Raw genomic sequence first — 55,980 nt, 5'->3', positions numbered from 1 at the left:
CAAGGGCAAGCGCGACGTGGTGATCTGGTGCTCGAACGATTATCTCGGCATGGGCCAGCACCCCAAGGTGGTCGGCGCCATGGTGGAAACCGCGACGCGCGTCGGCACCGGCGCGGGCGGTACCCGCAACATCGCCGGCACCCATCATCCGCTGGTGCAGCTCGAGGCCGAGCTCGCCGATTTGCACGGCAAGGAAGCCGCGCTGCTGTTCACGTCCGGCTATGTCTCGAACCAGACCGGCATCGCGACCCTCGCCAAGCTGATCCCGAATTGCCTGATCCTCTCGGACGAGCTCAACCACAATTCGATGATCGAGGGTATCCGCCAGTCCGGTTGCGAACGGCTGGTGTTCCGGCACAACGACCTCGCGGATCTCGAACGCCTCTTGAAGGCCGCAGGTCCGAACCGGCCGAAGCTGATCGCCTGCGAAAGCCTCTATTCCATGGACGGCGATGTCGCCCCGCTCGCAAAAATCTGCGATCTCGCCGAGAAGTACGGCGCGATGACCTATGTCGACGAGGTCCACGCCGTCGGCATGTACGGCCCGCGCGGCGGCGGCATTGCCGAGCGCGACGGCGTCATGCACCGCATCGACGTCCTCGAAGGCACGCTCGCCAAGGCGTTCGGCTGCCTCGGCGGCTATATCGCGGCGAACGGACAGATCATCGATGCCGTGCGCTCCTACGCGCCGGGCTTCATCTTCACCACCGCGCTGCCGCCGGCGATCTGCTCGGCCGCGACCGCGGCGATCAGGCATCTGAAGACCTCGAACTGGGAGCGCGAACGCCACCAGGACCGCGCCGCCCGCGTCAAGGCGATCCTCAATGCCGCCGGCCTCCCGGTGATGTCGAACGACACCCACATCGTGCCGCTGTTCATCGGCGATGCCGACAAGTGCAAGCAGGCTTCCGACCTTCTGCTCGAAGAGCACGGCATCTACATCCAGCCGATCAACTATCCGACCGTTGCCAAGGGCACCGAACGCCTGCGCATTACGCCCTCGCCCTATCACGACGACGGCCTGATCGATCGGCTCGCCGAAGCGCTGCTGCAAGTGTGGGACCGCTTGGGTCTGCCGCTGCGCGAACAGTCGCTGGCGGCGGAGTAGCTCGGGGTCGTCCTGGCCTAGTGCGCAATTGCGCGCGGGAGCCAGGACCCATTACCCCGATTGCGAATTGTTGCGCCTCGCTGACGCCACCTGGGTGCCCATAACCATGTCCTGTGGTTATGGGTGCTGGCTTTCGCCAGGACGACGTTGGGGTTTGCGGCTTAACGACATCCGCAGTTCCCGCCCCTACACGGCATTTCGCTGTCGCTTGCGGCCTGCCGACGCGCTAGATTTACTTGGGAGTTTAGCTGGAAATTTACTTGGACAATGAGATCGGGCGCGGAGCTGTGGCGCCCTGGGAGAGTCCTCCGCAATGCTCCACGATTGGGGCGTGATCGCCGCCGCCTTCGGCTATATCGGCTTCCTGTTCCTGGTGGCGAGCCATGGTGACCGCCGCTCGCCGGCCGGGCGCGGCCGCGCCTCCGGGCTGATCTATCCGTTGTCATTGGCGATCTACTGCACCTCCTGGACGTTCTTCGGCTCGGTCGGCTTTGCCACCCGGACCTCGACCGACTTCCTCGCGATCTATCTCGGCCCAATCCTGATGATCGGGCTCGGCGCCGGGGTCCTGCGTCGCGTGATCCAGCTTGCGAAAGCCCAGAACATCACCTCGATCGCCGACTTCATCGCTGCGCGGTACGGCAAGAGCCAGGCGGTGGCGGCAACGGTGGCGCTGATCGCGATCATCGGCTCGGTGCCCTACATCGCGCTCCAGCTCAAGGCGGTCGCCTCCTCGCTCGAAGTCATCCTGAGCGAAGACCAGGCCTTCTCACATATTCCGGTCATCGGCGACGTGGCGCTGATGGTGACGCTGGCGATGGCCGCCTTCGCCGTGCTGTTCGGCACGAGGCACACCGACGCCACCGAGCACCAGCACGGCCTGATGCTGGCGGTCGCGACCGAATCCATCATCAAGCTGGTCGCATTCCTTGCCGCCGGCATCTTCGTCACCTTCTGGATGTTCTCGCCGCACGAATTGATCGAGCGCGCCATGAAGACGCCGGAGGCGGTGCGGGCGATCAACTATTCGCCGTCGATCGGCAACTTCCTCACCATGACGCTGCTGTCGCTGTGCGCGATCATGCTGCTGCCGCGCCAGTTCCACGTCAGCGTGGTGGAGAATTCATCCGATGCCGAGGTCGGCCGCGCGCGCTGGCTATTCCCGCTCTACCTCGTCGCCATCAACCTGTTCGTCATTCCGATCGCGCTCGCCGGCCTCGTCACCTTCCCGTTCGGCGCTGCCGATCCCGACATGTACGTGCTCGCGCTGCCGATGGAGGGCGGCGCCAACCTGCTCAGCGTCGCCGTCTTCGTCGGCGGCCTGTCGGCGGCCACCGCGATGGTGATCGTCGAATGCGTCGCGCTCTCGATCATGGTCTCGAACGATCTGGTGGTGCCGCTGGTGTTGCAGCGAAGGCCCGACGGCCGTACCGGTGGCGCCGATTTCGGCGACTTCCTGCTGAGGTCGCGGCGGCTCGCGATCTTCGCCATCATGGTGATGGCCTATTTCTACTATCGCGCGCTCGGCAATACGCAGCTCGTGGCGATCGGCCTGCTGTCCTTTGCCGCCATCGCGCAGCTCGCACCCAGCTTCTTCGGCGGCCTGTTGTGGCGCCGCGCCACCGCCCGCGGCGCCATCGGGGGCATGCTGGTCGGGTTTGCGGTGTGGGTTTACACGCTGTTCCTGCCGAGCTTCATGGACACCTCGACCTCGGGCATCCTGCTGCTGCAGCACGGCCCGTTCGGGATCGAGGCGTTGCGGCCGCAGGGGCTGTTCGGCGCCGACCTGTCGCCCCTGATGCATGGCGTCGTCTGGTCGCTCTCGCTCAACATCCTCACTTATGTGCTGCTGTCGCTGGCGCGGCAGCCTTCGTCCATCGAGCTCGTGCAGGCCGATCTGTTCGTGCCGATCACGCTCGCCCCGATCGCTCCGAACTTCCGCCGCTGGCGCACCACCATCACGGTGCAGGATATCCAGACCACGGTCGCGCAATATCTCGGGCCCGACCGCGCCCGGCATTCCTTCGAGGCGTTCTCGGCCCGGCGCAATGTGCGACTGGAGCTGGCGGCACCCGCCGATTTCGAGCTGTTGCAGCACGCCGAGCATCTGATCGCCTCCTCGATCGGTGCGGCGTCCTCGCGGCTCGTGATGTCTCTGCTGCTGCGCAAGCGGACGGTCTCGGCGAAAGCTGCGCTAAAGCTGCTCGACGACTCCCATGCGGCGCTGCATTTCAACCGCGAAATCCTTCAGACCGCGCTCAACCACGTGCGCCAGGGCATCGCGGTGCTCGATGCCGACCTGCAACTGATCTGCTCGAACCGGCAGTTCGGCGAACTGCTCAACGTGCCGCCGCATTTCATCCAGTTCGGCACGCCGTTGCGCGAGATCCTGGAATTCATGGGCGTGAGCAATCCCGACGATCCGGTCGAGCGCGAAGCCATGCTGGAGCGGCGGCTTGCGGCCTACACCACCGACGGCGAGCCGTATCTGGAGCGCCTGCCGGAACGCCACATGGTGATCGAGATCCTGACCAACCGCATGCCGGGCGGCGGGTTCGTCATCACCTTCACCGACGTCACGCCCACCTTCGAGGCGGCCGAAGCGCTGGAGCGCGCCAATGCCACGCTGGAAAGGCGCGTGCGTGATCGCACCGAGGAACTGACCCGGCTGAATTCGGAGCTGGCGCGCGCGAAGAGCTCGGCGGAGGACGCCAGCATCTCCAAGACGCGCTTCCTCGCCGCCGCCAGCCACGACATTCTCCAGCCGCTGAACGCGGCGCGGCTCTATGTCACGAGCCTGGTCGAGCGCCAGCACAGCGGCGAGGAGACGCGGCTGGTCGAGAACATCGACGAGTCGCTCCAGGCCATCGAGGAAATCCTCGGCGCGCTGCTCGACATCTCGCGGCTGGATGCCGGCGCGATGACGACCTCCATCTCGAGCTTCAAGATGGCCGATCTGATGCGCTCGCTGGAGATCGAGTTTGCCCCGGTCGCGCGCGCCAAGAACCTCGAGCTCGCCTTCGTGCCCTGCTCGTTGCCGGTCGAGTCGGACCGGCTGCTGCTGCGGCGGCTGTTGCAGAACCTGATCTCCAACGCGATCAAATACACCCCGCGCGGGCGCGTGCTGGTCGGCTGCCGCCGCCGCGGCGCCTCGCTCAAGATCTGCGTCTACGACACCGGCGTCGGCATCCCGACGCTCAAACGCGGCGAGATTTTCAAGGAATTCCACCGTCTCGAGCAGGGCGCGCGGATCGCGCGCGGGCTGGGGCTGGGACTTTCGATCGTCGAGCGGCTGGCGCGCGTGCTCAACCACGGCATCGCCATCGACGCCAATGCCGGCGGCGGATCGTTGTTCTCCGTCACGGTCCCGACCGCGAAGGCGGTGACACTCACCGCCGCGGTGACCAGTGCAACGCCACTGGCGCGCGCGCCGATCGCGGGCGCACTGATCGTCTGCATCGAGAATGATGCCGCGATCCTCGACGGCATGCGCACGCTGTTGAAGGCCTGGGACGCCGAGGTGATCGCGGCCGCCGATCCCGAAGGCGCCATCGCCGCGATCGAAGCCGCTGGCAAACGCGTCACCGGCCTGCTCGTCGACTATCACCTCGACCGGGGCAACGGCATCGCCGCCATTCGGGACATCCGCCGCCGCTTCGGAGATACCATCCCGGCGATCCTGATCACCGCCGACCGCAGCCCCGCCGTGCAGATGGCCGCGCGCGAGGAAAAGATAGCCGTGCTGAACAAGCCGCTGAAGCCGGCTTCGCTCCGCGCTTTGCTCGGGCAATGGCGAACGCAGCAGATGGTGGCGGCGGAGTAGCGATCAGGCGCCCCCATCGGCGTCGATGACAGCCTTGGCAAAGGCTTGCGGTGCTTCCTGGGGCAGGTTGTGCCCGACGCCTCCGGTGACCAGACGATAGTCGTAGCGCCCGGAGAACTTCTTGGCATAGGCGGTGGGATCGGGGTGCGGCGCGCCGTTGGCGTCGCCTTCCATCGTGATCGTCGGCACATCGATGACCGGGGCTGCCGCAAGCTTCTTTTCGATCTCCTCGTACTTCGCCTCGCCTTTGGCGAGCCCGAGCCGCCAGCGGTAATTGTGGATCGTGATCGCGACGTGGTCCTTGTTGTCGAAGGCTGCCGCGCTGCGATCGAAAGTGGCGTCGTCGAACTTCCACTGCGGCGAGGCCAGCTTCCAGATCAGCTTGGCGAAATCATGCGTATACCTCTCGTAGCCGGCGCGACCGCGTTCGGTCGCGAAATAGAACTGGTACCACCATTGCAGCTCGGCCGCCGGCGGCAGCGGTGCGCTTCCCGCAGCCTGGCCGGAGATCAGATAGCCGCTGACCGACACCAGCGCGCGGCAGCGCTCCGGCCACAGCGCCGCGATGATGTCGGCGGTACGCGCGCCCCAGTCGAAGCCGGCAACGACCGCCTTCTTGATGTCGAGCGCATCCATCAGCGCGATGATGTCGACCGCCAACGCCGCCGGCTCGCCGTTGCGCGGCGTCTCGCTGGAGAGAAAGTGCGTCGAGCCATAGCCGCGCAGATACGGGATGATCACGCGATAGCCGGCCTGCGCCAGGATCGGTGCGACATCGACGAAGCTGTGAATGTCATAGGGCCAGCCGTGGAGAAGGATCGCCACCGGGCCGGTCGCGGGACCGGCTTCGGCGTAGCCGACGTTCAGCACACCCGCATTGATCTGCTTGATGGTGCCGAAGGAGGCATTCGTTACTGAGGGTCGCGGTGTCTCCGTCTCGGCGCGCGCAAGGTCGATCACACCGAGACCGACGGCGACGGTCCCGGCTGCCACGCCGAGGAACTGGCGGCGATGCTGGTCGATGATCTGTTTCATGGTCTTGATATCCTGTTGATGGTTGTCGAGTCGTCAGATCAGATCGACGCTGACGTCGATGTTGCCGCGAACGGCCTTTGAGTAAGGACAGGTCTGGTGCGCCTCATCGATGAGATCGCGCGCGACCTCGCGATCGAGGCCGGGCAGGCTGACACCGAGCCGGGCCCTGAGCGCATAGGCGCCCTTGACGAGGACGAGATCGATCTCGGCATCGATTGCGCATTTGCTCGGAAGCACGATTTTCCGTTTGCGAGCTGCGATCTCCATCGCGCCTTCGAAGCAGGCGGACCAGCCGGCCGCGAACAATTGCTCGGGATTGGTGCCGATGCCTGCGCCGCCCGGCGGCGACAACTTCACATCCAGGCGGCCGTCGGAGCTTCGCGACATGCCGTCCTGGCGACCACCGGTGGTGTGGGTCCGGGCCGTGTAGAGGATTTTTGCCGTCTGGCTCATCAGGATCTCCTTGCTGCCGCGCAATGACCTACCAGCCGCCGCCCCAGCACGCCCGTTTGGACTTGTGAGAAGTTGTGAGCCCGTCCGGGAACCCGATGACGAGACTTGCATGCAGGGGCTGACGCCGATGCCAAGCCGGACTTGCCGGATCTCCGGGGACTGGCTATGCGGGTCCGCAAATGGGCGAGATTTCGTGATGACTGAGCCGGCCGCGCCTGCGGCAACGACGCTCTCGTTCGGGCCCTTCACCGTGGCTCCGCATGAAAGGCTCGTGATGCGTGACGGCGTTGCGCTGCCGCTCGGCGCAAAGGCGTTCGACACACTGATCGCGCTGATGTCGCGGCCGAACCAGGCCCTCAGCAAATGGGATCTGATCGCCCAGCTCTGGCCCGGCATGACCGTCGAGGAAGCCAATCTGCGCTTTCACATCGCAGCGCTGCGGAAAGCGCTGGGCGATGGCAAGGACGGCGCCCGCTACATCGCGACCTTGTCGGGCCGCGGCTATTGCTTCGTGGCACCGATCTCGCATGCGGATCTTCCGGCGCAGCGACGCCCAGTGCCGCGGATCGAATTGCCGCCCGTCAAACTGCCGAACCGGCTGCGTCGGATGGTCGGGCGGGCCGACGCGTGCGCCACCGTGTCGGAGAAGCTCACCGCATCACGCTTCGTCACGATCGTCGGCCCCGGCGGCGTTGGCAAGACCGCAATTGCCGTGGCGATCGCGCACGATCTGCTCGAGACATTCGCCGATGCCGCGCACTTCGTGGATCTTGCAGCACTCAGCGACCCCGATCTCGTGATCACCTCGCTGCTGCTGATGCTTGGTCTGCCGGCCCAGGCCGACGATCCCATGCCTGCCTTGCTTGCGCATCTGCAGGACAAGAAGATGCTGCTGATCCTGGACAATTGCGAGCACGTGATGGCGGCCGCAGCCCCGCTGGCCGCTGAGGTCTTTCACGCCGCGCCGCACGTCCATATCCTGGCCACAAGCCGGGAGGCCCTGCGCGTCGAAGGCGAGCAGGTCTACCGGCTGGCGCCGCTTGCCGTTCCACCCGACGGCCCAGAACTGACGGCTGCGGCTGCCCGGACCTATCCCGCGCTCGAACTCTTCCTCGAACGTGCGGAAGCCGCCGGCGCGCGGATCGCACTCGACGATTCCAGTGCCGCCATCGCTGCGGGCATCTGCCGCAAGCTCGACGGCATGGCGTTGGCGATCGAGCTCGCCGCGGGCCGCGTCGAAGCCTACGGCCTGGAGCAGACTGCGGCCTTGCTGGACCAGCGCCTCAACCTGCTCTGGCAGGGTCAGCGGACCGCGCCGCCGCGACAGAAGACGTTGCAGGCCACGCTGGACTGGAGCTACGGCCTGTTGTCCGATCTCGAACGCCTCGTGCTGCGCAGGCTTGCGGTTTTCGCCGGGCATTTCACCATCGACGCCGCGCTCGAGGTGGTGCCCGACGACTACATCGACCGCTCCCGGCTGTTCGATGCCATCGACAGCCTCGTCGCCAAGTCGATGGTCGCGCCGCGGCCGATCGGCGCCATGATGCGCTACCGCCTTCTCGACACGACGCGCGCCTATCTGCTCGCAATCGAGGACGACGGATCGGCGCTCGCCGCCCGCCACGCCACCTATTACCGGCGATGGCTGCAACAGGCCGGCACGAAATGGGCGACGGTGCCGAGCGCCGACGAGCGCGCCATTCATTTTTCCGCGCTTCACAATGTCCGTGCCGCGCTCGACTGGTGCTTCGGCCCGCGCGGCGACGTCGGCATCGGCATTGCGCTCGCCGCTGCTGCGGCGCCAGTTTTCCTGGCGATGTCCCTGCTCACCGAATGCCGGCGCTGGTCCGAGCGGGCGCTGCTTGCGATCGATTCCGCCTCGCGCGGCAGCGCCGAGGAAATGCATATTCAAGCCGCGCTCGGATTGAGCTTGATGTTCACCCGCGGTGGCAGTGAAGCCGCGCGCAACGCCCTGACCAGGAGCCTTGCGATTGCCGAGGCTCTTGGCGACGCGCCGAACCAGCTCCAGTTGCTCGGCCGGATGCACATCTTCCACGAGCGGATCGGCCGGTTCGATGCCGCGCTCGGCTATGCGCAGCAGAGTCTCGCAGTTGCCGAAGCGTTGGGCGACGCCGCCTCCGTCGCCCTCGCGCAATCGCTCGTCGGCGTCTCGCTGCATCTGGGCGGTGAACATCGCGACGCGATGAAGATGCTGGAGGCTGCCTGGCAAGGGCCCGGCACGGAGCGGATCAGCACGGTCTACGGCTTCGATCATCGCAACCGGGCCGGCATCTCGCTGGCGCGAGAGCTTTGGCTACAGGGTCAGCCCTCACATGCGCGGCAACTGGCGCGGCAGACGGTCAATGATGCCGCGCAAATGGATCATCCGATCACGCTCTGCATCGCTCTGATATGGGCGGTCTCGATCGATCTCTGGAGCGGTGACCTCGACGGCGCGGAAGAGAACATCGATCGATTCATCACTCACGCCGAATCGCGCTCGATGGGACCTTATCTCGCGGTCGGAAGGGGCGTGAAAGGCGAGCTTGCGATCCGGCGCGGAGACGCCGGGAGCGGCGTGGAGACGATCAGGCGCAGCCTGCAGGAGTTGCACGACGCAGGCTATGAGCTGCTCACCACGACCTTCAATATCGCGCTGGTTCACGGCCTTCTGGCGCTTGGGCAGATCGAACAGAGCGCGCGCGTGATCGACGACGCGATCCGGCTCGTCACGCAAGGCGGCGATCACCTCTACATGCCCGAGCTGCTGCGCATGAAGGGCAAGGTGTTGCTGTCCCTGCCGCGGCCGATGGGCGAGGAAGCGGAAGCCTCGCTCAGCAACGCGCTTGAACTGAGCCGTCGCAAGGGCGCAAAAGCCTGGGAGCTGCGCTCCGCAATCGATCTTGCAAACCTCTTTGCCGAACGCGGCCAGGGCCAGGAGGCGAAGCTATTGCTTCAATCGGCGCTCGATGGCTTTGTCACGGGTTCCGAGACCGCCGATATCCGGGCCGCAAACGAGTTCCTGGAGACGCTGTAGCCAATCACCCGGTCGGGGTGCCCTGCTTCCACTGCCCGCCTGCGATCCTGGCTGCGGCAATCACCGCCTGGGTCCGGCTCTCGACGCCGAGCTTTTGCAGGATCGCGGAGACATGCGCCTTGATGGTCGCCTCGGAGACGCCGAGTTCATAGGCGATCTGCTTGTTGAGCAGCCCCTCCGAGAGCATCATCAACACCCGCACCTGCTGCGGCGTCAGCGTCACCAGGCGGTCGCGCAGGCGCGTCATGTCGGGGTCTGCGGCGGCCGACAGGTCGGTGTCGGCGGGAACCCAGACGTCGCCGTCCATGATCTTGAGGATGGCATCGCGCAGCGTCTCGACGCCAAACCGCTTCGGGATGAAGCCGGAGGCGCCGAAATCGAGCGAGCGGCGGATCGTGGCGCTGTCGTCGGAGGCCGACACGATCACCACCGGAATCGCCGGATATTGCGCGCGCAGATAGATCAGGCCGGAAAAGCCGGAGATGCCGGGCATCGAGAGATCGAGCAGGACCAGATCGACGTCGGAGGTCTGCTCCAGCAGTTTCGTCAGATCCTCGAACGATCCGGCCTCGTCGATCTTCGCCGTGCTCAGGACGCCGGCCACCGCGTGCCGCAGCGCATCACGGAACAGCGGGTGGTCATCTGCAATGACGAGGTGGGGCGTAGGAGCGTTCATCGATCTCTTGCTGTGGTTTGCACCGGGCCAGTAATCCGGACCCCCGCGATGGTCAATTGTTCCTCGGCCGGCCGTGGCATGCAAGTGCCCATTATCCCTTTGCGCGAAAGGGGGTTAATCCCGAAACCACCTGCCGCTGTGCGGCACCGGATACCCGCGCGTCAGGCGAGCGTCAGTGGGCAAGGCCGAAAGTCGTATTGGGGCGGGTTTCACGGCGATGTTACTTTAACCGCAAGGCCCTGGTCGATCCGGGAGGATCCGGACGTCGGGGACAGAGGAAACACGTTTCGGGGAGCGATCGCAACATGTCGACAATGGCTGTGTCTCAGGCGCGCACAGGAGGTATGACGAAGGACGAACGCTTCGTCATTCTCGCCTCCTCGCTCGGTACCGTCTTCGAGTGGTACGACTTCTATCTGTACGGATCGCTGGCTTCGATCATCGGCGCGCAATTCTTCTCGGCCTATCCGCCGGCGACGCGCGACATCTTTGCGCTGCTGGCGTTTGCCGCGGGCTTTCTGGTCCGCCCGTTCGGCGCCATCGTGTTCGGCCGCATCGGCGACATCGTCGGCCGCAAATATACCTTCCTCGTCACCATCCTGATCATGGGTCTTTCGACCTTCATCGTCGGCCTGCTGCCGAGCGCGGCCACGATCGGCTTCGCGGCGCCAGTCATCCTGATCGCACTGCGCCTCGCCCAGGGTCTCGCCCTCGGCGGTGAATATGGCGGTGCGGCGACTTATGTGGCCGAGCATGCCCCGAACGGCAAGCGCGGCTACTACACATCGTTCATCCAGACCACGGCGACGCTCGGCCTGTTCCTGTCGCTGCTGGTAATCCTGTTCACCCGTTCCGCGACCGGCGAAGCCGACTTCGCGGCGTGGGGCTGGCGCATCCCGTTCCTGGTCTCGGTGCTGCTGCTCGGCGTCTCAGTCTGGATCCGGCTCCGCCTCAATGAATCGCCGATCTTCCAGAAGATGAAGGACGAGGGCAAGAGCTCGAAGGCCCCGCTGACGGAGGCGTTCGCCAACTGGCAGAACGGCAAGCTCGTGCTGCTCGCGCTGCTCGGCGGCACGATGGGTCAGGGCGTGGTCTGGTACACCGGCCAGTTCTACGCGCTGTTCTTCCTGCAATCGATCCTGAAGGTGGACGGCTACACGGCAAACCTGCTGATCGCATGGTCGCTGCTGTTCGGCACCGGGTTCTTCGTCGTCTTCGGCGCGCTGTCGGACAGGATCGGCCGCAAGCCGATCATCCTCGGCGGCTGCCTGATTGCGGCGCTGACCTTCTTCCCGATCTTCAAGATGATCACCACCAACGCCAACCCGGCGCTGGAGAAGGCGATCGAAGCAACCAAGGTCGAGGTGGTGGCCGATCCCGCGGGCTGCGGCGATCTGTTCAACCCGGTCGGTACCCGCGTCTTCACCTCGCCTTGCGACACCGCACGCGCCTTCCTGTCGCAGTCGTCGGTCAAGTACGCAACGACCAGCGGCGCGCCCGGCTCCGGCGTCAAGGTCGTCGTCAACGGCAAGGACGTGGCTTACGCGAACGCCAAGGACAGCAACCCGGCGGTGCTCGCCGCGGTGCAGGCGGCCGGCTATCCCAAGGCGGGCGACACCGGTATCGTGAAGATGTCGAATCCGTTCGACATCTTCCGCCCGCAGGTCGCAGCGATCATCGGGCTGCTGTTCATCCTGGTGATCTTCGTCACCATGGTCTACGGCCCGATCGCGGCGATGCTGGTCGAATTGTTCCCGACCAAGATCCGCTACACCTCGATGTCGCTGCCTTACCATATCGGCAACGGCTGGTTCGGCGGCCTGTTGCCCGCGACCGCATTCGCGATCGTGGCCTCGACCGGCGATATCTATGCGGGCCTGTGGTACCCGATCGTGTTCGCGGTGATCACCGCTGTGGTCGGCTTCCTGTTCCTGCCTGAGACCAAGGACGTCGATATCAAGACGACCTGACCGGTACCGGCGTTCACGCCGGCGCCAGCGACAACAAGCCGGCCGCGGATCCCCCGCGGCCGGTTTTGCTTTGTCACGAGGTCGCACCGATGAATTGCAGCACGACCTCGCGCCGGTGCGGACGGCTGCGGTGCTCGATCAGATAGATCGCCTGCCAGGTGCCCAGCGCCAGCGCGCCACCGAGCACCGGTACCTGCAACGAGGTCCCCGTCAGCATGGTCTTGATGTGCGCCGGCATATCGTCCGGCCCTTCGGTGTCGTGAGTCCAGCCTGCATCTTCATCGTCGGGCGCGAGTCGCGCCAGCACCGTGGTGAGATCGACCAGCACGGAAGGATCGGCATTCTCCTGGATTGTCAGCGATGCCGAGGTGTGACGGATAAACAGCATCAGCGCACCGTCCCGCGCATGAACGTCGGCGATGAATTTCGCGGCTTCGGGCGTGAAGTCGAAGAATCCGCTGCCTGGGGTCTGCAGCGTCAGCGTCGCGGTGCTGATGCTCGTGGCGTGCACCGTCGACGGTGTCGAGCGAGTCTGCGCTTTGATTGAGGTCATGAAAATTCTCTCAACTGCGAAAGCGTCCCGCCACGCGCTAAATCTTCCCCGACACGTCCTTCTGCACGCGGTTGGCCATGTCGATCAGCCGCCGCCAGGCCTTTTCCAGGAACGACATCGCGCGGTCGAGGTCCTGGTCGCTGGGCAGCGGGATCTCGATCCTGCGGTCGCCCTCGGCGACCTTCGGCTCAGCCTTCTTCAGCGAATCCGATTTCGGCAACGCCTCGTCGACCTTGCCCGAGACGGTCGGCCCGGCGGCGAGCTGCCCCTTCAGCTGCTCGACTTCGGCCTGGAGCCGGCCGATTTCGGCATCGAGCGCGGAACGTTCGTCGGGAACGGCGTAGCAAGCCCAGCCGGCGTCATTCCTGGTGCAGGTCGAGACCGTGCCGGTGCGGGTGTCGAGCCTCAGCACGCCCTGCGGGATCGGCGTCATGGTGTAGCGGCCGTTTTCGCTATCGGCCGCCGATTGGGCGGCCACCAGACCGCCGCTGGCTGTCATCACGGCGGCAATTGCCGCCGTCGCAAACCATGACGCAGTGGATGATCTTGCTGGTCTCATCGCGCTCTCCGCCACGACGCGCAGGTGGCGCATCCCGAATTCTACACCTCCGCGGACGGTAGCGCATAGCTTCGTCCAACGAATCCGCCGCCCGAAACGCATCCGCGAAATCAACGATCGCGGCGGTCCGTTTGATCCCGGGGCGGCGGCGAAATGTCGGCGACGTCGGCGGATCGCGAGGACAGCTGCTGCGGTGCGGCGTCAAGCTGTGTGCAGCGCCGGCGCGCAAGGCAATATTGCCATATAGATCAAATAGATAACAGAACACGACGCAATCGTGACTCGGCTTGACTTGATTATGAGCGGTCAGTATGGTCCGCGCGGCTTTTGAGGGTGGCGGGCGTAATTTCCATTCAACCGCAGCGTTTCGGGTCTTCGTGGCATGGCTCAGGACACGGGACGCGGCGAGAATGGAGATCGCGATAGATCGCCCGAGGAAGCTGCGCTTTCCGAACGGCTCGGGAATCTTGATCAGCGGTTGAGCGAATTTCGCGGCCGCCACGTCAAGACCGAGCAACCCGCAGGTGACGGTGAGGACAAAGCGGCCAGAGCCTCGGCGATGGCGCTTGGTTTCCGGTTATCCTCCGAGTTGGTCGCCGGGGTCGTTGTCGGAGCGGGGATTGGCTGGGGTTTCGACCGCTTGCTGTCGACATCGCCTTTCGGATTTATCGTGTTCCTGCTGCTGGGCTTCGTGGCCGGCGTGGTGAACGTGGTGAGAACGGCGGGCGCGGGTCAAAACAGGCGCGGTGGTTCGTAGCCAATCCAAACTGGAGAGGAATGATCGCGCCGGCTTCGCCGGTGCGGGCCGGCCCGCACCGGCACACCGAGACCAGCCGGCTAGCCCGGCAGACCAAGAGATGCCGCGCCGATGAAAATCGATCCGATCCACCAGTTCAACATCGAGCCTCTCTTCACGATCGGCCATATCGGCAATCAGACGATCGCCTTCACCAATTCCTCGCTCTACATGCTGGTTGCGGTGGCGATCATCTCGTTCCTGATGCTTGCCAGCGGCCGGCAGCTGGTTCCCGGGCGCCTGCAGTCGGTCGCGGAAATCTCCTACGAGTTCGTCGCATCGACCATCCGTTCGACCGCCGGCGCGGAAGGCATGAAGTTCTTCCCGCTGATCTTCTCGCTCTTCATGTTCCTCTGCGTCTCGAACCTCGTGGGTATCATCCCCTACACCTTCACGATCTCGAGCCACCTCATCGTGACCGGAGCGCTTGCGCTGCTGGTCTTCTTCACCGTCCTGATCTACGGCGTCGTCAAGAACGGCGTGAAATTCTTCAAGATCTTCGTTCCCCACGGCGTCCCCATCTACATCCTGCCGCTGGTGATGTTCATCGAGGTCCTGTCGTTCTTCCTGCGGCCGGTCTCCCACAGCGTCCGTCTGTTCGCCAACATGCTGGCCGGCCACATCGCGCTGAAGGTGTTCGCGGGCTTCGTTGCCATGCTCGGCTTCTCGCTCGGCGCCCTCGGCTGGGTCGGCGGCGTGCTGCCGCTGGCGCTCACGATCGCGCTGTATGCTCTCGAGATCCTGGTCGCGTTCCTGCAAGCCTATGTGTTCGCGATCCTGACCTGCATCTATCTCAACGACGCCATTCATCCGGGACACTGAGCGGTCCGGGGAATTTCCACCCACAACCCAATCTTTCCTCCAAGGAGTCAAAAATGGATCCGGCAGCAGCAAAACTTATCGGCGCGGGCATCGCGTGCATCGGCATGGGCGGTGCGGGCGTCGGCGTGGGCGTGATTTTCGGCAACTATCTCGCCGCAGCCGTTCGCAACCCGTCGGCCGCTCAGGGCCAGTTCGGCAACCTGATCTTCGGCTTCGCCGTGACCGAAGCGCTCGGCATCTTCTCGCTGCTGATCGCGCTGCTGCTGCTGTTCGTTCCGCTCTGAGGACGATTTGTTTCGCGCCGCTTCGACCGAAGCGGCGCGCCTGACAGCAACAGGAGTACTCCATGGCTGAGAGTCATGGCGGGGCGAAGGGTCCGGCGGCGGGCGCCCACACCGAGGCCGAAGGCGGTCACGGTGGCGGCTTTCCGCCGTTCGAGAGCAGCACCTTTGCTTCGCAGCTGGTGTCGCTCGCGATCTTCTTCGTCGTGCTTTACGTGATCGTGTCCAAGCTCGCTTTGCCGCGCGTCGGCGGCGCGATCGAGGCGCGTCAGAACAAGATCGAGGGCGACCTCGCCGAAGCGCAGAAGCTGAAGGATCAGTCCGATGCTTCGCTGAAAGCCTACGAGAGCGAGCTCGCCTCGGCGCGCGCGCGTGCGCAGGCGATTGGCAACGAGTCACGCGACAAGGCCAATGCGCAGACGGAAGCCGAGCGCAAGGTGCTGGAAGAGCAGCTGGCGGCCAAGCTCGCCGAGGCGGAGAAGACCATCGCCTCGACCCGCACGACCGCCATGAGCAACGTCCGCGGCATCGCGGCCGATGCGGCAGGTTCGATCGTGCAGCAGCTCACGGGCGTCATTCCGGATGCGGCGTCGGTCAATGCCGCCGTTGACGCGTCGTTGAAGGGTTAGACGATATGTTCTTCGAACCTGAATTCTGGGTCGCCGTCGCCTTCGTGATCCTGATGGTCGTGTTCGGCTATCTCGGGGTCTTCAAGAAGGCCATGGCTGCGCTCGACCATCGCGCCGACCGCATCAAGGCCGAGCTCGACGACGCGATGCGTCTCAAGCAGGAGGCGGCGAAGGTGCTCGCCGACTACAAGGCGCGCACGGCTTCGGCCGAACGCGAAGCCGCCGACATCATCGCCAACGCCAGGGCCGAAGCCGAGCGCATCGCGACGGAGGCCAAGGCGAAGATGGAAGATTTCGTCGCCCGCCGCACCAAGACCGCCGAGGGCAAGATCGCGCTCGCCGAAGCCCAGGCGCTCGCCGACGTCCGTGCCGCAGCCGCGGAAGCCGCCGTCCAGGCCGCTTCCACGATCCTGTCGCAGTCGGTCAAGGGCCAGGTCGCCGACGATCTGCTGGCCAAGGGCATCACCGAAGTCCGGCAGAAGCTGAACTGAGGGCAACGGCTCTCGCCAACAATCAAAAAGCCGGCGCCACGAGCGCCGGCTTTTTTGTTTGGCCGACACGACAACCGCAAACTCGATGTCATCACCCGCGAAAGCGGGTGATCCAGTACTCCGAGACGATTGTGATTGATCGATACGCCGCGGCGTACTGGATGCCCCGGTCGAGCCGGGGCATGACAGCTGAAGTTGCCGCGACCTACTTCTTCTTCCCCCGCGCCTTCGGCTCGGGCGCGAGCGCCTGCGGGTCGAAGCCGACATAGAAGATGTAGTTGTCGGCGACCGCGGCCGAGGGCACCGGATAGGACAGGTCCTCGGCGACAAAGGTGAACGGCACGCTGCCGCCCTCCGACATCTCGACCGTGGTCCGATAGGCCTTGGAGGCGATCACCTTCTCGCCGACGCCGCCCTGCACCACCGCGACGCGCAGCGGGACATCGACCGTGCTGGGCGCGCCGGCGGGGCCTGCGATGACGCGGCCCTGGATGCCCACGCGCACCGTGATCTCGCCTCCGTTGCGGGCGCATTCGCGCGCCATCTTGGTGATGGAGGCCTGAAAACGCACGTCGTTGCCGACGGCCGGCTTACCCGTCACCCCGACCCCATAGGTGGACGCCCCGGCGCGCACGGTGACCTGAGGACATTCGAGCTCATCGTCGGCCGGCCGTTGACCCGGCGCGGGCGCAGGCTTCGACTCGGCCGGCTCGTCGGACTTGCCGCCGAACAGACTCTTGAAGCGGTCGGTCAGCGACTGCGCCGCGACCGGCGAGACGGCCGCCAGTGAGACCGAGAGCGCCAGCCCGATCACCGGACCTCGCCGCAGCGCATTCCGCAATGACCAAAGCTCTTTCATGAACGCCCGTACTCCGTGACACCATCCTGGCAGGTCGCCAGCTTGGTGCGCTTATATCGCTAAAATCGGCGATCCCAAGGCACGAAAAAGCTGAGTTTGGCCCGCGCGGAGACCGGCGCTCAACCGCGGAAATCCTCGTGCAGCAGGCCGAACAGCAAATGGTCCTGCCAGATCCCGTTGATGCAGAGATAGCGGCGCGCCAGGCCCTCACGGGAGAAGCCGCATTTCTCCAGCACCCGGATCGACGGCGCATTGGTGGGGATGCAGGCGGCCTCAACCCGGTGCAGATTGAGCTCGCCGAACAGCGTCGGGAGCAGCACCCGAAGCGCGGCCGTCATGTAGCCGCGATGGGCATGGGACTGGCCGACCCAGTAGCCGATGGTCCCCGCTTGCACGATGCCGCGGCGGACATTGGCCAGCGTGATGCCGCCGACCATAGCGCCGTCGAGCTCGCGGAAGATCAGGAAGGGGTAGGAGCGGTCCGCGGCGATATCCTCGGAATAGCGACGCAGGCGGCGGCGGAAGCCGGACCGGGTCAGATCGTCCGACGGCCAGATCGGCTCCCACGGCGTCAGATAATCGCGGCTGGTCTCGCGCAGATGCGCCCATTGCAGAAAATCGGACATCTGCGGTGCGCGCAGCAAGAGCCCGTTGCCGCGCGGGGCGAGGGCGGCAGGTCCACTGGATGGCAGGCGAAACAGGGCCATGGTGATGCTTCCCGGGGCGCCGTGCGCGGCTCCTAATGCAGCTGCGCCTTGGTGCGCGCCCGGGTCAATCCTTCCGCAAAAGACACCGCCGTGTCCAGACCCCTGCCGCTGCCCAATGCAACCACCGCAGGGCGGCTGCGCGAAAGCAGTGCACGCGCGGCATCGCGGGTCGATTCGATGCTGACGGCGTCGATCCGGGCCACCAGCTCCTGCGCCGTTTGCGGCCGCCCATAGGCGAGCACGTGACGGGCAAGCTGCTCGGCGCGCGACGAGCAGCTCTCCAGCGCCATCAAGAGGCCGGCCTTCATCTGCGCCTTGGCGCGGGCAATCTCGGCTTCGGTCAGCGTCTCCACCGAATCGTTCATGACGTCGATGACGACCTCCATCATCTCGGGCGCGTCGGCGGGGTCGGTCCCGGTGTAGAGGCCGAAGAAGCCGGTGTCGGTATAGGGCGCATGGAATGAGTAGATCGAGTAGCAGAGGCCGCGCTTCTCGCGGACCTCCTGGAACAGCCGCGACGACATCCCGCCACCGAGGATGTTGGTGAAGACTTGCAGCGAGAACAGCGCCGGATCCGTCTGCGGTACGCCTTCGAGCGCCAGCGTCAGGTGCGCCTGCTCGAGTTCGCGGTGTACGACCTTGATGCCGCCCTTGCCGAACTGGGCTGCCTGCGGCTTCGGCCCCGGCGTTGCCTCAAAGCTTGCAAAGCGCTTCTCGACCTCGGCGACAACCTGCGTGTGATCGACGGCGCCGGCGGCCGCCACGACCATGTCGGGCCCGCGGTAATGCGTCGAGAGATACCCGCGCAGCATGTCGCGGTTGAAGCCTTTCAGCGTCTTGGCGGTGCCGAGCAGCGAGCGCCCCATCGGCTGGTCGGGATAGCAGAGCTCGTTGAGATGCTCGAACACGACGTCGTCGGGCGTATCCTGGGCGGCGCCGATTTCCTGCACGATGACGTTCTTCTCGCGCTCGAGCTCGTCGGGCTCGAAGGCGGGATTGGCCAGAATGTCGGCGAGCACATCGAGCGCCAGCGGCACGTCGGCTTTCATCACCCGGGCATAATAGGAGGTCGTCTCCGTCGAGGTGCCGGCGTTGAGGTCGCCGCCGACCGCCTCGATCTCCTCCACGATCTCGCGCGAGGATCGCCCTGTCGTGCCCTTGAAGGCCATGTGCTCCAGAAGGTGCGAGATGCCGTGCTCGTTCGGCTTCTCGTCGCGGCCGCCGACGCCGGCCCAGACGCCGAGCGCCGCGGTCTCGAGGTGGGGCATGTTGTCGGTCACGACGGTCAGGCCGGAGGCAAGCTTGGAGATCTCGACGCTCATCCGGCAACTCCTTGTTTTGCGGCGCGGCTGACCGACAGCACGAACCGCTCGACCTCGGCCTGGTCGTTCTTGATCACCTTCATGTGTTCGGACTTGGTCATGAGACCGTCGAGCCAAGCCGGCAGTTGCGGCCGCTGGCCGCAGGCCGCCTCCACAGCATCCGGGAACTTGGCCGGATGGGCGGTGGAGAGCACGATATTCGGCACGGTCGTGTCGGTGGTATCGCGGTCGGCGACCGCGAGCGCGACGGCCGTGTGGGGATCGACGAGCTCGCCAGCCTCGCGCCAGGCAGCGCGGATCGCGGCCGCGGTTTCGGTCTCATCAGCGCGGCCGGCGTCGAATTCCTCGCGGATCGCAGCCAGCGTGGCGTCGGGCAGCACGAAGCGCCCCGACTGCTTCAGCTGCTCCATCAGCCGGCGCACGCCGGCCGCATCGCGCCGGCCGGCTTCGAACAGCAGCCGCTCGAAATTCGACGAGATCTGGATGTCCATCGACGGCGACGCGGTGGCATGCACCTCGCGCACCTCGTAGATCCCGGTCTTGAGCGTGCGGGCGAGGATATCGTTGACGTTGGCGGCAATGCGAAGCGTCCGTATCGGGAGTCCCATGCGCTTGGCGACGTAGCCCGCGAAAATGTCGCCGAAATTGCCGGTCGGCACGATGAAATCCACCGCGCGCGCGGGCGCGCCGACGGCAACCGCCGACGTGACGTAGTAGACCACCTGCGCGACGATACGCGCCCAGTTGATGGAATTGACGCCGGACAGCGAGGTCGCATCGCGGAAGCGGTGGTTGTTGAACATCCCCTTCACGAGCGCCTGGCAATCGTCGAAATTACCTTGGACGGCGAGCGCATGAACATTGGCCGCGCCTGTCGTCGTCATCATGCGCTGCTGCACCTCGGAGATGCGGCCGTGCGGAAACAGCACGATGAGATCGACGTTCTCCAGCCCTGCAAACGCGTCAACTGCGGCGCCACCGGTGTCGCCCGACGTCGCGACCACGATGGTGGTGCGCTGGCCACGCTTGGCGAGAACATGATCCATCAGCCGCGAGATCAGCTGCATCGCGACGTCCTTGAACGCGAGCGTCGGACCGTGGAACAGCTCCAGCACGAATTGATGCGGTGACATCTGGCGCAGCGGCACCACCGCCGGATGGCGGAAGGTGGCGTAGGCCTCGTTCGCCATGCGACCGAGGTCGGCGTCCGAAATCTCACCGCCGACGAAGGGACGGATCACGTCGACCGCAACCTCCCAATAGGGGCGGCCGAAAAAACCTGTGATCGTCTCAGCGGAGAGCTGCGGCCAGGTGACCGGCACATACAGGCCGCCGTCGCGAGCAAGCCCGGTCAGCATCACGTCGCAGAAGCCAAGCTCAGGGGCCTCGCCCCGGGTCGAGATATAACGAGTCAAACTGCCCTCCAAAGGCCGGCCCGGCCTGAAATCGAGCCTTAAGCCTTTGATTTCACGATGTTCCTAGTTTGCAGCCGGAGGCTTTGCGGCACCATAGAGTGTTTTGCGGCATCGGGAAACCGGTCAACGAAAAAGGGCTGCGGCGATGCCGCAGCCCTCCTCTTGGAAGGTCTGTCGTTGCTGTGTGCAGACCGGTTTTCGCGTCGGGTGTCACCACCCCCTGAAATCGTTCGTTCGAGCTATCGTCGCCTGTCCAGGGATCGTCAAGGACAAAACGACGGGGGCAGCCAAATGTTCCGGTTTTTCCCGATATGCTACGGCTGGTGCTGAGCTTCATACAGCTTGGCAGCGGACGCTATTGCTTCGTTTTCCCGGCGTGTCGCGCCAACCTGGGAACGAACATCCCGTCGGCCCATTGTGTCGGCGGATGGTACCAGCCGTTCGTCCCCACATTGCCCAGACGCACGGCGATGCCACTCCGTCGGCCGGACCGGCGGCATTCTGGAGCAGCCGGTTCGGTCCCCTGACGAAAGTCAGTTCATCCCGATTTCCACCGCGATCCGGATCAGGTCGGAATGGTTCTTGGCGCCGAGCTTCTGCTTGAGCAGGGACGTGGTGTTGGCGACCGTCTTGTAGGAGATGCCGAGCGCCTCGGCGACCTCGACGATCTTGTTGCCGCGCCCGAGCAGGCGGAGAATTTCCAGCTCCCGCGGGGTCATCTGCGAGGCTGGATTGGCCTTGATGGCCGCGCCCGAGAACGTCACGGCCTCCGCGAGCTGCGGGGAGATAAAATTGTCGCCTGCGATCACCTTGCGCACTGCCTTGAGCAGGATCCGGGGGTCGTCGCCCTTGGAGACATAGCCCTGTGCGCCCAGTTCGACCGCGCGCACCACGAAAGCCGGATCGTCATTCATGCTGAACATGATGATCTTGGCGTCCGGGTCGTCCTTGCGGATCCGGCGCATCAGTTCGAAGCCGGAGACGTCGGGCAGGCTGATGTCGATGACCGTGACGTCGGGACGCTTGCTGATATAAGCGCGGTGCCCGGACTTGGCGTCGGTTGCCTCGTCGATGCGGATGGAATGGTCGGACGCAAACAGGGTGCGGCAACCGGACAGCACCACGGGATGATCGTCGACGATCAGTACTCTGGTTGCCGGCTTGGCGGTATCTTGCATCGTAACTCTCTGTTTTCTCGACTCATAGGCCGCCGGGAACAAATGGAAAGAGCAAATTCCGCTGATGCCCGTTAGAATTGACCTAATGTGGCAACGGCTCCCATTCAGGACGCAACTGTTTCTTCCGCTCGGCGTCAGCTTCGTCGCCGCACTGGTCATGGGCGCCGTGCTGCTCCAGACCTTCGCGACCGGCCAGTTGGCCGACGAGAACGAGGCGGGGCGGCGCTCGACCAGGATGGTCGCGGCCGCGCTCAACGCCACCCTGCGGGCCTCCGAGAAGCCTGGGCAGGCGCTCGAGGCCTTTGTCCACGCGATGGATACGGCCTCGGATATCCAATTCCGGCCGGCGGAGGCAGGTCCCACCTCTTCCGCGGATGACGCCCTGCACACCCTGCATGGCGTACCACGATGGTTCATCGACCTGCTTGGTGTTCCCGACGTGAACGAGACATCCCCGGTGATGATCGGCGGCTCGCGCGTCGGCGACATCGTGTTCCGGCCCGACCTGTCGGCCGATGTGTTCGAGAAATGGGTCGGCTTTCTCGCGTTGATCGGTCTCGTCGCGGTGCTGACGGCGGTCACCGCAATCGTCGCCTATGTTTTCGCGGGATCGGCGCTGCATCCCCTGCAAAATCTCGGCGAAGGGCTGACGCGGATACGCCGCGGCGATTACGCAAACCTGATCCCGATCGGAGGGCCGCCGGAGATTCGGCAGAGCTGCGAGGAGGCCAATGCGCTCGCCGCAACACTCGCGCAATTGAGCCAGGACAATCGCGATCTCCTGCACCGTCTGGTGTCGCTCCAGGACGACGAGCGGCGCGTTCTCGCCCGCGAACTGCATGACGAGCTCGGGCCGCTGTTGTTCAGCATCCGCGTCGGCACGATCGCCCTGGTCGAGGCCGTGCCGGCTTCGGGACATCTCGGCGATTCGGCGCAGGAGGTGCTGCAATCGGTCGAAGCACTTCAGCAGGCCAACCGCCGCATCCTCGACCGGCTGCGGCCGCTGTACATCGAGGAATTGGGGCTCGAGAGCAGCGTGCAGACGCTGCTCCGGAATTTCCGCCGGCAGGCACCGCATATCGCCGTGACGGCAACGATCGATCCTGCGCTTGACGGGATCGGCGGGGCGCTGGCCCAGACCGTCTACCGGGTGATCCAGGAAGCGCTGACCAACGTGCTGCGCCACGCCGGAGCGCGCAACGCCCACGTGCAGGCAGCCGTCGCCGGCGATGCCCTCGCCATCGAGGTCTCCGATGACGGCGGCGGCTTTCCCGCGGAGAATGTCTTCGGCCGGGGCCTCACCGGCATGCACGAGCGCGTGCGCGCGCTCAGCGGGTCGCTGTCACTGCTGCGTGCCGACGAACGAACCTATGTGCGCTGCCGCCTGCCGATCGAGAAGACGCGGGACGTACCGCGCTCCGGCTAGCACGCGGCGCAATTGTGAGAGCTCTGCTGCGCCGGCTCGCAGACCATGCTGTAGATCTTGCCTCCCGGGCTGAACCGAAACGAGACGCGAATGCGCAGCGCGCCCGCAACGGAATATTCGAGATCGACGCCTTGTGGCACCGGCTTGATCTCTTCGAGGCCAAAGCGCACCGACGGGAAGGCGCTGAGCTGCGGCCTCCAAAAGGCTTCGAGCTCGCTCCGGCCGCGATAGCTGTGCTTGCCGTTGCACGTGCATTCGAGCTCGGCGTCGTCGGTATAGAGGTCGAGCAACGCCGCAAGGTCGCCCTTCCGGCAGGCATCCACCCAATCGACGACTATTCCCATCTGATCAAAATCGCTCACGCTGCAATCCTGTCTGCCGCGGAAAAATCTCAAGGCGGCTTAGGATCACAGTCGTGAATATGTCCTGAACAATAAACCCCGGGCGATTCCGGGTTTCGTCCGGGAACCTACGGCGTCGCTCCGCTCTGCCGCCGTCCCCTCACCCAGAGGGCGAAGGCGATCAACACCGCACCTGCGAGCGTGAACCAGGTGATGGCATATTGCAGATGGTCGTCCTTCAGATGCACATCGAGCGGACCCGGACGCGGAATGCCGTTCGCGGGGACCGGTTGCTCCAGGTCGATGTAGAACGGCGCGACCGCGCCCCAGCCGAGTGCGCTTGCGATCGCCAGGTGATCGCGCACGAACCAGAGCCGCTTGTCGCGATTCTCCGCGGGCGTGAGCCATCCCGGCGCTTCCGGAAAACGCAGATAGCCGGTGAGCGCGAGCGGCGTGCCGGTGACGAGCTTCTTCACCGCGCGATCCTCGACGCCGCGATCCTGCATCGTGTTCTCGACGAACCCCGCATCGATCACGACGATCTCCCCGCCCGGCAGCCGCGCCGGCAGAAAGGCCCAGGTGCCGGGGCCGGAGGCATCCTTGCGCACGGCGGAGCCGGGCGAATAAACCATCGCATCCGGCGAGGCCGCGTAGGTCGCGGTGAAGCTGACGCGGCGGAATTCGTCGCGCGCGGCGTTCAGGCCGCCCCATTGTGCCGGTGGCGGCAGCGCGATCGGCGGCTGCGCGAGACGCTCAGTGAGTGCGGCGATCAATTCGTGCTTGGCGCTGCGACGCTGCAGCTGCCAGACGCCGAGCGCGACGAAGGCCGCCGTTAGCAACAGCGTGAACAGCGCGAAGCCGGCCACGCGGGGCTTGCGCGCTGTCTCGCTCATTTCTCGCGGTCGACCAGCCGGCCCGGCGCCGCCTTGTGGTGGAATTGCAGCGAGATCAACAGTGATTTCATCGCGCGTAGGGGCAGGAGCGTGGTGGCGAGGATCAGCGGCAGCCACAGCACCGCATGCAGCCAGTATGGCGGCTGGTACTTGACCTCGACCACCAGCGCACAGCCGACCACGATCGCACCGGCCAGCATGATGATGAAGATCGCAGGACCATCGCCGGTATCGATGAAGGCGTAGTCGAGGCCGCAGCGCTCGCAGGCGGGCGCCAGCGTCAGGAAGCCCGCATAGAGCTTGCCCGCGCCGCAGCGCGGGCATTTGCAGGCGAGCCCGCGTAGCGCGCTTTGCAGGACGGAGGTCTGGGTCTCGGAGGTGCCGGTGGTTTGGTTCATGACAAGCTAATCTACCACACTTCCTGGAGAAACCTCTTCAGCGGCAAAGCAAAAGGGCGGCCCTGCGGCCGCCCTTTGCCAATCGATCTCCCGCGGCTCAGTGCGCGCCGTGAGCCATGGTCTCGGCGCCGTGTCCCCAGACATAGATGCAGAGGAACAGGAACAGCCAGACCACGTCGACGAAGTGCCAGTACCAGGCCGCGAACTCGAAGCCGAGGTGCTGCGTGGGCGTGAAATGGCCGGCATAGGCGCGCGCCAGGCACACGATCAGAAAGATCGTGCCGACCAGGACGTGGAAGCCGTGGAAACCGGTCGCCATGAAGAACGTGGCGCCGTAGACGTTACCGGCGAACGAGAACGCCGCATGGCTGTACTCGTAGGCCTGCACGCAGGTGAAGGTCGCGCCCAACAGGATGGTCAGGATCAGGCCGTACTTCAGACCCTGGCGATCGTTCTCGAGCAGCGCATGATGCGCCCAGGTCACCGTGGTACCGGAGGTGAGCAGGATCAGCGTGTTCAAGAGCGGCAGGTGCCAGGGATCGAAAGTCTCGATGCCATGCGGCGGCCAGACACCGCCGAACAGCGCCTCGCGGGTGGCGTGAACGGGATCAGCGGGGAACAGCGCCGCGTTGAAATAGGCCCAGAACCAGGCGACGAAGAACATCACCTCGGAGGCGATGAACAGGATCATGCCGTAGCGATGGCTGATCTGCACGACGCGGGTGTGGTCGCCCTTGTACTGGGCTTCCTTGATCACGTCGCCCCACCAGCTCGCCATGGTGTAGAGCACGCCGATGGTACCGACACCGAAGATGATCGGCGCGGCCGAGAACATGTGATGCATCCAGGTGATCGCGCCGACTGCCATGATGAAGGCCGAGACGGAGCCGACCGCCGGCCACGGAGAGGGATCGACCAGGTGGTAGTCGTGATGCTTGCCTTGCGCGGTAGCCATTGCGGTCTCTCTCCTCAATCCCGTGCCTGTGCGGCACTTATCCCCTTACTCCGACACCCGGGCGATCAACCCGGCGGTCAGAGATTTCCCTTGCGCTTGTCGTCCTCGCCGGCTGCGACCGGCTTCACCACCGGATCGCGCACCGGATAGAACGTGTAGGACAGCGTGATCGTGCTGAGCCCGTCATTGTCGTGGTCGTTGACGATCGACGGATCGACGTAGAACACAACCGGCATCTCTCGCTTCTCGCCGGGCGCCATGGTCTGCTCGGTGAAGCAGAAGCAGTTGATCTTCTGGAAATACGAGCCGACCGTCAGCGGCGCGACATTATAGGCAGCCTGGCCTGACGTTGTGCGCGCGGCCTGGTTGGTCACGGTGTAATAGATCGTGGTGACCTGGCCGATATTGACCTCGACCTCGCTCTGCTCCGGCTCGAACTTCCAGGGCAGGCCAGGCGCAACGTTGGAATCGAAGCGCACCGAGATTTTGCGCGCGATCGGGCCGCTCGCAGGTGCCGAGGTCGCGACCTGGGTCGTGCCGTTGAAGCCGGTGGAGCGGCAGAACCAGTTGTAAAACGGCACGGCGGCATAGGATGCGCCGACCATCAACGCGACCACGCCGCCGCAGATCGAGGCGACCAGCGCGTCGCGGCCCAAACCACGGCGCACCGCTGCCGGCGGCTTTGGCGTCACGTCCTGCGCTATGGTCGGTTTCTGATCCATCTTCCTCATATCGGGCGAATTAGGACCGCGGGTCCCTTGACCAGGGTGACGGCGAAAAACAGCACGACCAGCACACCGAGCGCGAGGGCGATGGCAATCGAGCGCTGACGACGGCTCTTCTTCTGCGCCTCGGTGAGGACGATTCCATCTGGCTCGGGTTTGTCAGCCATCCCGTTCTCATGCGCCCCCAGCCAACGGAGCGAGCGCCCGGTACACGACCTCGGCGAGCAACGTCGCAAACAGCGCAAACAGATAAAGAATGGAGAAAGCAAAGAGCTTGCGGGTGGCGCGCAGCGACTGACTGCGCTCCCGGCGCAAGTAGACATTGATGGCGAGCACCAGCATGCCGGCGCCGAGCACCAGCGAGGTGACGCCGTAGATGGCGTCGAAATAGCCCAGCGCCCAGGGAGCGGCAGCGACCGCAATGAGCACGACGGTGTAGAGCAGGATCTGGAGACGCGTCGCGTCGGGACCGGCGACATTGGGCAGCATGGGAATGCCGGCGCGGGCGTAGTCGTCGGAGCGGAACAGCGCCAGCGCCCAGAAATGCGGCGGCGTCCAGAAGAAGATGATGGCGAACAGCAGCAGCGGCTCGACATCGACCGTGCCGGTCACGGCGGCCCAGGCCACCACCGGCGGCAGCGCGCCGGCAGCGCCGCCGATCACGATGTTCTGCGCCGTCCAGCGCTTCAGGCCGATCGTATAGATCACGACGTAGAAGAAGATGGTGAAGGCGAGCAGCGCGCCCGCGATCCAGTTGACGAGAATGCCGAGCGTCATCACCGAGAAGAAGGCGAGCGTCATCCCGAACGTCATCGCCTCGGGCCGGGTGACGCGGCCGCGCGGGATCGGCCGATTCGCCGTGCGCGACATCTTGGCATCGATGTCGCCCTCAAGCGCCATGTTGAGCGCACCGGAGGCGCCGGCGCCGACGGCGATGCAGAGCAGCGAGGTGATTGCGAGCACAGGGTGGAAATGCCCCGGTGCCAACGCCATCCCGACCAGCGCGGTGAAGATCACGAGCGACATCACCCGCGGCTTGAGCAGCGTGATGTAATCGCCGACCTCCGCTTCGGAGATCCTGGGATTGAAGTCGATGGCGTTGTGATCGAGGACGGACACTTAAACCTGCTTGCTTCGCTGTAGGGCCGCGGCGCCCGTGACGGGCGCCGCGGAATGTCGCTTACTGCACGCGGGGCAGCACTTCGAACTGGTGGAAGGGCGGCGGCGAGGACAGCGTCCACTCCAGCGTGGTGGCGCCGGCACCCCAGGGATTGTCGCCCGCCGGGACCTTTTTCATAAAGGCGTCGAACACGCAGTAGAGGAAGATCAGCACGCCGAAGCCGGAAATGTAGGAGCCGATCGAGGAGATCAGGTTCCAGCCCGCGAACGCGTCGGGATAGTCGACGTAGCGGCGCGGCATGCCGGACAGGCCGAGGAAGTGCTGCGGGAAGAACACCAGATTGACGCCGACGAAAGTGAACCAGAAATGCGCCTTCGCGATCGTCTCATTGTACATGTAGCCGGTCATCTTCGGGAACCAGTAGTACCAGCCGGCGAAGATGGCGAACACGGCACCGAGCGACAGCACGTAGTGGAAGTGCGCGACGACGTAATAAGTGTCCTGGAGCACGCGGTCGACGCCGGCATTCGCCAGCACGACGCCGGTGACGCCGCCGACCGTGAACAGGAAGATGAAGCCAACTGCCCAGATCATCGGCGCGCGAAACTCGATCGAGCCGCCCCACATCGTGGCGATCCAGGAGAATATCTTCACGCCGGTCGGCACCGCGATCACCATGGTGGCGGCGACGAAATAAGCCTGCGTCGCCGACGACATGCCGACCGTGTACATGTGGTGGGCCCAGACCACGAAGCCGATGCCACCGATCGCAACCATGGCGTAGGCCATGCCGAGATAGCCGAACACCGGCTTGCGCGAGAAGGTCGAGACGATCTGGCTGATCATGCCGAAGCCGGGCAGGATCAGGATGTACACCTCGGGATGGCCGAAGAACCAGAACAGGTGCTGGAACAGCACGGGATCGCCGCCACCGTCGGGCGAGAAGAAGGTGGTGCCGAAATTGCGGTCGGTGAGCAGCATCGTGATCGCGCCGGCGAGCACCGGCAGCGACAGCAGCAGCAGGAACACCGTCACCAGGATCGACCAGACGAACAGCGGCATCTTGTGCAGGGTCATGCCCGGCGCGCGCATGTTGAAGATCGTGGTGATGAAGTTGATGGCGCCGAGAATCGAGGAGGCGCCCGCCAGATGGAGCGACAGGATCGCGAAGTCCACCGCGGGGCCCGGATGCCCCGTGGTCGACAGCGGCGCATACATGGTCCAGCCGGCGCCGACGCCGTTGGCGCCGGGCTCGCCCTCGACGAAAGTCGACAGCAGGAGCAGCGCGAACGACGCCGGCAGCAGCCAGAACGAGACGTTGTTCATGCGCGGGAACGCCATGTCCGGCGCACCGATCATCAGCGGCACGAACCAGTTGCCGAAGCCGCCGATCATCGCCGGCATGACCATGAAGAAGATCATGATCAGACCGTGTGAGGTCACGAAGACGTTATAGGTGTGCGACTCGTGGAATATCTGCACGCCCGGAAACATCAACTCGGCACGAATCGCGATCGACATCGCGGCACCGATGACGCCCGCGATGACCGCGAAGATCAGGTACATCGTGCCGATGTCCTTGTGATTGGTCGAATAGACGTAGCGCCGCCATCCGGTCGGATGGGCGTGCTCGTCATGTCCGTGGTCTTGCGCGTGTTCGCCGTGTGCTGCTGCGCTCGTTGCCATTTTCAAATCCTGCCTTGCGTCCCATTCGGACCTTCGGAGGTCCCGCCCTTTATGTCGCCTTCAATCCACCTGAGCCTTCACCCGACGCTACTGCGCCGGGCCGGCCGCGGAGGCGAAAGTGCTGGTGCCGCCGCTCGCAAACTTCTTCTTCGCCGTTTCCACCCAGGAGGCGAAATCCTGCTCGCTCACCACACGCACCGCGATCGGCATGAAGGCGTGATCCTTGCCGCAGAGTTCAGAGCACTGACCGTAAAACATGCCAGTCTTGGTTGCCTTGAACCAGGTCTCGTTCAGCCGGCCGGGAATGGCGTCGATCTTGATGCCGAACGCAGGCACCGCGAAGGAGTGAATGACGTCGGCGCCGGTGGTCTGGACACGAACGACCTTGTTGACCGGAACCACCATCTCGTTGTCGACGCCGAGCAGCCGCGGCTGCTTGTCCTGGGCCATCAGCGAGTCGAATTCGAACTTGCCGTTATCCGGATAGGCATAGGACCAGTACCACTGCTTTCCCGTCGCCTTGATGGTCAGGTCCGCCTTCGGCACATCGAGTTCGAGGAACAGCAGCCGGAATGACGGCACCGAGATGCCGACCAGGATCAGCACCGGGACAAGGGTCCAGGCTACCTCGATCAGCGTGTTGTGCGTGGTCCGCGACGGCACTGGATTGGCCCTCGCATTGAACTTCACGACCACGGCCACGAGCAGCGCCAGCACGAACAGCGTGATCACGATAACGAGCACGGACAAGAAGTCGTGGAACCAGACAATATTGTCCATTACCGGAGACGCGGAGCCCTGAAGGTGCCATTCCCACGGGGACGGCTGCCCGAGCTCGGCGAACGCCGCGCCGCCCGTCGCCAGCGTGATGCCAGCCGCCACCATGGCGATGGTGGCCAATCCCAGCAATTGCCGGCCCACCTGACCTATCGACATCTTCATGCCGTTCGCGCTCCCCTAACGAAATCACCCCAGGTGCATCCCCCTATTTCCGGGAAATGCTTATTCGATCCGCCCGTCTGACAAACAGCCGCTCAAGAATACCTCTAAGAGGAATTGGGCCAGATCGCTAGAACGCCGAAATCAAGCTTCTCAAACCATAATTCTTGATCTATCGCAATGCAGTCTTGGGGCCCCTCTGTCAGCCATCACCCGCAAGATATTTCCCAGCAACATCAGACAAAAATACCGTTTCCGGGGATGCCGCGGCTTGACAGCGGAATTGCCCGCGGTAGGCACTGGCGGACAGTTACGCGGGAACCTGATTCGTGCCAGCGAAGGCTGACCGAGGCGGCGCGGGATTTGCTTGCGAATCGCCTTCAAGCCGCCGTCATTCCCGTATCAATCCGCAAGGCGCGAGCGACCGAAGCGAGCAGAGGGACCGACCCCGATGGGGCTTTCGAGATGCATGGCAGGGCCGGATAACAGCCTCAAGACGCTGATCGGCCGCCTGGCCATTCCCCTTTTCCTTGCCTTGCCGATCCTTGCATTGCCGGGCCTCGCCCATGCGCAGGGCGCGGTTCGCTCCGTCCATGGCGACTGGCAGATCCGCTGCGACACCCCGCCGGGCGCCCAGGCCGAGCAATGCGCCCTGATCCAGAGCGTGGTGGCCGAGGACCGCTCCAACGCCGGCCTCACCGTGATCGTGCTCAAGACGGCCGACCAGAAGAGCCGGCTGATGCGGGTGGTCGCCCCGCTCGGCGTGCTGCTGCCCTCCGGCCTCGGGCTGAAGCTCGACAACCAGGACGTCGGCCGCGCCGGTTTCGTCCGCTGCCTGCCCAATGGCTGCGTCGCCGAGGTCGTCATGGACGACAAGCTGCTCGGCCAGCTCCGCAGCGCCAAGACCGCGACCTTCATCATCTTCGAGACCCCGGAAGAGGGCATCGGCTTCCCGCTCAGCCTGAACGGGCTCGGCGAGGGATACGACAAGCTGCCGTAGGGGCCCGGCGAACCTATTGTTTCCGTAATGTGAGGCTTCGCGCCCTCGCGCAACGGGTCCGAAACCATTATCTTGCCGCACATCTCCAGATAATGGACGGATTCATGACCAACCCTGCCACGACGTCCCTGCTCGACCGCGCCAATCTCGACCGCGACCAGGTTCGCCACGAGGTCGCGCGCGGGCTTGCGGGCGCCGACGACGGCGAATTGTTCCTGGAATACAGTCAGACCGAAGCGCTGACATTCGACAATGGGCGGTTGAAGCAGGCGACCTACGACACCTCGCAGGGATTTGGCCTGCGCGCCGTCAAGGACGACGCTGTCGGCTATGCGCATTCCTCGGACGTGTCGCTGCCGGCTCTGATTCGCGCCGCCGATGCCGTTGCTGCCGTGCGCGGCGGCTATTCCGGCAGCTTCGCGGCGCCGCCCACACACACCAATGTGCGGCTCTATGGCGACGACAATCCGCTGGATGCGCCGGGCTTCGAGACCAAGGTCAAGCTGCTCGCGGAGATCGACGCTTATCTGCGCGACAAGGACCCGCGGGTGCGGCAGGTCAGCGTCAGCCTGGGCGCGACCTGGCAGGTGATCGAGATCCTGCGGCCCGACGGCGAAAGCTATCGCGACATCCGCCCGCTGGTGCGCGTCAACGTCTCCGTGGTCGCCGGGCAAGGCGACCGCCAGGAGAGCGGCAGCAAGGGCTATGGCGGCCGCGCCGGCTATGCGGAATTCATCGAGAGCAAGAATTGGCGTGATGCCGCCGACGGTGCATTGCGCGAGGCGCTGGTCAATCTGGAATCGATTCCCGCCCCCGCCGGCGAGATGGACGTCGTGCTCGGCGCAGGCTGGCCCGGCGTGATGCTGCATGAAGCGGTCGGCCACGGCCTCGAAGGCGATTTCAACCGCAAGAAGACGTCGGCTTTCGCCGGTCTGATGGGCCAGCAGGTCGCCGCCAAGGGCGTCACTGTGGTCGACGACGGCACCATGGCCTCACGCCGCGGCTCGCTGTCGATCGACGACGAGGGCACACCGACCAACCGCACCGTGCTGATCGAGGACGGCGTTCTGGTCGGCTACATGCAGGATCGCCAGAACGCGCGACTGATGAACATGAAGCCGACCGGCAACGGTCGCCGCCAGGGCTATGCCCACGTGCCGATGCCGCGCATGACCAACACCTACATGCTTGCTGGCGATCGCGACCCGGCCGAGATTCTCGCCTCGGTGAAGAACGGCGTGTTCGCCGCGAATTTCGGTGGCGGACAGGTCGACATCACCTCGGGCAAATACGTGTTCCAGTGCACCGAGGCCTACAAGATCGAGAACGGCAAGATCGGCGCGCCCTTGAAGGGCGCTATGCTGATCGGCAACGGGCCGACCGACCTGCACCGCATCCGCATGATCGGCAACGACCTTGCGCTTGATACCGGCATCGGCACTTGCGGCAAGAACGGCCAGGGCGTGCCGGTCGGCGTCGGCCAGCCGTCGCTTCTAATGGAACGCATTACTGTAGGTGGAACGGGCGCATGAGCGTTGAGAAGGTAACTGGCACCACCAAGCGGAAGAGCAGCGGCTGGCGCGGACTGCTCGTGCAGCTCGTGCAGCTCGCCGGCATCGTCGCTGCCGTGTTCATCGCCAAGGGCGCGCTGGCCGAGCCATTCTATGTGCCGTCGGGCTCGATGGAGCCGACGCTGCTGATCGGCGACGCGCTGCTCGCCTCGAAGTTCCCTTATGGCTACGGCACCTCGTCGCTGCCGATCCAGATCAACCTGCCGGAAACCGGCCGCGTCTTCGCGGAGACGCCGAAGCAAGGCGACGTCGTGGTGTTCCGCTGGCCCGGCGATCGCTCGCAGGCCTGGGTCAAGCGCGTCGTGGGACTGCCCGGCGACCGCATTCAGATGCGACAGGGCCAGCTCTTCATCAACGACCGCCCGGCCGAACTGAAGCCGGACGGCGTCGGTGCTGCCGAGGACGACAATGGCGGCAGCGAACCGGCCTATCGCTATGTGGAGACGCTGCCAAACGGCGTGTCGCACCTGATCTTCAAGATGCGCGACAACGGCCCCCTCGACAACACGCAGGAAGTCACGGTGCCGGCTGGCCATCTCTTCGTGCTCGGCGACAACCGCGACAACTCGGCCGACAGCCGCGTGCCGTTGCGCTCGGGCGGGGTCGGCCTTTTGCCGGTCGACAATCTGGTCGGCCGTGCCGATGCCGTGCTGGGCTCCTGGGATCTCGGCATGCGCGGCCAGCCGGTGTGGACCTGGCTCTCCGGCTTCCGGCTCGCGCGGTTCTTCACCGCCGTGCACTGAGCTGAGCCCAAGACCCTGATCAAATGACCTTCGACGATGTCAGAAAATTTGCGCTGACGTGGCCGGAGGTCGAGGATGGCACCTCCTACGGCACGCCGGCACTGAAGGTCCGCAAGAAGCTGCTGGCGCGCCTGAAGGAAGATGGCGACAGCCTGGTGATGCCGGATGTCCCGATCGACGAGCGCGCGATGCTCATCGAGAGCCAGTCGAAAATCTTCTACTTCACCGATCACTACGCCGACTATCCGATCGTACTGATCCGCCTGTCCAAGGCGAAGCGCGCGATCGTCGAACCGCTGTTGCGGCGGCGCTGGCGCGCGCTCGCATCGAAAGCGGCGCAGGCGAACGATAATGCGGAGTGAGATCCCGTAGGGTGGGCAAAGCCAGCGTGCCCACCAAAACCAACGTGATTGCAGAGATGGTGGGCACGGCGCTTCGCGCCTTTGTCCACCCTACGGAATCTTTTCTACCTCACCACGCCCGACGTAAATCCCGCCTTGCGACGCGGCGGCTTGATTTCCTTTTTCAGGAAACAGCGCGCCTCGCGGCCGGTGTAGCCGGGGCGGGCATAGGTGAAAGCGCGGCATTTGTTGTCGGCGGTACAGGCGGCCTTGCAGGCATCCTCGCCCTCGCCGTTCTTGAGCTCGAAATTGCGCAAGTCCCCGCCGGGGCGGTCGATCGAGGTTTCCACGCCCTCGACCCGCGGCTCGATCACGCCAGCACCGCGCACGCCGGAAATGCAGCAACTGCCCGGCACCCGGGGCGGCACGACGTTCTTGAGCCAGCACACCGCCGCGGCGCCGTCGATATCGGGGTAGCTGAAGCTCCAGGAGCGGCAGCGGCGATCGCGCTCGCACAGCAGCGCACAATCCTCGGGATCGCCCGATGTCACCGGCGTGCTGAAATAGTCGCCGCCGGGCCGATCGAACGCCGTCTGGGCGTGCGCAGGCCCGCACGCAAACAGGAGCGAAAGCAGCGCGGCACAGGCCACGACGCTTGCCATGACGGCCCCAGGCAGGCGGCCATTCCCCATCAAAACAGCTTTCGAGTTATTGACGACGCTCAGGTTTTTTTGGCCGGTCATTTGATCGCCGCAAACCTGTATGGGCGATGAACGGCGCGAAACCTGATCGTCGGTCTACCGAACTAGAAAGCGTATTCCGCGTAGGCCGGTTCCACCGAGCCGTGCCAGGCGCCGTTGAACTTCTCGAGCATTTCCTCGGCCGGCGTCCGGCCGGAATCGATAATGCGATCAAGCGGCTCCAGATGCCGGGTCTCGTCGCGGCCGAGCTGGTCGATTCGGCCACGCCGGCGCAGGCCGGCATGTGCCAGAACAAGGCATTCCTTGGCAATCTCGAACAGATAGCGGTCCTTGATCCGCGCCTTGAAGCCGAAGCGCGGCACGTCGTCGCGCAGGGCCTGGCGCTCGGGCGCGGTCCAGTGTTTCACGAGGTCCCAGGCGGCATCGAGCGATACATCGTCGTAAAGTAGCCCTGCCCAAAATGCCGAGAGTGCCGGCAGACGGCCCCACGGGCCACCATCGGAGCCGCGCATCTCGAGATAGCGCTTGAGCCGCACCTCCGGGAAAATCGTCGAGAGATGGTTGGCCCAATCCGACAGCGTCGGACGCTCGCCAGGCAAATTATTGTTGCGGCCGTCGAAGAAAGCGCGGAACGAGGACCCCGACACGTCGATGTAGTCTTCGCCGCGCTTGACGAAATACATGGGAACGTCGAGCGCGTAGTCGACATAGCGCTCAAACCCCATGCCGTCCTCGAAGGCCCACGGCATCATGCCCGAGCGCGCGTTGTCGGTGTCGCGCCAGATCTCGGAGCGGAACGAAAGGAAGCCGTTCGGCTGGCCTTCGGTGAACGGTGAATTGGCGAACAAGGCAGTCGCGACCGGCTGAAGCGCGAGCGACACGCGCAGCTTCTTGACCATGTCGCGTTCCGAGGAGAAGTCGAGATTGGTCTGCACCGTGCAGGTCCGGTACATCATGTCGAGGCCGTATTGGCCGACCTTCGGCATGTAGTTGGTCATGATCTTGTAGCGGCCCTTGGGCATCACCGGAATCTCGGCACGCGACCATGACGGGGTCATGCCGAGCCCAAGGAAGCCGATGCCGAGGGGAGTTGCGATCTCGCGCACCTGCGCCAGATGCGCCATCACCTCGCTCTGGGTCTGGTGGACGTTCTCGACGGGCGCGCCGGAGAGCTCAAATTGCCCGCCGGGCTCGAGCGAGATCGCGCCGCCGCCGGTGACGTCGTAGAGGCCGATGATGTTGCCCTTCTCCATGATCGGCTCCCAGCCGAGCAGGAGCTTCATGCCTTCGAGCAACGCGCCGATGCCGCGCGCGCCCTCGTAGGGCACGGGACGATGTCCTTCGAGCGTGAACGGCGTTTTCTCGTGCTCGGTGCCCATGCGGAATTCGGACGGGGCCTTGCAGCCTTCCTCGAACCACGCGACGAGTTCGTCGCGCGATTGCAGCGGCGTCATATCGATCTGGTCTCGCGCCATATCAAACTCTAATCAAAAGCGCTTCGGCCGAACGCGCGCGGGTGACGGGGATGGTCCGCGAACCCACCGGGCGCGCGGACATGCTGGTTTGCGGCGCGATCATCGCGACGGCGTGCTTTCGTTGACGTTGACTACGGGCGGCAGCTTCATCTCGCCGCACGAGCAGCCCAGCCGGTCGAGCAGACCGCTGAGCTTGACGGCATCGGCGTCGGATAGTTTCGAGCCGACATATTTCTCGATCGCGGCTGAATAGGCGCCCCACATCCGCTTCTGCAACTCGCGGCCGGCTTCGGTGATCTCGACGAACTGGCCCCGCTTGTCCATCTTGCACTCGCGCCTGGAGGCGAGCCCCTCGTCGACCAGCCGGTCGATCAGCCGCGACGTGGAGTATTGCGGGAGCAGCATCTGCCGTTCGAGCTCGACCGGCCGCAGCTCGCCCGAGGGCGCCCGCGACAGCTCGAGCAGCGCGTCGTACCAGGCCAGCGGCGGGAAGCCCGCTTTCTTCAGATCCTGCTCGACGCAGTCGAGCACGCGGCTCTGCACCCGCATCAGGCGGATCCAGGCGGCAGTTGCCTCGGTCGATGGTTTGCGTTTCATGGTCCCGCTCAAAACTCGCCGCCCGCTTCTAACCCACTCGATGCACCTGCATCAATCTTGCTGTTCCATGCACGTGCATGTAGGCGTAGTTTCGCCAGAGCCAAGCCAAAAGAGGAGGAAATTCCATGAAACTGTACTACTCGCCCGGCGCCTGCTCACTGTCCCCCCACATCGCGCTCCTGGAGGCCGATCTGCCCTATGAGCTGGTCAAGGTCGATCTCCGGGCCAAGAAGCTCGAGAACGGCGACGACTATCTGAAGGTGAATCCGAAGGGTCAGGTCCCTGCGCTGGGGCTCGACAGCGGCGAGATCGTGACCGAAGGCCCGGTCATTGTCCAGATGATCGCCGACCGGGCCGCGGCCAAGGCGCTGGCGCCCGCCCGCGACAGTTCCGAACGCTACAAGCTGCTGGAATGGCTCAACTTCCTCACCTCGGAGGTCCACAAGAGCTTCGGCCCGCTGTTCGCGCCGGCGCTGAATGACGAGGCCAAGGCGTTCTTCAAGGACCGCGTCATGGGCAAGCTGAAATACATCGACAGCCAGCTGGCCGGTCGCGACTACCTCTTGGGCAAGCAGTTCACGGTCGCCGACGGCTATCTGTTCACGATGCTCACCTGGGGCGATCGGATGAAGTTCGACCTGTCGGCGATGCCGAACCTCACCGCCTACAAGGCCCGCGTCGCGGCGCGGCCGAAGGTGCAGGAGGCTCTGAGGAAGGAAGGCCTGGCGCAGGCGAAGTGATTATTGTTCGTCGTTCCGGGGCGCCGCGACGCGGCGAACCCGGAATCTCGCAGTTGTTGCACGCCGATCGAGATTCCGGATCAGTCCGCGTGCGGACTGTCCGGAATGACGGGTTGTCTCAGGCCGCGACCTTCTTAGGCGCGAAGCGTCCGTAGAAGGTTTCTCCGTTCGTGGCCATCTCCTCGAGAAGTTTCGGCGGCGTGAAGCGCGAGCCGTACTTCGCTTCGAGCTTGTGGCAGAGCTCGACGAAGGTCTTAGGTCCCATGAAGTCGATGTAGGACAAGGTGCCGCCGGTGAACGGCGCAAAGCCGAAGCCGAGGATCGAGCCGACATCCGCCTCGCGCGGATCGGTGATGACGTGATCCTCGACCGTGCGCGCGGCTTCCACCGCCTGCACCACCAGGAAGCGCTGCTTCAGCTCCTCGACGTCGAGCGTATCAGGATCGAGCTGCTTCGGCTGCAGCGCGGACAAGCCCGGCCACAGGCTCTTCTGACCCTTCCCCTTCTCGGGATAGTCGTAAAAGCCCTTGCCGTTCTTGCGGCCGAGACGACCCTGCTTCTCCACCATGTCGACCATCAGCTTCTTCTGATCGGGATTGATGGCGTTCGGACCGAGATCGGCCTCCGTCGCCTTCATGATCTTCAGCCCGAGGTCGAGCGCGACTTCGTCGGACAGCGAGAGCGGACCGACCGGCATGCCGGCCATCTTGGCGCAGTTCTCGATCATCGCCGGCGGCACACCTTCCAGAAACATCTCGTTGCCTTCGGCGACATAGCGGCCGACGCAGCGATTGGCGAAGAAGCCGCGCGAGTCGTTGACCACGATCGGCGTCTTGCCGATCTGCCGGACGTAGTCGAGCGCAGTCGCGAGCGCGAGATCGCCGGTGTTCTTGCCCTTGATGATCTCGACCAGCATCATCTTCTCGACCGGCGAGAAGAAGTGGATGCCGACGAACTTGCCCTGGTCCTTGAAGGATTCCGCGAGCGAGGTGATCGGCAGGGTCGAGGTGTTGGAGGCGAAGACCACGTCCGGCTTGAGATATTCCTGCGCCTTGGCAAACGTCTCCGCCTTGACCTTGCGGTCCTCGAACACGGCCTCGATGACCAGATCGACATCCCTGAGCGCCGCGTAATCCGCGGTCGGCGTGATGCGCGCGAGCAGCGCTTCGGCGTCGGTAGCCTTGGCGCGGCCCTTCTTGATCTGGTCCTCGATCACCTTCTGCGCGTGCGCCTTGCCCTTGTCGGCGCTCTCCTGGTCGCGGTCGATCAGGACGACGTCGAGCCCGGCACGGGCCGAGACATAGCCGACGCTGGCGCCCATGAAGCCGGCGCCGATCACGGCAATCTTCTTTACCTTGGTCGGGGCCACGTCCTTCGGACGGCGCGCGCCCTTGTTGAGCTCCTGCATCGACAGGAAGAGGCTGCGAATCATCGCGGCCGCTTCCTTCGAGCGCAGCACCGAGGTGAAGTAACGCGACTCGACGCGCAGCGCGGCGTCGATCGGCAATTGCAGACCCTCGTAGACGCAGCTCATGATCGCGCGCGCCGCCGGATAATTGTCGTAGGTCTCGCGGCGATAGATCGCGTTGCCGGCCGGGAACATCATCATGCCGGCCTTGGAGAACACCGGGCCCGCCGGAAGCTTGAAGCCCTTTTCGTCCCACGGTGCGACGGCCTTGCCGCCGCCCTTGATCCAGTCCTTTGCCGCCTTGATGAGGTCAGCCGCCGGAACGATGGCGTGGATCAGATTGAGCTGCTTGGCCTTCTCGATCGTGACCGGATCGCCCTTGAGCAAAATCGTCATGGCGTCCTGCGGCGGCACCAGGCGCGGCACGCGCTGCGTGCCGCCGGCGCCGGGAAACAGCCCGACCTTGACCTCGGGCAGGCCGAGCCGCGTCTTGGGATTCTCCGCCGCCACACGATAGTGGCAGCACAGCGTGATCTCGAAGCCGCCGCCGAGCGCGAGACCATTGATCGCGGCCGCCCACGGCTTGCCGGAGGTCTCGATCGAACGCAGCACCTGCGAGAAGCGCCGACTCTGCTCGAACAGCATCTGGTTCGCTGCGGTCTCGCCCTGCTCCTTGAAGAGCTTTGCGTAGGCCTGGTTCATGCCTTCCAGCATCGACAGGTCGGCACCGGCGCAGAACGCCTCTTTCGCGGAGGTGATGACGACGCCCTTCACCGCGGCGTCAGCGGTGGTCTCCTTGACGATCGCGTCGAGCTCGCTGGTCGAGGTCTCGTCGAGCACGTTCATCGAACGGCCCGGGATGTCCCAGGTGACGAGCGCGATGCCGTCGGAATCGGTCTCAACCTTGAAGTTCTTGTAAGCCATGTGGCGCTCCCTCTGAGCCGCAGCCGATCTCAGGCGCGGCGGTTGACTGTGATCTCGTGGTGATCTCGTAGGGTGGGCAAAGGCGCCCTTGCGCCGTGCCCACCATCTTTCGCGGAGATTTCAGTGGTGGGCACGCTTCGCTTTGCCCACCCTACGGCAGCTCGTTACACGCGCTCGATGATGGTCGCGGTGCCCATGCCGCCGCCGATGCAGAGCGTCACCAGGGCAGTCGACTTGTTGGTGCGCTCGAGCTCGTCGAGCACGGTGCCCAGGATCATCGCGCCGGTGGCGCCGAGCGGATGCCCGAGTGCGATGGCGCCGCCGTTGACGTTGATCTTGGCATTGTCGATGTCGAAGGCCTGGATGTAGCGCAGCACCACGGAGGCGAAGGCTTCGTTGAGCTCGAACAGGTCGATGTCCGATTTCTTCATGCCGGAGCGCGCGAACAGCTTCTCGGTGACATCGACCGGGCCGGTCAGCATCATCGCCGGCTCCGAGCCGATGTTCGCGAAGGCGCGGATCTTCGCGCGCGGCTTCAGCCCGTACTTGCCGGCCGCCTCCTTGCTGCCGAGCAGCACGGCGCCGGCACCATCGACGATGCCGGACGAATTGCCGGCGTGATGGACGTAATTGACGCGCTCGATCTCGGGATGCGACTGCACCGCGACGCCGTCAAAGCCGCCCATCTGCGCCATCATCGTGAATGCCGGCTGGAGCTGGGCCAGCGACTGCATCGTCGTCGAGGGACGCATGTGCTCGTCCTTGGCGAGGATGGTGAGGCCGTTGATGTCCTTCACCGGTACGACGGACTTGTCGAAGCGGCCCTCGTCCCAGGCCTTGGCTGCGCGCTGCTGGCTCTGCACCGCATAGGCATCGACATCGTCGCGCGAGAAGCCGTATTTGGTGGCGATCAGGTCGGCCGAGACGCCCTGCGGCATGAAGTAGGACGGCACCGCCATCGAGGGGTCCATCGGCCAGGCGCCGCCGGAGGCACCGATGCCGACGCGGCTCATCGATTCGGCCCCGCCGCCGATCACGAGTTCATGCTGGCCGCTCATCACCTGGGCTGCGGCGAAATTCACGGCATCGAGACCGGAGGCGCAGAAGCGGCTGATCTGCACGCCGGGCACGGCTTCACCGAGTCCTGCCTTCAGCGCCGCGAAGCGCGCGATGTCGCTTCCGGCTTCACCGACCGGATCGACCACGCCGAGAATGACGTCGTCGACGGAATCTTCGGGGAGGTTATTGCGGTCCTTCAACGCCTTCAGCGGCACGGTGGCGAGCGCGAGCGCCGTGACCTCGTGCAGCGCGCCGTCGGCCTTGCCGCGGCCGCGGGGGGTGCGGACGTGATCGTAGATATAGGCATCTGCCATGTGAGCCTCCTGATTACTTTTTTAACGGTGACGACCGCGACGCGATCGGGATATTGGTTACGCGAAAATCCTCAGAAAGCTTCCGCCGGCAATTCCATCACGGTGGCGCAGCCGGCCTGGATGCGCGCGAGGTTCGCCGCGGTCTCCGGCAGCATCCGCTCCATGAAAAAACGGCCGGTCACGAGCTTGGTCGAGAGATAGGGTGTCGCCCCGCTTGCGGCAATCTTGGCCTGCGTCACCTTGGCCATCTTCGCCCACATGTAGCCGAGCGCCACGAAGCCGAACAGATGCAGATAATCGGTTGCGGCGGCGCCGGCATTGTCCGGCTTCGCCATTGCGTTCTGCATCAGCCAGGTGGTGGCCTGCTGAAGATGGCCGAGCGCGGTCGAGAGCGGGGCGACATACGGCTTCAGCGCCTCGTCGCCGCCATTCTCCTTGGCAAAGGCCATGACCTCGCCGAAGAACGCCATGATGGCACGGCCGCCGTCGCGCGGCAGCTTGCGGCCGACGAGGTCGAGCGCCTGGATGCCGTTGGCGCCTTCATAGATCATGGCGATGCGGGCATCGCGCACGAACTGCTCCATGCCTTGCTCGGCGATGTAGCCGTGGCCGCCATACATCTGCTGCGCCTGCACCGCGTTGGCGAAGCCATACTCGGTGAGAAAGCCCTTCAGCACAGGTGTCATCAGGCCCATGTGGTCGTCGGCGGCCTGGCGGTCCTTCGGATCCTCCGAGCGATGGGCGACGTCGCTCTTCAGCGCCGTCCACATCACGAAGGCGCGCGCGGCCTCGTTGAAGGCGCGGATCGAGAGCAGCGTCCGCCGCACGTCGGGATGTACGATGATCGGATCGGCCGGCTTGTCCGGCGCCTTGGTGCCGGTGAGCGAACGGCCCTGGATACGTTCGCGGGCATAGGCGACCGCGTTCTGGTAGGCGACCTCGGACTGTGCGAGGCCCTGAACGGCGACGCCGAGGCGGGCCTCGTTCATCATCACGAACATGCCCTGCATGCCCTTGTTCTCTTCGCCGATCAGCCAGCCGGTGGCGCTGTCGTAGTTCATCACGCAGGTGGAGTTGCCGTGGATGCCCATCTTGTGCTCGATCGAGCCGCACGCCACGCCGTTGCGCTGCCCCACCGAACCATCGGCATTGACCAGAAATTTCGGCACGACGAACAGCGACACGCCTTTGATACCGGCGGGTGCGCCCTCGATGCGGGCGAGCACGAGGTGAATGATGTTGGAGGCCAAGTCATGCTCGCCGGCCGAAATGAAGATCTTGGTGCCGGTGATCCTGAAGCTGCCGTCGGCCTGCCGCACCGCCTTGGTGCGGAGCATGCCGAGATCGGTGCCGCATTGCGGCTCGGTCAGGTTCATGGTGCCGGTCCATTCGCCCGCCACCATCTTCGGCACGTAAGTCTGCTTCTGCTCCGGCGTACCGTGAACGATCAGCGCAGCGGTCGCGCCCATGGTGAGACCGCCATACATCGAGAACGCCATATTGGCGGAGATCTGGAATTCATTGACCGCCTGGCTCAGCGTCACCGGCAGGCCCTGCCCGCCGAACTCCGTCGGCGCGGAGAGACCGAGCCAGCCGCCTTCCGCGACCTGCTTGAAAGCTTCCTTGAAGCCCTTCGGCGTGGCGACGCTGCCGTCATCGGCGCGCTTGCAGCCTTCGAGATCGCCCACACGATTGAGCGGCTGCAGCACCTCTTCGGCGAGCTTGGCGGCTTCACCCAGGATCGCCTCGCGCACGTCGCTGGACGCATCGGAGAAGCCGGCCAGGTTGTCGTAGCGGTCGATCTGGAAGACGTCGTTGAGCAGGAAGTTCACGTCTTCGACGGGGGCTTTATAGATCGGCATGGTGGTCTCCCGGCATGGTCCTTGGAAGTGACTATGATTGGGCGGCGAGCTGTTCCGCCATCAGGCGATGCAGCATGTTGATCGCCTTGAGCGGACGCACCATCACCTTGAAATGCGTGATGCGTCCCTGGTCGTCGAAAGTGATGATGTCGACGCCGTTGATCTCGATGCCATCGATGATGGTCTTGAATTCGAGCACGGCGCCGCGCTCGCTCGTCCACTCCCCGACATAGGTGAAGCCGGGACCGCCGAGCACCTTTTCGGCGCTGGACAGGTATTTGAAGGTGATCTCACGTCCGCGCTGCGGCGAGTGCACGACGGGGCTTTCGAAGATGGCATCGGGGTGCAACAGGTCCCAGAGCGCTGCGCGGTCATGGGATCTCATGTAGCCGTACCAGGAATCGAGGCCGGTCATTCTCAGGTGCCTCCCTAAAGGCCTGCGCAAAACTGCGAAAACAACCCCATGCACAGTAGCGAAATCATTGATTTCGCTGGATCTTCGGAGCGGCCCGGTGGCCCCGCCCGCAAGCTTTTTATATGCACATTGACGCATATGCGCCGATGCGCATAAAGTCAAGCCGGTTGGTTAAGACCCAAGACTTAGGACTCAAGACACTTAAGACCCAAGACAGAGAGGCCGGTCATGGCGCTGGGCGACGCAATCCTCGCATGTCTGACGGAACGTCCGATGACGGGCTACGAGCTCGCAAAGACGTTCGACTCCTCGATCGGCTTCTTCTGGAAGGCCGACCACCAGCAGATCTACCGCGAGCTCTCCAAGCTGCGCGACCGCGGCTACATCCAGGGCCGCGAGGTCGTGCAATCCGGCAAGCCCAACAAACTCATCTATACGCTCACTCCCGAGGGCCGAACAGCGCTGCGGCACTGGGCCGCGCGGCCAAGCACGCCGCCGTCGATCAAGGACGACCTCCTGGTGCGCCTGCATGCGCTCGACAGCATCGGCCTCGAGCCGATGCGCACCGATTTGATGGCCCGGCTCGAGCACCACCGCGACCGCCACGCCAATTACGAGCGGATCCTGAAGAAGCGCTTCCCGGACGGCACGGCGGAGGGCCGGCTCGACCTCGGAAACCTGCTGCTGCTCCGCCTCGGCGCCCGCCACGAGCAGATGGTGGCGGACTTCTGCGAGGAGGCGCTCGAGGCGCTCTCGGCGATGAGCGGCAAGGGGACTGTGGTGCCGCTCGAGGACGGCAAGCGCGAGGGGAAGGGTTGAAACGCCGGCTCCGCTGTGGCGGAAGACATCAGCGCTGTCCGCCTTTTGTCATGCGCCAGGGCCGCTGTGATATTCATTGCGCTGGAGAACGCGGAAGCCAAACCAGCCCCAGTAGACACAATGGCGCTGGATGAGACCATCATCGTTGAGATCCATCGCCTCAACGAAGTCCATTTGCTCGCCTTTGCCGGCGTCGCGCGGATATTCCCAGATCAAGCGCTTGCCATCGGTGAGATAACCGGTGCGGAAATACTGGCGCACCGGAGGCTTGCGGATCGCGAGAATGTCGAACAGCGGTCGGATTTCCTTGTGCCCGCGAAGATAACCGCGGTCGATGCCCAGCAGATGCGGCACGAGCGGGCTCTCGAACCAGGCGTCTTCGGCATAGAGCGCCAGCAACCCATCCGCGTCGTTATGCGACAGCGCGTGATTCCAGGCAAAATACATCCGTTCGATCGGCGTCGACCCGGCGGTCACGAGGTTCCTGGGCAGTGTTTTCTCATCCATTTTTGTTCACTCCATTTTCCTGGCCACCCCCACAGTTCCTGTCGAATGGATTCAGATCTGCTTATTGGTCAGAAGTCGCCTTCTCGTATGTATGGCTGGACCCACAGGGTCGCCCGAAGAATCATTGATTTCCACCATGCGTCGTACATTCGGTTGACGATGTCCGGTGGATGACCGTGCTTGGCGAGGAACGGCCGCATCGGCACGACGATCGTCGAACAAAACGCAAGTAGATCACGCGCGCGGATGTGGCCGAGCGTATGTCCGTGGTCGGTCTTGTTCTTCTTTGTCCGGTGGTGCCGCAGCCCGATCTCATATTGATAATCGAGCCAGGCCTGGTCGTACTTCGCGCGGGCCGTATCGGTCACCCAACGCCCAAACCTCTTTGCAACGGCGCTTGCATATTCGGTGTCGACCTTGTGTGTCTTGGGATCTTCATCGTAGGCCCGAAGATGCGGATGATCAAAAATCACACCCCGCCAGACCTTCAGCAGATCCACGACCTGATCGGCAAGTATCTCCTCCGACATTCTAAGATAGACGACGTCTTCTTCGGAAAACAAAGCGGATTTCTTGAGTTCTTCCCATTCCTCCATCGTGATCGGCGATTTCGCGACCTTGTCGGTTCCGTGGTCATAGCCCGGGATCTTCTGCCTCTCTTGCACTGAATCCATCGCTTGTTTCTCCTAGGGATTCGCTTCACACCCTGGACGGGAGGTCCGTCACAGCTGCTTCGGTTGAAGATGATTCGCGAAGTTGCGCATGGCAGCTTCGGAAGCTGTGGTGCATCGAGTTTCGGCACCTCCATACTTCGGCGGAAACGCCCTTTCCGCGCTCCCGTTCCTCGCAAGGGCGGGTCACTGTTCGGCGGTGATGGGATGCGCCTCCAGCCGCTGCCAAAAGTCGAGAACAGCGGCGACGATTGCCTCGGGCGCATCCTCCTGGACGAGGTGCTTGGCGTCGGAGATCGCGGTGAATGACGCGCCCGGAATACGGCGGGCAAGTTCCTCGCCGTCGTTCAACGGAATGAACTCGTCTTCGGTGCCCCATAGAATGGCGACCGGGCACCGGATTTCGCCGTAGCGCCTTTCCACCTCCTCGGAATACTTGTCGTCCATCTGTGCGATTTGCCGCCAGAAGGCCCTCTGGCCTTGCTCACCACGCCATGGCTCAAGGTACGCACGCATCTCGTCCTCGCGCAGGGCGTGCTTGACCGAAGCACCAATGTAGGCGCGCAGGATCGCCTCATGGATATAGGCGGGCAAACCGGAGAACACCTCGGGGTGCGCTTTCGCTGCCTGGACCAGCACTGAGCCTTGCGGGCTGATCGCCACGGGATCGATCAGCATGAGGCTGCGGTAATCGAGCCGGTTCAAAATATGCGCGCGCAGCGCGGCCGAACCGCCGAAATCATGAGCGACGACGTCGGGCGGGTCGACATTCCAGTGCTCCACGAGAGCTGCGAGCAACCGGTTCTGGGCACCGTGGAGGACGTCCGCATCGGGCTTGGCCGATTGGCCGTAACCCAGAAGGTCATAGAAGAAGACGCGCCGGTGCCGAGCGAGCCAGGGCGCGATACGTCGCCATTCGCGCGAGGAGAATGGCGAACCGTGGATGACAACGGCTGGCGGCCCTTCTCCGATCGCACCCCAGGCAATCGCCTGCCCTTCGAACGAGAATCGCTCTGGCAAAGTCCATTGCGCCATTGTCGGCCCTTGATCAGGAAATCGAGTTTTGCGGCGGGCTCGCCGCCCGGTCCCTCAGATCGGCGGCGACGAGGTCCAGCACCTGTCATCCGGCATCGGGCAGGTCCCGGAATCTATCGGTCAGATACCCACAACGACGCCAAAGGTTCCCGCGCGCCGCGGATGGTACGACGCGCGCCTCATGGCCCGAGATGCTCGACCTCGACGGGATCAACCAGGTGCTCGGCACGAACGGGTTTCTGCGCCGCGCCGGGTTCCCGCCGCCCAACTTTAAGACACCGGCGAGCCGATCCTTAACCCGTTATTTACCGTAACGGACAAAAGTCGATTTTCGAGGCAGACGACCCGCGCCGAATTCGATTGTCTTGCAAGCGGCACGCGTGGGGAGACTGGAGGCGCCGGGTGGGGCGCCGGAGTCGGAACCGGACAGAGTCATGAATTCGCGCGTATCGTGGAGTGTTGACGGCATCGATCCATCCGTAAGGGAGCGGGCCGAAGCTGCTGCGCGCCGGGCCGGGATGTCGCTCAACGATTGGCTGAACTCCACGCTCGGCGAGACTGCCCCGCCACAGCTTCGCGGAGCTTACGAACAGCGCCCGCAAGCCCCAATTGCCCCAAGCCAGGAAAGCCGCGAAGTCGCCGACATCCACCAGCGGCTCGACGCGATCACCCAGCAGATCGAACGGATTTCAAAGCCCGCGCCACGCCAGGACGCCGCGCGCGAAAAGGACGTCTCGCGCGAGCCGGGCGTCGCACGCCAGCTCAACGACGCGATCTCGCGCCTCGATGCCCGGCTGTCGCAGATCTCAAAGCCGCAGCAATCGCTACCGCAGCGGGCTCAACCGCAGCCGCCCCAAGCACCGCGCCCTGCTCCGGTCGAGACGCGCCAGCGCCAGGCCGATGCGGTCGAGCGCGCGGCCGCGCAAGTCTATCGCAGCTCGCCGCCGCTGAACCCCGCTTCGTTCGACGTCGCGGTGGCCGAGATCACGGCACGCCAAAGCGAGCTCGACGGATTGTCACCGCGGCAGCTGCCGCCGCGCGCCGCGCCGCCGATTGCGCCCACGGCAGCTGCTTTCGCGGCCTCGATGGCGCCGCCCACGCCCGCCTACGCCCCGCCGCCAGCGCAGCCGGGGCCGGATTTCTCGTCGCTCGAGCGGCATCTGCTCAAGATCACGAGCCAGATCGAATCGCTCCAGCGCCCTGACAATACCGAGCAGGCGATCAACGGCTTCCGTAGCGAGCTTGCGGAGATCCGCCACGCCATCACCGAGGCGATGCCGCGCCGCGCCATCGAATCGATCGAGAACGAGATCCGCTCGCTGCATCGTCGCATCGACGAGACCCGCTCCAACGGCACCGACGGGCAGGCCCTCGCCGGCATCGAGCGCGCGCTGTCCGACATCAAGCAGGTGCTGCGCACGCTGACCCCGGCCGAGCAGCTCACCGGCTATGACGAGGCGATCCGCAATCTCGGCACCAAGCTCGACCTGATCTTGCGCGCCAATGACGATCCCACGACGGTGCGCCAGCTCGAAGGCGCGATCTCGGCGCTACGCGGCATCGTCTCCAACGTTGCCTCCAACGAAGCGCTGGCACGCCTCTCCGAGGACGTGCAGCTGCTGTCGTCCAAGGTCGACCAGGTCACCCGCGGTTCCGGCCACAGCGACAGCTTCGCCGTGCTGGAGCAGCGCATCGCGGCGCTCACCGCCGCGCTGGAAACGCGCGAGCGGCCGCAGCCTTCGGAAAGCACCGAGCATCTGGAAAGCGCCATCCGTGCACTGTCGGACCGCTTCGACCGCATGCAGGTCGGCAGCGACTCCGCCTCGACGTTTGCGCATCTCGAACAGCGCGTCTCCTATCTGCTGGAGCGGATCGAAGCCGCCTCCGACTCGCGCGGCGGCAATCTGAGCCGCGTCGAGGACGGGCTGCATGATATCCTGCGCCATCTCGAGCGACAGCAGGCGACCTATTCCGCACTGGCCGAGAGCCGCAGCTCGGCACCGCCATCCGATTCCGGTGTCGTCGATCTCGTCAAGCGCGAGCTGTCGGACATCCGCTTCAGTCAGGCCGAGACCACCCGCAACACCCAGGATTCGCTCGAGGCCGTCCACAACACACTCGGCCATGTCGTCGACCGCCTTGCGATGATCGAGGGCGATCTGCGCACGGTGCGCACCGCACCGCCGGCGCCCGCGCCGCAGTCGATGCCGATGCACGGGCCCGCGGCGATGGCTGCGCCGCTCGAGCCGGCGCCGATGGCGCGCGAGCAACGGCCGCAGCCCGAGCTGTCGAAATACGATCCGAAGCCAGAGCTGCAAAATCCGGCCGCGGCGCAATCAGCACATGCTGCTTTCGCAGCTGCGCCGCGCGAATTCCATGCCGCGGCGCCTGCCGCGCCGGCGCCGATGGCGCCGCCGGTTCCGCCGCGCGCGATCAGCGAGATCCTGGAGCCGCACACGGCGCCTGCCCGCGCCGCGCTTGCGCCGGAATTGCCGCCGGATCATCCGCTTGAGCCGGGCACGCGGCCGGGCGCACGCGTCGCCACGCCGTCGGAGCGCATTGCGGCGTCCGAAAGCGCGATCAGCGAAATTCCGGCCGCGTCGAAGGAGCCGGTGTCGTCGTCGAGCTTCATCGCAGCCGCGCGCCGTGCAGCCCAGGCCGCTGCCGCGCAGCCCGAGAAGCCCGCACGCGGCGCCAAGGCGGCTACCGCCGGCCGTGGCAAGGACAAGGGCCAGGACGGCGGCTCGACCATCACCTCGAAAATCCGCTCGCTGCTGGTCGGCGCGAGCGTGGTCGTGATCGTGCTCGGCACCTTCAAGATGGCCATGAACCTGCTCGAAGGCAGCAATGCGCCGCCGGCGCCGCAGGCGATGGAGAATTCCAGCGAGCGCGCGCCGCAGGCGCCCCCGCCGGCCGAGACCAAGCCCGCCGCGCCCGAACAGGTCACGCCGTCGATGACCTCGCCGACGCCGATCGGAAAGCAGTCCCTGAACAATCCCGCAGCGAACTCCGGCGGGACGGCTTCGGTCGAAATCCCGCCCGCCCCCGCCGCGGCGCCAACACCGCCTCCGGCCAGCGACGTCACCGGCGCGCTGTCGGGCGCGAGCCGTGTGCGGCTCGGAACCGTCCAGGTGCCGTCGAGCGAAAAGCTGCCTGACGGCATCGCCGGCCCGGGCCTGCGCACCGCCGCGATGAAGGGCGATGCGAGCGCGGCCTACGAGATCGGCGTGCGCTTTGCCGAGGGCAAGGGCGTCGCTGCGAATTACGACGAAGCCGCGAAATGGTACGACCGCGCGGCGCAGGCCGGCGTGGTGCCCGCGACCTTCCGGCTCGGCACGCTCTACGAGAAGGGCCTTGGCGTGAAGAAGGACGCCGACATCGCCCGCCGCTATTACACGCAGGCGGCCGAGCGCGGCAACGCCAAGGCGATGCACAATCTCGCGGTGCTCGACGCCGATGGCGGCGGACGCGGCGCCAATTACAAGAGCGCGGCGCAGTGGTTCCGCAAAGCCGCCGATCGCGGCGTCGCCGACAGCCAGTTCAACCTCGGCATCCTCTACGCCCGCGGCATCGGCGTGGAGCAGAACCTCGCCGAGTCCTACAAATGGTTCACCCTTGCGGCCGCCCAGGGCGACGCGGATGCGGCCGTCAAGCGCGACGACGTCGCCAAGCGCCTCGACCCGCAATCGCTCGCCGCCGCCAAGCTCGCGATCCAGACCTTCAGCGCCGAACCGCAGCCCGACGACGCCGTCAACGTCGCGGCGCCCGCCGGCGGCTGGGACAGCGCGCCCGCGCAAGCCGGTGCCAAGCCCGCGCCGAAGCCGGTCGCCACCAAGCGCTCGGCCTCAGCGGCGCATTGATCGGTTTAGTATAGGCTCCCTCCTCTTGTCGTCGCCCGGCTTGACCGGGCGACCCAGTATTCCTGAGGCCGGCGTTGAAGAGTTCGCTCTCACAACAACGGGGGCGGCGTACTGGATGCCCCGGTCAAGCCGGGGCAGGACAGCGGAGAAGGCGGCAAGATCGCGCAATGAAGCAGCCATCTGATCCCTCTTAGCCCATTCACCACGCCCAAAATTCCTGATCCACCCACCAGTGAATTCGGCTATTGAAGGGCGCGGCAATCGTTCTGCGCTGCCTGCGAGCATTCCGCGAAATCGATCGTCTCGCCGGAGCGTCGGTCCCATGCAGCTTTATCTTCCGATCGCCGATCTGCCGGTCAACGTGTTTCTCGTGCTGGCGATGGGCGCCGCGGTCGGCTTCGTGTCCGGCATGTTCGGGATCGGCGGCGGCTTCCTGATGACGCCGCTGTTGATCTTCATCGGCATCACGCCGGCGGTCGCGGTCGCCTCCGTCGCAAGTCACATCGCGGCGTCCTCCTTCTCCGGCGCCCTCACCTATTGGCGGCGGCGCGCGATCGATCCGGCGCTGGCGAGCGTGCTGTTGTGCGGTGGCGTGACCGGCACCGCGCTCGGAGTGTGGACCTTTACGCAGCTTCGCGCGCTTGGACAGCTCGATTTGATGATCGCGCTCTCCTACGTCGTGCTGCTCGGCACCGTCGGCAGCCTGATGTTCTCCGAAGGCCTGCGCGCGCTGATGCGAACCCGGCGCGGCGCCGTTCCGCCGCGGCGCATGCACAACTGGATCCACGGGCTGCCGCTGAAAATGCGGTTCAAGCGCTCGAAGATCTATCTCTCGGTCATTCCCGTCGTGGTCGTCGGGCTCGTGATCGGCTTCGTCGGCGCCATCATGGGCATCGGCGGCGGCTTCATCCTGGTGCCGGTCATGATCTATCTGCTTAGAGTCCCGACCGCGACGGTGATCGGGACCTCGATGATGCTGACGCTGGTCACCATGTTGTTCGCAACCTTGCTGCATGCCGTGACCAACCATCTGGTCGATGCGGTTCTGGCGCTGATCCTGATGGTCGGCGGCGTCACCGGCGCGCAGTTCGGCGCACGCGCGGGCCAGAAGATCCGCGGCGAGCAGTTGCGGCTGCTGCTGGGGCTGCTGATCTTGTCGGTCGGCATCCGCTTCGCGGTCGAACTGGTGATACGGCCCGAGGATCTCTTCACCATCCGCGAGATAGGAGCGAGCGGATGAGGCGCGGGCTTGTTGCGGCTGTCGTCGTCCTGTTGCTCAGCGGTGCCGCGCGGGCGGAGCGGCTGATCGTGTCCGTCTCCAACCACCGCGTGACGGTGACGCCGAACTATTCCGGCGAGGAACTGGTGCTGTTCGGCTCGGTGGAGAAGGACGCGACCACACCCGCCGAGCGCACGGCTTATGATCTCGTGGTCACCGTGATGGGCCCGCGCGCCGACATGGTGACGCGGCGCAAGGAGCGCACTTTCGGCATCTGGATCAACACCGATTACCGCCAGTTCCTGCAGGTGCCGAGCTATCTCGCGCTGTTCGCCAACCGCCCGTTCGACCACATCACCTCGCCCGAGATCGCGCGGCGGCAGCAGATCGGCCTCGACAACGTGCTGCTGACCCAGCGCGTCAGCGGCGATTTTGCCGACGTGGTGCCGAACGACGCGTTCCGCTCCGCGTTCATCCGGCTGCGCACGGCGCGCGGGCTCTATCGCGAGGATGCGAGCGCGGTGACGTTCTTGACGCCGACATTGTTCCGCACCGGCATTCCGCTGCCGGCAGAGGTGCCGATCGGCACCTATGAGGTGGAAATCAAGCTGTTCGCCAACGGCGCGTTCGTCACCAAGACAGAGACGGCGTTCGAGATCGTCAAGGTCGGCTTCGAGCAGTTCGTCGCGACGAGGGCACGGCAGAACGGGCTGGTCTACGGCCTGGTCACGGCGGCGATGGCGCTGATGACGGGGTGGATGGCGGCGATTGTGTTCAGGAAGGATTGAGGGGCTACGCTCTCTCCTCTCGTCGTCGCCCGGCTTGACCGGGCGACCCAGTATTCCAGAGGCCTGCGTTGGGTAGCTCGCTCTCACAACGACCGCCGCGGCGTACTGGATGCCCCGGTCAAGCCGGGGCATGACAGTTGGGGCTCACGGCGCCTCCACCACCGTCGGCACGCCCGGCTCCAGCAAGCGCAGCCGCGGCCCGAAACCCAGCACGTCGAAGCTCTTGCGGAGATCCTCGCTGTTCTGGCGGAAATGCGCCCAGCCCTCGGTGTGCACCGGCACGATCATCGCATCCGGGAAGGCACGCGCGGTCTCAATGGTGTCGTTGGTGTCCATGGTGAGATGGAACGGGCCGCGCGTTTGCGCGGCGCCCGCGAACGGCATCACCACGCCGCATTTGAAGCGGCGCGCGACTTCGGCGACGCCGTCGAACCAGGTCGTGTCGCCGCTGATATAGATCGGGCGCGTGTCCTTGCGGCTCGACGACACCACGAAACCGATGACATCGCCGGACAGCGGCTCGATGCCGGCCGGGCCGTGGCGCGCCGGCGTCGCGGTGATCGTCAGCGAATTGCCGTCGCGATCCCCGATATGCGTCGTGCCCCAGGGCGCAAGGCTTTCGACATGGCCGCCGAGGCGCCTGGCGCCGGCTTCCGTCGTCAGCACGCGCTTCGCATCTTTAAGGAACTCGCGGCCGGAATTGTCGAGATTGTCCGAATGCTGGTCGTGGCTGAGCAGCACCGCATCGACCGGGCCGATCGCATCGGGCCTCACAGCGGGTCCGATCGTCTTCTCCAGCTTGACGTGCGGCAGCTGATAGGCGCCCGGGGAATCAAAGGTCGGATCGGTGAGCAGACGAAAGCCGTCGATCTCGATCAGCGCGGTCGGGCCGCCGATCAGGGTGATGGAAATGGGCATGGGCAACTCCTCTTCTCGAAACCGGATCGCTACGATTTGGCCTGACGCGTCACCAGATAAATGCCGAGCGCGACCGGCACGATGCCCAAGAGGTCGCGGGCCTCGATATGCTCCCCGAGCACGATGAAGGCGAACAGCATTCCGAGCGGCGGCATCAGGAAATGATAGGCACTGGCGGCCGTCGCGCCACACACTTTCAGGAGATGAAACCAGAGCCAGTAGCCGAGGATCGAGCCGCCGAGCACGAGGAAGCCGAACGCGCCGATCAGGCCCGGGGTGACATCGATCGCATGGATATCGGCGAAGGTCAGCGCGACCGGCGTCAGCACGATTCCCGCGGCGAGGTTCTGCACGCCGTTGCCGATCCACAGGCTGCCCTTCGGCGCCAGCAGCTTGAACAGGATGGTGCCGGCGACGAGCGAGGCCAGCGACGCCAGCGTGAAGACAATGCCGTGAAGTGAGTCGGTGCCGACCGAGAGGCGGTGCCAGACGATCGCCGTCACGCCGATGATGCCGAGCAGGAGGCCGCCGGCCTTGCGCCAGGTCATGCCCTCGCCAAGGAAAAGCGCGGCCAGGCCTGCCGTGAACACCGGATTGGCGGACACGATCAACCCGCCGAGGCCGGCGGAGACCGATTGCAGGCCGGTGTAGCCAAGCCCGAGATAGAGCGCGTTGTTGGCGATGCCGAGCACGGCAAAAATCACGACGTCGCGCCACGACAGTGACCAGCCGTCGCCGCGGATCAGCGTGGCACCGATGATGAGGATGCCGGCCAGCGCGAAGCGGGCGGCGAGCAGGATCAGAGGCGGGCAATGGGTGACGCCGATCTTGCCGGCGACGAAGGCATAGCTCCAGAGCAGACAGAACAGGCCGATCGCGAGCGGCAGGGTGTTGAAGCGGCTGCGGGGAACGGCAATCGAGGGGGCAAGCGACATCGGGGCATTCTCCTGAGCCCTCGATCTAGGGGCGCCGCTTGTCATTTGGAAATTAAATGATTAACTTGAGATCAGTGGATTTTCGAATGAGGCACCCATGCTCGATCTGGAGCTTTTGCGCAGCTTCGTCTCGGTGGTCGAGGCCGGCGGCTTCACCCGCGCCGGCGAGCGCGTCCACCGCACGCAATCGACGGTGAGCCAGCAGATCAAGCGGCTGGAGGAGGATGTCGGCCAGATGCTGCTGCATCGTGACGGCAAGGATGTGCGTCCGACCGAAGCCGGCGAACGGCTACTGTCGTATGCGCGCCGGCTGCTCACGCTGGCCGAAGAGGCGCGCGACGTGCTGCGCGAGCCCGACAGCGAAGGCGCGATCCGGCTTGGCATCCCCGAGGATTTTGCGGCCTATCAACTGGCAAAGCTGCTGGGGACCTTCGCGCGCTCGCATCCAGGCCTGCGGCTCGATGTGCGCGCCGACCAGAGCAAGAATCTCGCCCGCGACCTCGAACGCGGTGAGCTCGACCTTGCCTTGTTCAAGCGCGAAGCCGGGGAGAAGGGCGGCATCGCGGTGTGGCCGGAGCGGGTGCACTGGGTCACCAGCAAGAGCCATCCGATCCACGCGGATGTCGCCTCCGTGCCGCTGATCGGCTTTCCACTCGGCTGCCTCTACCGCGCCGGCGCCATCCACGCGCTGGAAAGCGCGGGACGCGTCTGGCACATGTCCTACACCTCGTCGAGCCTCGCCGGCATCCAGGCCGCCGTCGCCGCCGGCATGGGCTTGAGCATCTTGTCGGAGATGTCGATTCAATCAGATCATCGCGTGCTGACCGCGAAGGACGGCTTTGCGCCGATCAACCGGACCGAGGTGGCGCTGATGGCCGCCCCCGGCGCCAGCCCCGCAACGCTGCGGCTGGCGGATCGGCTCGCGGAGTTCTGCGATGATGTGCAGGCCAAGGCGGCGTGATCTTGCGAGATGCGCAGGGTGGGCAAAGGCGCAAAGCGCCGGGCCCACCATCCTTCAGCGGATGTGGCAGATGGTGGGCACGTTTCCGCCTTCGCTCTTCGAGCTACGGCGGACAAGTCGCTTTGCCCACCTTACGAAACTACGAAACCCGCCTTCAACAACACCGCGACGCGGCGATGGCGTGGACGCGGCGGTCGCCGAGGAGATGCGCGGTGAAGCTGGTCTGCGGAAAGATTTTTGCGAAGGCCGCGTCGCGGATGCTGAGGCCGCCGGCATAGGCGCCGAAGGCGGGCATCACGGCACGCATCCCGTCTGAGGCAAAGCAACGGCGCTCCATCGAACGGCCGCGCGCGGAGACGCGGGCCTTGGGATGCAGATGGCCGGCGATCTCGCCCCGCGCGCCGGTCGGCTCGTGGCGGAAGGTGACCGGGCCGATCGCGACTTCGTCCGCGACGGTGCCGCCGAGATCGCGCGGCAGGGCCGGATCGTGATTGCCGGAGATCCAGATCCAGTCGCGCCCTGACTGGAGCGCACTGAGGCCATCGCGATCATCCCCCGACAGGCGTCCATGCGCGGTGCGATCGTGAAAACTGTCGCCGAGCGCGATGACCATGCGTGGATCATGGCGGGAGATGACAGCAGCGAGCCGGCTGAGCGTCGCGATCGTGTCATAGGGCGGCAGCAGCACGCCGCGCGTGGCGTAGCTGGAGCCTTTTTCCAGATGCAGGTCGGAGACGACGAGCAGGCGCTGCTCTTCCCAGAACAGCGCGCCGGACAGATCGGCGTGGAACGTCATGCCGGAAATGGTGACCTTCGAAACGCGCATGTCCTCGACATCCCCTGAAACCAGCGCGTCCAAACCTGCTCTTATCCCATCGCCTCTTTGACGAGCTCGTCGGCGGCTTCGGCCAAGAGCTCGT

Annotated in this window: 53 protein-coding genes (2 of these 53 cut by a window edge); 20 read left to right on the top strand and 33 right to left on the bottom strand. The window is 64.9% G+C overall.

Going from position 1 to position 55,980, the window contains the following annotated elements; all coding sequences use genetic code 11:
- Together hemA and AC0L2O_RS05380 are read left to right on the top strand one after the other, a co-directional pair.
- Positions 1-1,108 carry the 3' portion of a 5-aminolevulinate synthase gene (gene hemA, locus AC0L2O_RS05385; RefSeq protein ID WP_369720636.1) on the top strand. 122 nt of this gene lie to the left of the window's left edge, so only the last 1,108 of its 1,230 coding nucleotides appear in the window; its start codon lies off the left edge, out of view; the stop codon is at positions 1,106-1,108.
- 313 nt (positions 1,109-1,421) lie between these two features.
- Positions 1,422-4,931, top strand: a complete 3,510-nt coding sequence (locus AC0L2O_RS05380; protein ID WP_473368947.1) for a PAS domain-containing hybrid sensor histidine kinase/response regulator — start codon at positions 1,422-1,424, stop codon at positions 4,929-4,931.
- Between the two features lie 3 nt (positions 4,932-4,934).
- Here AC0L2O_RS05380 and AC0L2O_RS05375 read toward each other — a convergent pair whose 3' ends face one another.
- Both AC0L2O_RS05375 and AC0L2O_RS05370 read right to left on the bottom strand, forming a co-directional pair.
- Positions 4,935-5,966 carry an alpha/beta fold hydrolase gene (locus AC0L2O_RS05375; protein ID WP_473368946.1) on the bottom strand — a complete coding sequence of 344 codons (1,032 nt, stop codon included), beginning with the start codon at positions 5,964-5,966 and terminating at the stop codon, positions 4,935-4,937.
- A gap of 33 nt (positions 5,967-5,999) precedes the next feature.
- A complete protein-coding gene (locus AC0L2O_RS05370; RefSeq protein WP_369720633.1) occupies positions 6,000-6,419 on the bottom strand; it encodes an organic hydroperoxide resistance protein in 420 nt (139 codons plus the stop codon).
- Between the two features lie 196 nt (positions 6,420-6,615).
- Here AC0L2O_RS05370 and AC0L2O_RS05365 point away from each other — a divergent pair, with 196 nt between their 5' ends.
- Positions 6,616-9,456, top strand: a complete 2,841-nt coding sequence (locus AC0L2O_RS05365; RefSeq protein WP_473368945.1) for an ATP-binding protein — start codon at positions 6,616-6,618, stop codon at positions 9,454-9,456.
- Between the two features lie 4 nt (positions 9,457-9,460).
- On the opposite strand, the gene AC0L2O_RS05360 is transcribed toward AC0L2O_RS05365, so the two are convergent.
- Positions 9,461-10,132 (bottom strand): response regulator transcription factor, encoded by a 672-nt coding sequence (locus AC0L2O_RS05360; RefSeq protein WP_369720631.1) that lies wholly within the window; start codon positions 10,130-10,132, stop codon positions 9,461-9,463.
- A gap of 344 nt (positions 10,133-10,476) precedes the next feature.
- On the opposite strand from AC0L2O_RS05360, the gene AC0L2O_RS05355 reads away from it, so the two are divergent.
- Positions 10,477-12,102, top strand: coding sequence for an MFS transporter (locus AC0L2O_RS05355; protein ID WP_369720630.1), 1,626 nt, complete (start codon positions 10,477-10,479; stop codon positions 12,100-12,102).
- A 73-nt stretch (positions 12,103-12,175) separates the two neighbouring features.
- Here the strand turns inward: AC0L2O_RS05355 and AC0L2O_RS05350 are convergent, their stop codons facing one another.
- On the bottom strand, positions 12,176-12,655 hold the full coding sequence (locus tag AC0L2O_RS05350) for a secondary thiamine-phosphate synthase enzyme YjbQ (protein ID WP_369720629.1): 480 nt from the start codon (positions 12,653-12,655) through the stop codon (positions 12,176-12,178).
- Between the two features lie 37 nt (positions 12,656-12,692).
- Positions 12,693-13,214 carry a hypothetical protein gene (locus AC0L2O_RS05345; protein ID WP_473368944.1) on the bottom strand — a complete coding sequence of 174 codons (522 nt, stop codon included), beginning with the start codon at positions 13,212-13,214 and terminating at the stop codon, positions 12,693-12,695.
- Between the two features lie 382 nt (positions 13,215-13,596).
- Here AC0L2O_RS05345 and AC0L2O_RS05340 point away from each other — a divergent pair, with 382 nt between their 5' ends.
- From AC0L2O_RS05340 to AC0L2O_RS05320, 5 genes are all read left to right on the top strand, one after another.
- Positions 13,597-13,971, top strand: coding sequence for an AtpZ/AtpI family protein (locus AC0L2O_RS05340; RefSeq protein WP_369720627.1), 375 nt, complete (start codon positions 13,597-13,599; stop codon positions 13,969-13,971).
- Between the two features lie 111 nt (positions 13,972-14,082).
- Positions 14,083-14,832 carry a F0F1 ATP synthase subunit A gene (locus AC0L2O_RS05335; RefSeq protein WP_369720626.1) on the top strand — a complete coding sequence of 250 codons (750 nt, stop codon included), beginning with the start codon at positions 14,083-14,085 and terminating at the stop codon, positions 14,830-14,832.
- Positions 14,833-14,885: 53 nt separating this feature from the next.
- Entirely contained in the window at positions 14,886-15,116 is a 231-nt protein-coding gene (locus AC0L2O_RS05330; protein ID WP_007599451.1) for a F0F1 ATP synthase subunit C, read from the top strand.
- A gap of 62 nt (positions 15,117-15,178) precedes the next feature.
- The gene (locus AC0L2O_RS05325; RefSeq protein ID WP_473368943.1) at positions 15,179-15,742 is read left to right on the top strand and encodes a F0F1 ATP synthase subunit B family protein; all 564 of its coding nucleotides are present in this window, start codon (positions 15,179-15,181) and stop codon (positions 15,740-15,742) included.
- A gap of 5 nt (positions 15,743-15,747) precedes the next feature.
- A complete protein-coding gene (locus AC0L2O_RS05320; protein WP_369720624.1) occupies positions 15,748-16,233 on the top strand; it encodes a F0F1 ATP synthase subunit B family protein in 486 nt (161 codons plus the stop codon).
- A gap of 205 nt (positions 16,234-16,438) precedes the next feature.
- Here the strand turns inward: AC0L2O_RS05320 and AC0L2O_RS05315 are convergent, their stop codons facing one another.
- From AC0L2O_RS05315 to AC0L2O_RS05295, 5 genes are all read right to left on the bottom strand, one after another.
- A complete protein-coding gene (locus AC0L2O_RS05315) occupies positions 16,439-17,092 on the bottom strand; it encodes a hypothetical protein (protein WP_473368942.1) in 654 nt (217 codons plus the stop codon).
- A gap of 119 nt (positions 17,093-17,211) precedes the next feature.
- Positions 17,212-17,799 carry a GNAT family N-acetyltransferase gene (locus AC0L2O_RS05310; protein ID WP_045010968.1) on the bottom strand — a complete coding sequence of 196 codons (588 nt, stop codon included), beginning with the start codon at positions 17,797-17,799 and terminating at the stop codon, positions 17,212-17,214.
- A gap of 32 nt (positions 17,800-17,831) precedes the next feature.
- Positions 17,832-19,121 carry a M16 family metallopeptidase gene (locus AC0L2O_RS05305; RefSeq protein ID WP_409191579.1) on the bottom strand — a complete coding sequence of 430 codons (1,290 nt, stop codon included), beginning with the start codon at positions 19,119-19,121 and terminating at the stop codon, positions 17,832-17,834.
- On the bottom strand, positions 19,118-20,536 hold the full coding sequence (gene thrC, locus AC0L2O_RS05300) for a threonine synthase (RefSeq protein ID WP_473368941.1): 1,419 nt from the start codon (positions 20,534-20,536) through the stop codon (positions 19,118-19,120). The genes AC0L2O_RS05305 and thrC overlap by 4 nt, the downstream gene beginning before the upstream one ends.
- 533 nt (positions 20,537-21,069) lie before the next feature.
- Entirely contained in the window at positions 21,070-21,714 is a 645-nt protein-coding gene (locus tag AC0L2O_RS05295) for a response regulator transcription factor (protein WP_369720620.1), read from the bottom strand.
- A gap of 85 nt (positions 21,715-21,799) precedes the next feature.
- Between AC0L2O_RS05295 and AC0L2O_RS05290 the strand changes: the two genes are divergently transcribed.
- Positions 21,800-23,140 carry a histidine kinase gene (locus tag AC0L2O_RS05290; RefSeq protein ID WP_409191578.1) on the top strand — a complete coding sequence of 447 codons (1,341 nt, stop codon included), beginning with the start codon at positions 21,800-21,802 and terminating at the stop codon, positions 23,138-23,140.
- On the opposite strand, the gene AC0L2O_RS05285 is transcribed toward AC0L2O_RS05290, so the two are convergent.
- The 9 genes from AC0L2O_RS05285 to coxB form a co-directional block, all read right to left on the bottom strand.
- Positions 23,137-23,502 carry a nuclear transport factor 2 family protein gene (locus AC0L2O_RS05285; protein WP_369720619.1) on the bottom strand — a complete coding sequence of 122 codons (366 nt, stop codon included), beginning with the start codon at positions 23,500-23,502 and terminating at the stop codon, positions 23,137-23,139. The genes AC0L2O_RS05290 and AC0L2O_RS05285 overlap by 4 nt on opposite strands.
- Positions 23,503-23,609: 107 nt before the next feature.
- Positions 23,610-24,374 carry an SURF1 family protein gene (locus tag AC0L2O_RS05280; protein ID WP_473368940.1) on the bottom strand — a complete coding sequence of 255 codons (765 nt, stop codon included), beginning with the start codon at positions 24,372-24,374 and terminating at the stop codon, positions 23,610-23,612.
- Complete coding sequence (locus tag AC0L2O_RS05275; protein WP_369720617.1) at positions 24,371-24,772, bottom strand: DUF983 domain-containing protein; 402 nt, start codon at positions 24,770-24,772, stop codon at positions 24,371-24,373. The genes AC0L2O_RS05280 and AC0L2O_RS05275 overlap by 4 nt, the downstream gene beginning before the upstream one ends.
- A gap of 97 nt (positions 24,773-24,869) precedes the next feature.
- Complete coding sequence (locus AC0L2O_RS05270; protein WP_409191574.1) at positions 24,870-25,727, bottom strand: cytochrome c oxidase subunit 3; 858 nt, start codon at positions 25,725-25,727, stop codon at positions 24,870-24,872.
- 77 nt (positions 25,728-25,804) lie between these two features.
- Complete coding sequence (locus AC0L2O_RS05265; RefSeq protein WP_369720615.1) at positions 25,805-26,449, bottom strand: cytochrome c oxidase assembly protein; 645 nt, start codon at positions 26,447-26,449, stop codon at positions 25,805-25,807.
- Positions 26,450-26,454: 5 nt separating this feature from the next.
- Positions 26,455-26,619 (bottom strand): CoxF protein, encoded by a 165-nt coding sequence (locus tag AC0L2O_RS05260; protein WP_369720614.1) that lies wholly within the window; start codon positions 26,617-26,619, stop codon positions 26,455-26,457.
- 7 nt (positions 26,620-26,626) lie between these two features.
- On the bottom strand, positions 26,627-27,571 hold the full coding sequence (locus tag AC0L2O_RS05255; RefSeq protein ID WP_369720613.1) for a heme o synthase: 945 nt from the start codon (positions 27,569-27,571) through the stop codon (positions 26,627-26,629).
- 61 nt (positions 27,572-27,632) lie between these two features.
- The gene (gene ctaD / locus AC0L2O_RS05250; protein WP_369720612.1) at positions 27,633-29,258 is read right to left on the bottom strand and encodes a cytochrome c oxidase subunit I; all 1,626 of its coding nucleotides are present in this window, start codon (positions 29,256-29,258) and stop codon (positions 27,633-27,635) included.
- Positions 29,259-29,345: 87 nt separating this feature from the next.
- Positions 29,346-30,200, bottom strand: coding sequence for a cytochrome c oxidase subunit II (gene coxB, locus AC0L2O_RS05245; protein ID WP_369720611.1), 855 nt, complete (start codon positions 30,198-30,200; stop codon positions 29,346-29,348).
- Positions 30,201-30,666: 466 nt separating this feature from the next.
- Between coxB and AC0L2O_RS05240 the strand changes: the two genes are divergently transcribed.
- The 4 genes from AC0L2O_RS05240 to AC0L2O_RS05225 all read left to right on the top strand — a co-directional run bounded on the left by AC0L2O_RS05240 (position 30,667) and on the right by AC0L2O_RS05225 (position 33,873).
- Positions 30,667-31,197, top strand: a complete 531-nt coding sequence (locus AC0L2O_RS05240) for an invasion associated locus B family protein (RefSeq protein WP_473368939.1) — start codon at positions 30,667-30,669, stop codon at positions 31,195-31,197.
- Between the two features lie 104 nt (positions 31,198-31,301).
- Positions 31,302-32,729: a metalloprotease TldD gene (gene tldD / locus AC0L2O_RS05235; RefSeq protein ID WP_473368938.1), complete on the top strand. Its 1,428-nt coding sequence runs from the start codon at positions 31,302-31,304 to the stop codon at positions 32,727-32,729.
- Complete coding sequence (gene lepB / locus AC0L2O_RS05230) at positions 32,726-33,511, top strand: signal peptidase I (RefSeq protein WP_473368937.1); 786 nt, start codon at positions 32,726-32,728, stop codon at positions 33,509-33,511. The genes tldD and lepB overlap by 4 nt, the downstream gene beginning before the upstream one ends.
- A gap of 23 nt (positions 33,512-33,534) precedes the next feature.
- Positions 33,535-33,873, top strand: coding sequence for an MmcQ/YjbR family DNA-binding protein (locus tag AC0L2O_RS05225; RefSeq protein ID WP_369720605.1), 339 nt, complete (start codon positions 33,535-33,537; stop codon positions 33,871-33,873).
- A gap of 104 nt (positions 33,874-33,977) precedes the next feature.
- Here the strand turns inward: AC0L2O_RS05225 and AC0L2O_RS05220 are convergent, their stop codons facing one another.
- From AC0L2O_RS05220 to AC0L2O_RS05210, 3 genes are all read right to left on the bottom strand, one after another.
- Positions 33,978-34,544 (bottom strand): PAN domain-containing protein, encoded by a 567-nt coding sequence (locus AC0L2O_RS05220; protein ID WP_369726611.1) that lies wholly within the window; start codon positions 34,542-34,544, stop codon positions 33,978-33,980.
- A 113-nt stretch (positions 34,545-34,657) separates the two neighbouring features.
- Positions 34,658-36,028, bottom strand: a complete 1,371-nt coding sequence (locus tag AC0L2O_RS05215; RefSeq protein ID WP_369720604.1) for a glutamate--cysteine ligase — start codon at positions 36,026-36,028, stop codon at positions 34,658-34,660.
- 99 nt (positions 36,029-36,127) lie between these two features.
- The gene (locus tag AC0L2O_RS05210) at positions 36,128-36,625 is read right to left on the bottom strand and encodes a MarR family winged helix-turn-helix transcriptional regulator (RefSeq protein ID WP_369720603.1); all 498 of its coding nucleotides are present in this window, start codon (positions 36,623-36,625) and stop codon (positions 36,128-36,130) included.
- A 125-nt stretch (positions 36,626-36,750) separates the two neighbouring features.
- Between AC0L2O_RS05210 and gstA the strand changes: the two genes are divergently transcribed.
- The gene (gene gstA, locus AC0L2O_RS05205) at positions 36,751-37,365 is read left to right on the top strand and encodes a glutathione transferase GstA (protein WP_473368936.1); all 615 of its coding nucleotides are present in this window, start codon (positions 36,751-36,753) and stop codon (positions 37,363-37,365) included.
- A 118-nt stretch (positions 37,366-37,483) separates the two neighbouring features.
- Here gstA and AC0L2O_RS05200 read toward each other — a convergent pair whose 3' ends face one another.
- The 4 genes from AC0L2O_RS05200 to AC0L2O_RS05185 all read right to left on the bottom strand — a co-directional run bounded on the left by AC0L2O_RS05200 (position 37,484) and on the right by AC0L2O_RS05185 (position 43,347).
- Positions 37,484-39,697, bottom strand: a complete 2,214-nt coding sequence (locus AC0L2O_RS05200; protein WP_473368935.1) for an FAD-dependent oxidoreductase — start codon at positions 39,695-39,697, stop codon at positions 37,484-37,486.
- A gap of 164 nt (positions 39,698-39,861) precedes the next feature.
- Positions 39,862-41,070 (bottom strand): acetyl-CoA C-acetyltransferase, encoded by a 1,209-nt coding sequence (locus AC0L2O_RS05195; RefSeq protein WP_473368934.1) that lies wholly within the window; start codon positions 41,068-41,070, stop codon positions 39,862-39,864.
- 71 nt (positions 41,071-41,141) lie between these two features.
- Complete coding sequence (locus tag AC0L2O_RS05190; protein ID WP_473368933.1) at positions 41,142-42,932, bottom strand: acyl-CoA dehydrogenase C-terminal domain-containing protein; 1,791 nt, start codon at positions 42,930-42,932, stop codon at positions 41,142-41,144.
- Positions 42,933-42,963: 31 nt separating this feature from the next.
- A complete protein-coding gene (locus tag AC0L2O_RS05185) occupies positions 42,964-43,347 on the bottom strand; it encodes a nuclear transport factor 2 family protein (protein WP_473368932.1) in 384 nt (127 codons plus the stop codon).
- Positions 43,348-43,575: 228 nt separating this feature from the next.
- Between AC0L2O_RS05185 and AC0L2O_RS05180 the strand changes: the two genes are divergently transcribed.
- The gene (locus AC0L2O_RS05180) at positions 43,576-44,166 is read left to right on the top strand and encodes a PadR family transcriptional regulator (protein ID WP_473368931.1); all 591 of its coding nucleotides are present in this window, start codon (positions 43,576-43,578) and stop codon (positions 44,164-44,166) included.
- Positions 44,167-44,214: 48 nt separating this feature from the next.
- Here AC0L2O_RS05180 and AC0L2O_RS05175 read toward each other — a convergent pair whose 3' ends face one another.
- The 3 genes from AC0L2O_RS05175 to AC0L2O_RS05165 form a co-directional block, all read right to left on the bottom strand.
- On the bottom strand, positions 44,215-44,673 hold the full coding sequence (locus tag AC0L2O_RS05175) for a nuclear transport factor 2 family protein (protein WP_473368930.1): 459 nt from the start codon (positions 44,671-44,673) through the stop codon (positions 44,215-44,217).
- A gap of 68 nt (positions 44,674-44,741) precedes the next feature.
- A complete protein-coding gene (locus tag AC0L2O_RS05170) occupies positions 44,742-45,347 on the bottom strand; it encodes a protoglobin domain-containing protein (protein ID WP_473368929.1) in 606 nt (201 codons plus the stop codon).
- Positions 45,348-45,530: 183 nt separating this feature from the next.
- Positions 45,531-46,379, bottom strand: coding sequence for an alpha/beta fold hydrolase (locus AC0L2O_RS05165; RefSeq protein ID WP_409191560.1), 849 nt, complete (start codon positions 46,377-46,379; stop codon positions 45,531-45,533).
- A gap of 434 nt (positions 46,380-46,813) precedes the next feature.
- On the opposite strand from AC0L2O_RS05165, the gene AC0L2O_RS05160 reads away from it, so the two are divergent.
- From AC0L2O_RS05160 to AC0L2O_RS05150, 3 genes are all read left to right on the top strand, one after another.
- A complete protein-coding gene (locus AC0L2O_RS05160; protein WP_473368928.1) occupies positions 46,814-50,239 on the top strand; it encodes a tetratricopeptide repeat protein in 3,426 nt (1,141 codons plus the stop codon).
- Between the two features lie 322 nt (positions 50,240-50,561).
- Positions 50,562-51,479 carry a sulfite exporter TauE/SafE family protein gene (locus AC0L2O_RS05155; protein WP_369720595.1) on the top strand — a complete coding sequence of 306 codons (918 nt, stop codon included), beginning with the start codon at positions 50,562-50,564 and terminating at the stop codon, positions 51,477-51,479.
- Complete coding sequence (locus AC0L2O_RS05150; RefSeq protein WP_473368927.1) at positions 51,476-52,246, top strand: TIGR02186 family protein; 771 nt, start codon at positions 51,476-51,478, stop codon at positions 52,244-52,246. The genes AC0L2O_RS05155 and AC0L2O_RS05150 overlap by 4 nt, the downstream gene beginning before the upstream one ends.
- A 144-nt stretch (positions 52,247-52,390) precedes the next feature.
- Here AC0L2O_RS05150 and AC0L2O_RS05145 read toward each other — a convergent pair whose 3' ends face one another.
- The gene (locus AC0L2O_RS05145) at positions 52,391-53,164 is read right to left on the bottom strand and encodes an MBL fold metallo-hydrolase (RefSeq protein ID WP_473368926.1); all 774 of its coding nucleotides are present in this window, start codon (positions 53,162-53,164) and stop codon (positions 52,391-52,393) included.
- Positions 53,165-53,193: 29 nt separating this feature from the next.
- Positions 53,194-54,099 (bottom strand): DMT family transporter, encoded by a 906-nt coding sequence (locus tag AC0L2O_RS05140; RefSeq protein ID WP_473368925.1) that lies wholly within the window; start codon positions 54,097-54,099, stop codon positions 53,194-53,196.
- 97 nt (positions 54,100-54,196) lie between these two features.
- Here AC0L2O_RS05140 and AC0L2O_RS05135 point away from each other — a divergent pair, with 97 nt between their 5' ends.
- Positions 54,197-55,060 carry a LysR family transcriptional regulator gene (locus tag AC0L2O_RS05135; RefSeq protein ID WP_369720591.1) on the top strand — a complete coding sequence of 288 codons (864 nt, stop codon included), beginning with the start codon at positions 54,197-54,199 and terminating at the stop codon, positions 55,058-55,060.
- A 154-nt stretch (positions 55,061-55,214) separates the two neighbouring features.
- On the opposite strand, the gene pdeM is transcribed toward AC0L2O_RS05135, so the two are convergent.
- Positions 55,215-55,886: a ligase-associated DNA damage response endonuclease PdeM gene (pdeM, locus tag AC0L2O_RS05130; protein WP_473368924.1), complete on the bottom strand. Its 672-nt coding sequence runs from the start codon at positions 55,884-55,886 to the stop codon at positions 55,215-55,217.
- A gap of 41 nt (positions 55,887-55,927) precedes the next feature.
- Positions 55,928-55,980 carry the 3' portion of a ligase-associated DNA damage response DEXH box helicase gene (locus tag AC0L2O_RS05125; protein WP_473368923.1) on the bottom strand. It continues 2,524 nt past the right edge of the window, so the window shows 53 of its 2,577 coding nt (coding positions 2,525-2,577); its start codon lies off the right edge, out of view — the gene reads right to left on this strand; it ends in the stop codon at positions 55,928-55,930.

The sequence above is a fragment of the Bradyrhizobium sp. Kon10 genome (assembly GCF_055807395.1).
Note: the sequence above shows the minus strand (reverse complement) of the source record. Positions and strands in the feature narration are given on the sequence as shown.

Excerpts from the sequence above, each read along its gene's own strand:
- AC0L2O_RS05365 (WP_473368945.1), top strand. The coding sequence starts at position 6,616 with ATGACTGAGCCGGCCGCGCCTGCGGCAACGACGCTCTCGTTCGGGCCC.
- coxB (WP_369720611.1), bottom strand. The coding sequence starts at position 30,200 with ATGAAGATGTCGATAGGTCAGGTGGGCCGGCAATTGCTGGGATTGGCC.
- AC0L2O_RS05190 (WP_473368933.1), bottom strand. The coding sequence starts at position 42,932 with ATGCCGATCTATAAAGCCCCCGTCGAAGACGTGAACTTCCTGCTCAAC.
- AC0L2O_RS05210 (WP_369720603.1), bottom strand. The coding sequence starts at position 36,625 with ATGAAACGCAAACCATCGACCGAGGCAACTGCCGCCTGGATCCGCCTG.
- AC0L2O_RS05370 (WP_369720633.1), bottom strand. The coding sequence starts at position 6,419 with ATGAGCCAGACGGCAAAAATCCTCTACACGGCCCGGACCCACACCACC.
- AC0L2O_RS05345 (WP_473368944.1), bottom strand. The coding sequence starts at position 13,214 with ATGAGACCAGCAAGATCATCCACTGCGTCATGGTTTGCGACGGCGGCA.
- AC0L2O_RS05290 (WP_409191578.1), top strand. The coding sequence starts at position 21,800 with ATGTGGCAACGGCTCCCATTCAGGACGCAACTGTTTCTTCCGCTCGGC.
- AC0L2O_RS05380 (WP_473368947.1), top strand. The coding sequence starts at position 1,422 with ATGCTCCACGATTGGGGCGTGATCGCCGCCGCCTTCGGCTATATCGGC.
- AC0L2O_RS05195 (WP_473368934.1), bottom strand. The coding sequence starts at position 41,070 with ATGGCAGATGCCTATATCTACGATCACGTCCGCACCCCCCGCGGCCGC.
- AC0L2O_RS05295 (WP_369720620.1), bottom strand. The coding sequence starts at position 21,714 with ATGCAAGATACCGCCAAGCCGGCAACCAGAGTACTGATCGTCGACGAT.
- AC0L2O_RS05360 (WP_369720631.1), bottom strand. The coding sequence starts at position 10,132 with ATGAACGCTCCTACGCCCCACCTCGTCATTGCAGATGACCACCCGCTG.
- AC0L2O_RS05270 (WP_409191574.1), bottom strand. The coding sequence starts at position 25,727 with ATGGCTACCGCGCAAGGCAAGCATCACGACTACCACCTGGTCGATCCC.
- AC0L2O_RS05265 (WP_369720615.1), bottom strand. The coding sequence starts at position 26,449 with ATGGATCAGAAACCGACCATAGCGCAGGACGTGACGCCAAAGCCGCCG.
- AC0L2O_RS05330 (WP_007599451.1), top strand. The coding sequence starts at position 14,886 with ATGGATCCGGCAGCAGCAAAACTTATCGGCGCGGGCATCGCGTGCATC.
- pdeM (WP_473368924.1), bottom strand. The coding sequence starts at position 55,886 with ATGCGCGTTTCGAAGGTCACCATTTCCGGCATGACGTTCCACGCCGAT.
- AC0L2O_RS05150 (WP_473368927.1), top strand. The coding sequence starts at position 51,476 with ATGAGGCGCGGGCTTGTTGCGGCTGTCGTCGTCCTGTTGCTCAGCGGT.
- AC0L2O_RS05200 (WP_473368935.1), bottom strand. The coding sequence starts at position 39,697 with ATGGCTTACAAGAACTTCAAGGTTGAGACCGATTCCGACGGCATCGCG.
- AC0L2O_RS05315 (WP_473368942.1), bottom strand. The coding sequence starts at position 17,092 with ATGAAAGAGCTTTGGTCATTGCGGAATGCGCTGCGGCGAGGTCCGGTG.
- AC0L2O_RS05280 (WP_473368940.1), bottom strand. The coding sequence starts at position 24,374 with ATGAGCGAGACAGCGCGCAAGCCCCGCGTGGCCGGCTTCGCGCTGTTC.
- AC0L2O_RS05375 (WP_473368946.1), bottom strand. The coding sequence starts at position 5,966 with ATGAAACAGATCATCGACCAGCATCGCCGCCAGTTCCTCGGCGTGGCA.
- AC0L2O_RS05335 (WP_369720626.1), top strand. The coding sequence starts at position 14,083 with ATGAAAATCGATCCGATCCACCAGTTCAACATCGAGCCTCTCTTCACG.
- AC0L2O_RS05225 (WP_369720605.1), top strand. The coding sequence starts at position 33,535 with ATGACCTTCGACGATGTCAGAAAATTTGCGCTGACGTGGCCGGAGGTC.
- AC0L2O_RS05175 (WP_473368930.1), bottom strand. The coding sequence starts at position 44,673 with ATGGATGAGAAAACACTGCCCAGGAACCTCGTGACCGCCGGGTCGACG.
- AC0L2O_RS05275 (WP_369720617.1), bottom strand. The coding sequence starts at position 24,772 with ATGAACCAAACCACCGGCACCTCCGAGACCCAGACCTCCGTCCTGCAA.
- AC0L2O_RS05135 (WP_369720591.1), top strand. The coding sequence starts at position 54,197 with ATGCTCGATCTGGAGCTTTTGCGCAGCTTCGTCTCGGTGGTCGAGGCC.
- AC0L2O_RS05170 (WP_473368929.1), bottom strand. The coding sequence starts at position 45,347 with ATGGATTCAGTGCAAGAGAGGCAGAAGATCCCGGGCTATGACCACGGA.
- lepB (WP_473368937.1), top strand. The coding sequence starts at position 32,726 with ATGAGCGTTGAGAAGGTAACTGGCACCACCAAGCGGAAGAGCAGCGGC.
- AC0L2O_RS05185 (WP_473368932.1), bottom strand. The coding sequence starts at position 43,347 with ATGACCGGCCTCGATTCCTGGTACGGCTACATGAGATCCCATGACCGC.
- AC0L2O_RS05145 (WP_473368926.1), bottom strand. The coding sequence starts at position 53,164 with ATGCCCATTTCCATCACCCTGATCGGCGGCCCGACCGCGCTGATCGAG.
- AC0L2O_RS05160 (WP_473368928.1), top strand. The coding sequence starts at position 46,814 with ATGAATTCGCGCGTATCGTGGAGTGTTGACGGCATCGATCCATCCGTA.
- AC0L2O_RS05355 (WP_369720630.1), top strand. The coding sequence starts at position 10,477 with ATGACGAAGGACGAACGCTTCGTCATTCTCGCCTCCTCGCTCGGTACC.
- AC0L2O_RS05140 (WP_473368925.1), bottom strand. The coding sequence starts at position 54,099 with ATGTCGCTTGCCCCCTCGATTGCCGTTCCCCGCAGCCGCTTCAACACC.
- AC0L2O_RS05180 (WP_473368931.1), top strand. The coding sequence starts at position 43,576 with ATGGCGCTGGGCGACGCAATCCTCGCATGTCTGACGGAACGTCCGATG.
- tldD (WP_473368938.1), top strand. The coding sequence starts at position 31,302 with ATGACCAACCCTGCCACGACGTCCCTGCTCGACCGCGCCAATCTCGAC.
- AC0L2O_RS05215 (WP_369720604.1), bottom strand. The coding sequence starts at position 36,028 with ATGGCGCGAGACCAGATCGATATGACGCCGCTGCAATCGCGCGACGAA.
- AC0L2O_RS05310 (WP_045010968.1), bottom strand. The coding sequence starts at position 17,799 with ATGGCCCTGTTTCGCCTGCCATCCAGTGGACCTGCCGCCCTCGCCCCG.
- AC0L2O_RS05325 (WP_473368943.1), top strand. The coding sequence starts at position 15,179 with ATGGCTGAGAGTCATGGCGGGGCGAAGGGTCCGGCGGCGGGCGCCCAC.
- ctaD (WP_369720612.1), bottom strand. The coding sequence starts at position 29,258 with ATGGCAACGAGCGCAGCAGCACACGGCGAACACGCGCAAGACCACGGA.
- AC0L2O_RS05155 (WP_369720595.1), top strand. The coding sequence starts at position 50,562 with ATGCAGCTTTATCTTCCGATCGCCGATCTGCCGGTCAACGTGTTTCTC.
- AC0L2O_RS05260 (WP_369720614.1), bottom strand. The coding sequence starts at position 26,619 with ATGGCTGACAAACCCGAGCCAGATGGAATCGTCCTCACCGAGGCGCAG.
- AC0L2O_RS05340 (WP_369720627.1), top strand. The coding sequence starts at position 13,597 with ATGGCTCAGGACACGGGACGCGGCGAGAATGGAGATCGCGATAGATCG.
- AC0L2O_RS05165 (WP_409191560.1), bottom strand. The coding sequence starts at position 46,379 with ATGGCGCAATGGACTTTGCCAGAGCGATTCTCGTTCGAAGGGCAGGCG.
- AC0L2O_RS05305 (WP_409191579.1), bottom strand. The coding sequence starts at position 19,121 with ATGAGCGTCGAGATCTCCAAGCTTGCCTCCGGCCTGACCGTCGTGACC.
- AC0L2O_RS05220 (WP_369726611.1), bottom strand. The coding sequence starts at position 34,544 with ATGGGGAATGGCCGCCTGCCTGGGGCCGTCATGGCAAGCGTCGTGGCC.
- gstA (WP_473368936.1), top strand. The coding sequence starts at position 36,751 with ATGAAACTGTACTACTCGCCCGGCGCCTGCTCACTGTCCCCCCACATC.
- AC0L2O_RS05350 (WP_369720629.1), bottom strand. The coding sequence starts at position 12,655 with ATGACCTCAATCAAAGCGCAGACTCGCTCGACACCGTCGACGGTGCAC.
- AC0L2O_RS05320 (WP_369720624.1), top strand. The coding sequence starts at position 15,748 with ATGTTCTTCGAACCTGAATTCTGGGTCGCCGTCGCCTTCGTGATCCTG.
- AC0L2O_RS05240 (WP_473368939.1), top strand. The coding sequence starts at position 30,667 with ATGGCAGGGCCGGATAACAGCCTCAAGACGCTGATCGGCCGCCTGGCC.